Here is a 49,808-nt window from a genome sequence, read left to right on the forward strand (position 1 = left end):
TCCTAGATGCAGGTCAAGGCAACGTTTTAGCATTTTTTGAATTGCCAACCCAACCAGAAATGGGCCGTGATGAAAATACGCCTCAATGGGTGCAACATATTGCCTTTGAAGTTGAAGATTTAAATGCCCTTTTAGCTGCCAAAAAACATTTGGAAGACAACGGTGTTAAAGTATTAGGTATTACTAACCATGGTATCTTCCACTCAATTTATTTCTTTGATCCAAATGGACATCGTTTAGAACTGACTTATAACGATGCACATGCTGAAGAAAAAATTGCAAAAATTACTGAAGAAATGAAAACTGAAATGTTAGAGGAATGGAGCAAAACCAAACGCGCTCCACACCATACTCATTTCTTGCATGAAGAAGAATTAGGCGCGTAATTCTTTCAAAGCAATCGTTTTAAAAGTCGGCATTGATGGGAATAGTTTAAATGAACTGTTCTATATCAATGCCGATTTATATTGTTTAAATCTACTAAACCTCTATCAATTTACGCTATAAATGTAAGATGAAGGTATTTGTAAAAATTGTGGATTATTAAACATGTGAATTTCGCTAATAGAAAAAGGTGATTTCTATTTTTCTATAGGCTCAGGCATGATGTAAAACGCATCAATGCCAATTTATGTTCTGAACAAAACTGTTTAACTGCTGAAGTAAATCGATTAAGGGTATTTAAATGATTGAAGAAAAAATATCTGGGGGGGTTCAATCACTTGAAGTTGGCTTATCCGTACTAAATGCCCTTTTAGAGCACAATCAACCCATTATTCTCAAAGACTTATCTAGTAAGCTTGAGATGCATCCTGCCAAAGTACACCGCTACTTGGTGAGCTTAATTCGCATGGATTACGCCAAACAACTTGAGGATGGCCAATATGCCTTAGGTGATCAAGCATGGCGTTTAGGCTTAAACTGCATTCAGCACAGCGATACTTTACAGTTAGTACAACATTTAATTTACGACTTACAAAGCAAAATTGGCTGTGGTATTCAAATTAGTAAGTGGTCACCCAAAGGCCCTGTCGTGGTTCAATCGATTGAATCTAACCACCCAATTTCGATTGTGACCAAAGTTGGCTCAATTATGCCTTTAGTCAATTCTGCTGCTGGGCGTTTATTTGCTTCTTACCTTCCTGAGCATTTTGTTCGTCCTTTATTAGAAACTGAGTGGCAAAAACATCAGGAACTTGGGCTAAACATTGCGCCACATAACTGGGAAGAATTTTTAGAACTTAAAGAGACGATCCGCCAACAACAAATGTCTGCGGCGAAAGGTGATTTACTTACCGGTATTAACGCAGTAGGCCTGCCAGTATTTAACTCAAACCAAGGGATTGAGTTTTGTATTGTGGCGCTTGATAGCGAGATGTTTTTACCCGTCGATCCACAAAGTAAAATTATTGAAACACTTAAAAATGAGATTAATTCAATTAATCAATATATTAAAAGCCGCTAATCAATAGCCATAAAAAACCAAGAGCATTGCTCTTGGTTTTTTTAGATTAGAGACAAAGCAAAACTTATTTTGCTTCGAGCACACCACGGCGAATCTGGTCACGTTCAATCGATTCAAACAATGCCTTGAAGTTACCTTCACCGAAACCGTCGTCATCTTTACGTTGAATAAATTCAAAGAAGACTGGCCCAATCATATTTTCAGAGAAGATTTGTAATAAAAGCTTCTTCTGGCCATCTTTAGTACTGCCGTCTAATAAAATACCGCGTTGTTTTAACTCTTCAGTTGGTTCACCATGTTCAGGTAAACGCTCTTCAAGCATTTCATAATACGTATTTGGCGGTGGTGTCATAAACTTAAGACCAAGGCCTTTCAATTTATCCCAAGTCGAAATTAAGTCATCACAAATAAACGCGATATGCTGAATACCTTCGCCATTAAAATCAGCTAAGAATTCTGCAATTTGGCCGTTACCCTTGTCTGAGTCTTCATTTAAAGGAATACGAATCATGCCATCTGGTGCAGTTAATGCTTTAGAGGTTAAACCTGTATATTCACCTTTAATGTCGAAATAACGAATTTCCTGGAAGTTAAAAATCTTCTCGTAGAAGTTTGCCCAATACTCCATACGTCCTTTGTAGACGTTATGAGTTAAGTGATCGATTTCTTTTAAGCCTGCACCTTCAGGGTTACGCTGCGCATCATCAAAGAAAACAAAGTCATTTTCATAAATATCGCGGTCAACCAAGAAGATTGGCATACCACCAATACCTTTAATTGCCGGAATGTTAAGCTCCATTGGCCCAACTTTTGAGTACATTGGTTCTGCACCAAGTTCAACCGCCTTTTTAAAAGCTTTTGCTGCATCACGAGTTTTGAATCCCATCGCACAAGCAGATGGACCATGCTCATTAAAAAAGAATGAAGCATAAGATTCTGGCTGATAATTTAGGATAATATTGATATTTCCTTGACGCCATAAGTACGCTTTTTTCGATTTATGCTTGGCTACTTTTGAAAAGCCGATTGTTTCAAAAATTGGATCTAATTCATTTTCTTTTGAAACAAACTCAATAAATGCAAAACCGCATAATTCTAATGGGTTCTCTAAAATATCCATCTAGTTTCCCTCTGGTAATTACCTGATCCGTTTACTTCTCATGCTGATCTGGTCAGCTCCTTTCTCTATAGAATACGCATTTGCTGGGAGTATGTTTGAACCGTCAAAATGCCTTAGCCCAACGCATCCTATGAGAAAAAAACCAATAACTAAAACGAAGATTGAGTGAGCGCAAAGCCGATGATTAATTTCCTTTCTATATGGTGTTTGTTTTCCATACACACTGTCCTTTCTTATCTAAAAGTACGATTGAGATTTTTCAATAAACCTTTAAAAATCGTCTTTTCCTAAAGTTATTCCTAGATTTATGGAGGCCAACATCCTTGTTGGACCTCCAATGGCCATTTACCTTAAAACAGATGCTACTAAAAACAATTAAATTATGCAATACATAATTTAATTATGAATTGTGTAATTTATTAATCAAATTACTCTGTTTGCTTGTGCTTGTTTTAGATTTCATATTTTTAAATCATTGGGTACACTCACATGGCTTTTAAAGTTCTAAGGGCGGAAAAATCATGCTTTTAATCAGTGCCTGTTTAATTGGGGAGCCTGTACGCTACGATGGACGCTCTTGCTTACACACTACACTTAAGCATTTATTTTTAAATAAAAAAGCGCATGCACTTTGTCCGGAGTTATTAGGTGGTTTTACTACTCCAAGGTTACCTGCAGAAATTGTTGGGGGTACGGGGCAAGATGTGCTTGATGGTAAGGCAAAAATCCTAGATTCATCTGGTTTAGATGTGACTGAGCTATATTTAAAAGGCGCCTACCGTACTTTAGACATTGCACGGCAAATACAAGCAACTTGTGTGGTTTTAAAAGAAAACAGTCCGTCTTGTGGTAGTCAAAAAATTTATAACGGTACTTTTCAAGGCGAGAAGATCACGGGTGTTGGGATTACCACAGCACTGTTACAACGCCATGGTTTTGAAGTGATTTCTGAAAATGAGATTGAAGAATGGTTAACAGCACACCCTCTTTAAGGTTGTGTTGATCTACCTAATCAAAAACCTCTTAATTGCTTTCTAAAACGAAAACAGAAGGCACTCAATACACAAGCTACTAAATAGCTTATGGCTGCCATACTCCAGAAACCATAAATTCCCATTGCAGATATAGAGTGACTCCCCCAGTGCAGCCCTTTATAAGCCATCCACCAACCACCGCCCAATCCGAAACATAGCACCACGACTAAAAAAATCAGCATGGGTAAAATCGACACATCCCAACAACGCAGCAAAGAGGTTAGTAACGTCATTAAGCCATCAAGAAAATGAGACATGCAGACAATCAAGAGCAGTGATGCAGCCAAAATCTGTACAGCCAAATCATCTGAATAGAACGTGACAATTAAGCCCCTCTCCACCCATAAACACAAGGATAAACTGCCACTCACTGCCATAATGACCCATATACTTTGTCTGGCAATTTTGTCTGCTTCTTTCATGTTGCCGCTGCCCATAGTTCTTGACACCAAAATGCTATAAGCCGAGGCAATTGATGAAGGAAAAATAAACATGAAACCGCCAGTGCTCGCGACAATTTGATGGGCTGCAGATACCACACTCCCGAAAGGCAAAATCAGAATAGCAACTGAACAAAATGTAACAACGTCCATCAACGCCATGATCGCAGTAGGTATCCCTATTTTTAAAATCATACGCAGACTTTGCCGGCTATCTTCAACTGACTGTTCTGGATGTTCAATAAAGATGTACCTTTTCTCTAGAAAAAACAGGTAATAAACGGTCAACATAAACCACCGTACAATGATAGTGGCTAACAACGCCCCTATCGCCCCGAGTGGCGGAATTGAAAATAAAGCGACACCATAAATCAGAAGATAAGACAAAATAATTTTAAGAATGAAGAAAAGACTATCTGATAATAAAACCTTATACGCATTTTCAGTGACCTGAGACAAAGCTGTAAATAAGCGCATCAATAAATGGGCAGGCAAAATAAATACCAAAGCCCAAATACAGTTTTTAGTAATTGAAACGACATATTCAGATGCACCAAATAATTTTGGTAAATCACGGAACAAGTAAAGCAAGGCAATACTCACCAATGCCGAACCTAACATCAGCCAAACGCCTTGAATAAAAATTTGACGGATACGTGGTATGTCATGGCAACCATAAGCTTCCGAGAGCTTAAGCATCACACCTTGCAGTATCCCCATTCCAATGACATAAACCACTGTATATAAAGATAAGGTCACCGATAAGGCGGCAACATGATCATTGCTAAAATGCCCTACATAAGCAATATCAATCAATCCACTTAAAATTAGAATCAAATTGCTAGAGAGCATGGGAATAAATAATTTAAAAATCTGGTTCATCAAAAAAATGCCTTATTTTTTTCTTTGCAATTTATGTTGATATTTACGTTATTTTTAGTGCATCAATTCGAAGCAAAAGACATACCAGTTTTAAATTCAGCTCAAATAAAAAGTGCTTTAAATAAAAAGACCAAACTATCCGTTTGGCCTTCTTTTCTAATGTATATCGTTTATATAGTTATTCTTGTTTGTGTTTACTTGCCCAATAAGTCGCAAGTGCAGGACCAGAAATATTATGCCAAAGGCTGAAAATAGCACTTGGTACGGCAGTAATCGGGGAAGCCGCAAAATGCACCGCTGCAAGCGCCACGCCCAAGCCTGAGTTTTGCATTCCTACTTCTACCGCAATTGCTTTACTGTCCGCATAAGGCAATTTAAAGAAACGCGCTGCGGCAAAACCTAATAAATATCCAAACCCATTATGCAATATCACTACCGCCAAAATGAGCAAACCCGACTGTAAAATAGCTGCTTTACTGCCACCAATAATGGCTGCCACAATCGCGACAATTGCAATCACTGAAACTAATGGCATGACTTGAATATAGGATTCAACCTGACGTTTAAGCCAAGTTCGCAAAATCAGCCCAATCACAATCGGAAGTAGTACGACTTGCAAAATCGAAATAAACATCGAAGCCGCGTCAATCTTTAGCCATTGGCTGGCGAGTAGATAGAAAATTGCAGGTGTTAACACAGGAGCCAAGAGTGTTGATACCGAGGTACAGGCGACCGATAAAGCCACATTGCCTTTGGCCATATAGGTAATGACATTTGAAGCTGTTCCTCCTGGGCAACAACCTACCAAAATAACGCCGACCGCAATTTCAGGAGGTAAATTAAATAATTTACATAAAATAAATGCCAAGCCCGGCATCACCACAAACTGCGCGACAACCCCAATTAACACGGCTTTAGGGCTTTGTAGTACCCCTTTAAAATCATCAACGGTCATGGTCATTCCCATGCCAAGCATAATAATGCCCAAAATCCATGGAATATAAGCTTTCAGCCAAACAAAAAATTCAGGCTGCCATAGCGCCAGAGCTGCAAAAATAATTACCCATAGGGCAAACGTCTTTTGAACAAACTGAGTAAAACGGAGTAATGCAGACATACTGTTCATCCATACCAAATCGCAATTAAAGTCCAAGCATCAAAAACCAGTATCTCTAGCATTCATTCAACAGATCAGTCGATTGAATACGAACAACACCTTGTTGCTGCATAGTTTGCCACGCTTGTTCTAATGAACCATTAAGATCAATACCTTTGCACGCATCTTCAATTACTAAAGTTTTAAAGCCTTGCTTAACCGCATCTAAAGCAGTCCATGCGACACAAAAGTCTGTGGCAATTCCAACCACATAGACCGTATCAATACCACGTTCTTTTAAATATCCCGTTAAACCTGTCATTGTTGAGTGGTCAGCTTCCATAAAAGCCGAGTAACTATCAATATGAGCATGAAAACCTTTTCGGATAATCAGTTGAGCTGTCGGGATATTTAAATCCGGATGAAATTCGGCATCATAAGTGCCTTGTATACAATGCTTAGGCCAAAGCACCTGTGATCCATAATCCAGTTCAATCGTTTCAAATGGCTGCTTGCCCGGATGGTTGGCTGCAAAAGAAATGTGATTATCCGGATGCCAGTCTTGAGTGAGGACTACATTTTCAAAACAACCTGCCAATTGGTTAATGGTTGGAATAATCGTATCGGCGTCGGCAACTGCTAGGTTTCCACCAGGGGTAAAACCATTTTGCACGTCAACTACGACTAAAGCCGAATTTTGTGGTTGTTTATTCATTTTCATGCCATCTTAAGTCCCATTCGGGAGAAATATGCATTTTATCTTGCCATAAAAAAGACCGTGTTAAGTAGAGGTTGGAAGAATTGCACCATATTCTCATTTTTACTGTCTTTTACTTGAAATGATCAAATTGGCATTCTATGTTTTGCTCAAGTTTACATAGGGTTTATCAGTCAAGCATATTGTTCTTATGCGTCTGATCAGTCATAATTTGCATAATTGTCATTCAACAATCTGTTATTGTTAGAACTGGACAATCAAAATACTGCAACCATCCCACATTTTGTTTTTCTTACCTCAGATTCGGATGGATAAATAGGATATTTTTTAAAATGACTCAGCAAGCACAGACCATTCAAGGCTCAATCGTCGCAATCGTCACTCCCATGTTGAAAGATGGCGGTGTAGATTGGAAGAGTCTTGAGAAGCTGGTTGAGTGGCACATAGAACAAGGTACAAACAGTATTGTAGCCGTCGGTACAACCGGCGAAGCCTCAACATTGAGCATGGAAGAGCACACACAGGTTATTAAAGAAATTATTCGTGTAGCCAACAAACGTATTCCAATTATTGCCGGTACTGGTGCAAACTCAACCCGTGAAGCAATCGAATTAACTAAAGCTGCCAAAGACCTTGGCGCAGATGCAGCTTTACTTGTAACCCCATACTATAACAAGCCGACTCAAGAAGGCCTTTACCAACACTATAAAGCGATTGCTGAAGCTGTTGAATTACCGCTTATTCTTTACAACGTGCCTGGTCGTACAGGTGTAGATTTGTCAAACGATACAGCTGTTCGTTTAGCGGAAATTCCAAATATTGTCGGCATTAAAGATGCAACAGGTGACGTACCGCGCGGTAAAGCTTTAATCGATGCTTTAAACGGCAAGATGGCTGTGTACTCAGGTGATGATGAAACTGCATGGGAACTTATGCTTCTTGGCGCAGACGGTAATATCTCGGTTACTGCAAACATTGCACCTAAAGCAATGAGCGAAGTATGTGCGGTTGCAATTGCAAAAGATGAGCTACAAGCAAAGACGCTTAACAATAAGATTGCAAATTTACACAATATTCTATTTTGCGAATCAAACCCAATTCCTGTGAAATGGGCACTACATGAGATGGGACTGATTGATACTGGTATTCGTTTACCACTCACTCCTCTCGCTGAGCAATATCGCGAACCTCTCCGCAATGCCCTAAAAGATGCGGGAATTATTTAATAAGAGCAATTTATGATGCAATTACGTCTTGGTTTAGTCCTTGCAGTTTCAGCCTTAAGTTTAGCTGGCTGTGGTCGCTTCGCACTCAATAATCACTCTTTAGATTATAAAAATGCAAAGCAACTCGCCCCACTTGAGTACCCTGCCGATGCAACTGTACGACCAGCGACACCTTTGTATCCTGCACCAACAGTAGACCAGCTTGCTATCGATCACGCACCGAAGTTTGAAAACAAGCGTGGCAATCGTTTTGCATTGCCACGTCCTGAACCACTTCAAACTGATACGACAGCAGATGCATCTGCTCAAACAGGTAGTGCGCTTGGTCGCCCTCAACTTGTGACAGATGGTAATAAAAACCCACTGTTAAAAATTGATGGAAGTACTGCCGAGATTTGGCAATACACCAAAGCTACGTTAAGCACGTTAAATTACAACGTCATCGCGCAAGGTAACAATCAAGCGACGATTAAAGTAAATGACAATACATATGTGCTTAAGCTCACTGGTGTTGGCTCTAGTCATAGCCTTGCTCTATTTAATCCAGATAACACTTTTGCCAGCCCTGATGTTGCCGCAGAAGTGTTAAACCAGATTTACCAAAATTGGCCAGCCTAGTCGTTTACTAGGCATTTTTTTTAAAAAGGTTCCCTCATGTTAAAACAAACCTTGCTCTATACTGGTAAAGCAAAATCTGTATATGAAACAGACAATGCCGACCATCTGATTTTAGTCTTTCGTGATGATGCCTCTGCGTTCAATGGCGAAAAAATCGAACAACTAGATCGTAAAGGCAAGGTGAACAACCGTTTTAACGCCTTCATCATGGAAAAACTTGCTGAAGCGGGTATCGAAACGCATTTTGAAAAATTGCTTTCTCCAACTGAAGTTCTTGTTAAAAAACTTCAAATGATTCCTGTTGAATGTGTAATCCGTAACTATGCAGCAGGTTCTCTATGCCGTCGTTTAGGTGTAGAAGAAGGTAAAGAGTTAACTCCTCCTACATTTGAATTGTTCTACAAAGATGATGGCCTAGGCGATCCAATGGTTAACGAATCTCAAGCGATTGCTTTAGGTTGGGCAACTGCTGAACAGTTAGAACAAATGAAAGTGTTAACTTATAAAGTAAATGATGTATTAAAAGCATTATTTGCTGAAGGCAACATGATTTTAGTGGACTTCAAACTTGAATTTGGTGTTTTCCATGATCGTATCGTACTTGGTGACGAATTCTCTCCAGACGGTTGCCGTTTATGGGACAAAGATACTAAGAAAAAACTCGACAAAGACCGTTTCCGTCAAGGCTTAGGCGGTGTTGTTGAAGCTTATGAAGAAGTTGCTGCTCGTTTAGGCGTAGATTTATCTGACATCTAATCAGCTCAACTTTATAAAAAACCGAGCATTTCAGCTCGGTTTTTTTATTTTCAGCACCCAAGAATTTAGGAAAAGTAGACAGATTTGTATATTTAATTAAATTATGACTTGCACAATCTCAAAACAAGGCACTAAAATCAAAAAAAATATAAATTGCATCACAATAATTAAATTTTTAAATAGGATGAGTCTATGGAACTATTTAAGCCTGAAAAGAGATTAATGAATCATCCAATCCATTTTGGTGAAAATCCATTAGTAATTTTATCTAATTTTAGCCACTCTGCCTTAAAGCAAGGATGGAGCCAAGCTGAAGTCGAAACTGTCATTTCTGAAGCTTCCCAAGGCGACTATATGAAACTCATACGTACCTTGAGAGCATATACCTTGTTTTAATTATTGTTGCCATTTTCATGACTACAAGCGCTTAGCTTCAACGTTACACTTTTTATAGCAGGCTGATTGAGTTTGCTATCTTTTCTTATACTTAACTTTTCTATCAGGTCTGGTCGATTCTTTTCTTCACGCATTATTGTTCTAGTTCGCTTACCCCCCCGAGTGTTCAATTTATAAAAAAACACATAAAGCTGGTAGGAATCTTCTAGATTTATCCTGAACACTGCCTTAACAATAAATAAAAAACGATAAATATAAATATTCAGTGAGGAGTAAACCTGATGGACCATGAACTAGAAGAAGAGAAAGTCGATCAAACCCTAAGCTGGCGTGAAAAAATGGCAGTTGAAGAACACGAGAAACTGTCGCCCCGTTTAGTATATGAAATTATTCGCCGTGATGGTGCCGAAGAGTTAGATCGCCCAACAGCCGCACTCATCTTTTCAGGCATTGCAGCAGGTCTAGTCATCAGTTTTTCATTTGTATTTAAAGCGATTATTGCTTCTTATATCCCAACTGATGCCATCTGGACCGATTTAATTACCAATTTCGGTTATACCATTGGATTCCTGATCGCTATTTTAGGACACATGCAACTCTTTACCGAAAATACCATTACTACAGTTGTGCCCCTATTTAAGCCCTTTACCTTAGACAAATTACGAGCTGTAGGCCGTCTATGGGGAATCGTGTTTCTATGCAATATCATTGGAACAGCTTTGGCGAGTTTATTCTTCCTGACCACCGACCTGTTTACTCCAAACATTGACAAAGCCCTAGATGAGCTCGCACATCATGTTGCGTCTTTTTCCGCCACCCAAAATCTGCTTAAAGGGGTTATGTCTGGGCTTTTAATTGCTGCATTGGTCTGGATGCTACCTTCCGTCAGCAATAAATTCCTAGTCATCTTTTTCATGACTTATCTAATAGGACTAGGCGACTTTACCCATGTGGTCGTTGGCTCTACCGAAATGTCCTATCTGGTCTGGCAAGGAGAAGCTTCTCTTGGTGAATATATGTTTAATTTTCTAATCCCAACCACCATTGGCAATATTATTGGTGGTACAGGCGTGTTTACCCTGCTGATTTATGGTCAAGTGACTGAAGAATTGGAACAATAGCAGGAAACAATAAAACTATTGTTCCTGCTGCCATCTGCGTTGTTGTAGGCGTTCACCTTCAACTTCACGCTTGTTTCTTGCCGACTCATAGAGTTTGGTTCCCTTTAACTCAGGTGGCAAGTAGTCTTGCAATACAAAGTGCTCAGGGTAGTCATGAGGATAAAGATAATTAACTCCATAACCTTGCTGTTTCATCAGTTTGGTTGGCGCATTTCTCAAGTGTAAAGGTACTGGTAAATTTGCCGTTTTCTCAGCAAGTTCCAAGGCCTTATTAATTGCGAGGTAAGTACTATTACTTTTTGCACTGGTCGCCAAATAAACTGCTGTTTGACCCAAAATAATTCGAGCCTCAGGCATTCCCACCGCCTGTACAGAACGGAAACATTCACCTGCAAGCAATAGTGCATTTGGATTCGAGTTTCCAATATCTTCTGAAGCGGCAATCAACATACGTCTTGCAATAAAAACCGGATCTTCCCCGCCTTTAAGCATCCGCGCCATCCAGTACAAAGCCGCATCTGGATCACTACCACGAATCGATTTGATAAAGGCAGAAACGAGGTCGTAATGCTGTTCACCCGATTTGTCATAACGCGCAATATTTTGCTGAGCGACTTTTACTACAACTGCATTGGTAATCGTATTTTCAACTTCGGGCTCAAAAGTACTTGCAATTAAGTCTAGTAAATTTAGTGCTTTACGGGCATCACCTGCTGCAAACTGTAAAAGAGCATCATACTCTTCAATATGAATATAGCGTTCTTTTAAAAATTTATCGTTTTGGAGTGCATTGTTAAGTAGCGTCTGAATTGCCTCACTGTCTAAACTGTTTAAGGTATAGACCTGACAGCGTGATAAAAGTGCACTATTGACTTCAAAAGACGGGTTTTCAGTGGTGGCGCCAATTAAGGTAATTTTACCTTTTTCTACGGCACCTAATAATGCATCTTGCTGTGATTTATTAAAGCGATGGATTTCGTCAATAAAAACTACAGGGGTCAGTAAGTCACCACTTTCTGCAATCACTTCACGTAATTCTTTTACACCCGTATTCAGCGCAGATAAGCTCACAAATGGACGATCTATTGCCTGAGCTAAAAGCAAAGCAATTGTCGTTTTACCGACGCCTGGCGGCCCCCAAAAAATAATAGAAGGCAAATGCCCCTGATCAATCATTTGACGTAAGGGCGCATGTTCACCTAACAAATGATCTTGCCCAATAATTTCAGACAAGTCTCTCGGGCGCAGGCGTTCAGGAAGTGGAATATGGGAGTCTGACATCTCAAATAGCTTTATCGTCTTTTCACTATAGTCTATTGTGTCTCACAGAAATCTACAATTTGAATCTATGAGACACATCCTTTATTTACAGAGTAGTTCCTAGCATTAAGAGGGTTTCTTACTCAGCTTGAGTAAACGAGCATTGGGGCCATCTTCAATTACCCAAATTGAACCGTCTTGTGCTTCATGTAACCCACGAATACGTTGCTTCATCTCTAATCTTTGTACTTCTTTTACGGGCTTATGCTCTAAATCTACAACTACAATTGCTTCTGAAGATAACCCGCCAATTAAAGCTCTATTTTGCCATGCGGGAAATTGTTGTCCGCGATAAATAATTAAGCTCGACGGTGAGATTACAGGGGTCCAGTCAATTTCTGGCGCTTTAAACTCTGGGCGCGTGTGATGATCTGGGATAGGCTGACCTGAATAATGATCTCCATTTGAAACAATCGGATAACCATAGTTTTCGCCTTTGGTAATAATATTAAGCTCATCACCACCTTTTGGCCCCATCTCAACCACCCATAGTTGTCCTTTACGATCAAAGGCCATTCCTAATGGGTTACGATGTCCAAGTGACCATATTTCAGCAGTGACACCGCCTTTCTGATAAAAAGGATTACCTACGGCTGCCGAACCATCGTCATTTAAACGCAAGATTTTGCCCAAGTTACTTTTCATATTTTGGGCAGGTTCAAACTTTTGGCGCTCGCCTGAACTGACCCAAAGCTTACCATCTGCACCAAAAAGCATGCGATACCCATAATGGCCTTGTCCTGAGACTTTAGGTACTTGCTGCCAAATCTGCTTTATATCGGTGAGTTTTGGCTGATTAGGATTAGATAAATCTAGTTTCGCACGTGAAATCACTGCACCAGACCCACCTTGTCCTTTGGCTGCATAACTGAGATATATCCAGTGATTTTTGGCAAAGTCTGGATGTAGAGCAACATCCCCTAAACCACCCTGTCCGCCATAGTTCACCGCTGGAACACCCTGAACATCTAGCACTTGTTTATTTTGGGGATTAAAAATTTTTAATTTGCCTTGTCGTTCAGTGACGAGTAAACGTTGGTCTGGCAAGCTGGTAATCGCCCAAGGTTCATTAAAATGTGCAACTGCCTCTATCTGATAAGTTTGTTTTGCAGCATTGGTTTGCTCTGTTTTTGCAGTTGTATTTTGTTCAGGATTTTTTGAATTAGTATTATTGGAGCCACAGGCCATTAATAATAAGAAGCTACTGCATAACAAGGGGGCTGCTAGTCGTCTCATCATTTTTATCTCCTTTTGCTTTTATTTTTATATAACGGAGATCATTAAAAAATTTACGATAAAAATGTTACTTTATTATACGCTGTAATTAAAAATGCTCATCGGGAGCGTATTAACGCACCCAACGCACCACATAATCTTCGATATCATCTTCATGTACATCAGTTTCAGGAATACAACGCCCTGCTACCGACTTTTTCGCTTTCACTACGCTTTGTCTGGAACCCGTATTTAAATAGTGCCAAGAAGGTAATTTTTTGCCTTCATTCAAACGTTTATAGGCACAGCTCGATGGCAACCAGTGTATGGTTTTTAAAGTTTCCGGTGTTAGTTGTAAACAGTCGGGTACTTGCTGCTGACGGTTTGGGTAGTCAGAACAACGTCCAGTATTGCAATCAAGTAACTTGCACGCCACTTTGGTGTACGCAACTTCATGTGTATCTTCATCTTCTAGCTTGACCAAACAGCACAATCCGCATCCATCACACAGTGCCTCCCACTCAGCCTGAGTCAGTTGCTCTAGCGTATAATTTTTCCAAAACAATGGACGAAGTGAGGTCTCGGTAGACATAAGATTTTAACGGCTATATAGATCAAGCAAAATCAGATTATAGCATTGAAGTACGCTGGTCTTAAGAAAAGAAGCCGTATTTTTGGCATCACAAAATGATTGTTTAATATACATTTCAACCACATAAACGACACATTTCGTTCAAAAAACACGCTATATAGTAAAAAGACAATGAAAAATAAGGAGGACAGCATATGTTCCGTTGGGCAATAATTTTTGCAGTGATTGCACTCATTGCCAGTCTATTAGGGTTTGGTGGTGTTGCAGGGTTATCTAAAGACTTTGCCGTGATTTTATTAGTGATAGCTGTAATTCTCGCTGTTATTGGTTTTATTTCGCGAGGCCGAACTTAATTTAATCATGACCATATCAAAAAGAAGGAACTCGTTCCTTCTTTTTTTATTGCATAAATATTTCTATGCTTTTCTTTTGATGTAGTTTTTTACATAGTTATTTATATGGCTTTTATTTTTTATGCTTTAATCAAGCGTATTTAAATCGAATTTAATTTCAGGATTAATGTCATGAGTACAGCAATTAAAACCCGTGAAATTCAATATACTGCACCAGATGGTAGCCATTTAATTGGTTACTTTGCGGCTCCAGAAAGTGAAACACCTGTACCAGGTGTCATTATTGGTCCTGAGTGGTGGGGTCGTAACGAATACACTGAACAACGTGCGCGTGAACTTGCTGAACACGGTTATGCTGCACTTGCAATTGACATGTATGGCGATAAAAAAGTAACAACGACTGCAGCTCAAGCTTATGAATGGATGATGCAGACATTTGAAGATTTAGACACGGTGACTGATCGTGCCAACGCAGGTCTTCAGACTTTGGCTGCTCAACCGGAAGTAAATAGTGAAAAACTTGCAGCGGTAGGTTTTTGCTATGGTGGCAAAGTGGTACTCGATCTAACTCGCTCAGGTGCTCCCCTCAAAGCAACTGCGACATTCCATGGTACATTAGCTCCTAAGGCTCCTGCTCAAAAAGGCAACATTCAAGGTGAGGTATTGGTTCTACATGGTGAACTAGACAGCATGGTCACCTTAGAAGATGTTGCTAATTTTGAAAAAGAGATGCAAGCTGCTGAGGTTAAACATGAGGTAGTGGTTTTAAAAGATGCTAAACATGGCTTTAGTAACCCGCTTGCAGATGAAAGAGCTAAAGCGAATGGTGTAGACCTTGGCTACAACAGCGAAGCGGAGAAACAAGGCCTTGCTAAAATGTACGCTTTATTAGAACGTACTTTAAAATAAAAGAAGCAAATTTGGAGCAAATGGCATTTTTCGCATTTGCTCCCTTAAATGTTTATGACTTTGCAATATTTTTACTGTATTTTTTAAACCATACTTCAATAAATATACTCCCGTTGAGCTAGAGCAAAGCCTAGTCTTATTTCCCGCACTCGGGGTTTAATGGAATAACATGAGAGGATACAACAATGACTGACAAGAAATGTCCGTATTGCGATTTTGATGAATATGACATCATTGATAAGAATGAATTTGCTGTAATTTTACCAGACCCAAATCCGTTGTCTAAAGGTCACTGTGTAGTGACTCCACTACGCCATGTCAGCTCGTTTTTTGATATTACGTCTAAAGAGCACCAAGGCTTACTGACACTTCTTGAAATTGCCCGTCATGAAACCCAGCTTCGCCATCAGCCAGACGGTTTCCATATTGGCTTTAATGATGGTGAAGTGTTTGGACAGACTTCTGACCATTTTCACATTCATGTCATTCCATACTACAAAAATCAACCGTTGAAACTTGATCAACGTTGGGGTGTACAAAAGGATTAATTCTTTTTACCCATAGAACAGGGACTACATTTTTGATGTAGTCCCTGTTTTCATATGTCCATTTTCTTCGGTTGCTTTAAACAAAATTTCACCCAAATTTCAGCTATAATTTAGCCCTTATTTTTCTTCTATAGCTGTTCATGCCTGAATTTTCTTTTTCTGATGCCCTCTTAAACTGGTTCGATCAACATGGTCGGCATGATTTGCCTTGGCAAGTCGCAGATGATCCATACAAAGTCTGGGTTTCTGAAATTATGTTACAGCAAACTCAGGTGAAAACAGTTCTGCAATATTTTGACCGCTTTATGGAGCGCTTCCCAACTGTAGAAGCTTTAGGTCATGCAACTTGGGATGAAGTAGCCCCTTATTGGGCAGGTCTTGGCTATTACGCTCGTGCCCGTAATTTGCATAAAGCTGCCAGCCTTGTAGCACAGCAAGGCAAATTTCCTGAAACTCTAGAAGAATGGATTGCACTACCCGGCATTGGTCGCTCGACCGCAGGTGCACTCATGTCTTTAGGTTTACGTCAGTATGGCGTGATTATGGATGGCAACGTGAAACGCGTTTTAGCTCGCTTCTTTGCCATTGAAGATGACTTAAGCAAACCACAGCACGAACGTGAAATGTGGAAACTCGCTGAAGAACTTTGTCCCACCCAACGCAATCAGGACTACACTCAAGCAATTATGGACTTGGGTGCGACCATCTGTACGCCTAAAAAGCCTCTTTGTTTATATTGTCCAATGCAAGCTCACTGTCAGGCTTATCAGCAAGGTTTAGAACAAGAATTACCTTTTAAAAAACCGAAAAAAACACCACCTGTTAAAACGGCAGATGTTCTTATTATTCAGTGCGAAGATGAATGGTTCTGGCAGCAACGCCAAGCTCATGGTCTATGGGGCGGTTTATTTTGTTTACCTATTTTAGAAAATGAACATGAACGCTTGAAATTAAGTCAGCAATTTAAGCTACAACCTCAACCACAAACTTTTCAGATCAGTCATAGCTTTACTCACTTCACATGGTTACTTAATGCTCATGTGTTCCACGTGGAACCTGATCAAAAAGAACATCTGGCGATTGAACTTGAAGGCCAATGGTTAAGCCCAGAACAAGCTATTGCTAAAGGTGTTCCAACTGCTATGAAAAAATTGATCTCGACAAGCCGTTCATGACATAGTGAGCAAAATAATTTTGATATGGCTGTGACAGGGAGTATTTTGTGCGACGTTTAGTTTCCCATCTCTCACTTGGTTTTCTCATTATTCTATTAGCAGCCTGTGCCAGTGCGCCTAAAAAACCTGCCCCGCTTTCACCAGCCCAAGTTAGCAAACTCAAGAGTATGCAGCTTCCAAGTCGGCTTCCTGTTCCGGTAAAAGGTGTCGATCGAGATGAGCTAAAAGACACATGGGGAGCTGCTCGGAGTCAGGGCCGTAGCCACGAAGGAATTGATATTTTGGCTCCACGTGGAACCAAAGTGTACAGTGCAACTGAAGGTCTCATTGCCGATCTTCGTAATAACAACTTGGGTGGCAAAGTCATCTGGATTTTAGGCCCAGCAGGAACATGGCATTATTATGCTCATCTTGATGGACATAAACGTGGCTTAAACGTAGGTGACTATGTCAAAAAGGGCGACCTCATTGGCTATGTCGGCAACACGGGCAATGCACGTTATACTTCACCTCATCTTCATTATGGTCTTTACTTAGATGGTAAAGGTCGTGGTGCTGTTAATCCTTATTCATATTTACGCTAGGAACATTTTATGTCGGAAGCGCTGATCAATCGCTTAGTAGAGTTTGCCGAGTCTGGCAACCAGCAAAAGATCATTTTAAATGGCAATAGCTATCAAGGCTGGATCATGGAAATCAGTGATGATGCCCTACTGATCAGTACCGGTTTTTCAGATAAAGTTGGCAAAGACTTTTGGCTAAAGTTTGAAGACTTAACTCAAGCTGAACTGTATTATTGGGATACTCGCCCAAATGAATGGGTACCATTCAAACTCTAAAATACCAAGACAAATATAAGGAGCATCATCATGAAAACTCAACGCTGCAGATGGTGTTCCGATGATCCACTCTATATTGCTTACCATGATGAAGAATGGGGTAAACCAGAACACGACGAAGCCCGATTATTTGAAATGCTCTGTCTTGAAGGACAACAAGCAGGTCTATCTTGGATTACCGTGCTAAAAAAAAGAGAAAGCTACCGCCAGCACTTTTTTAATCATCCTATTGCTGACATTGCCGCATTTACGGATGACTTTTTAGAAACAAAACTATCCGATGCAGGCTTAATTCGTCACTTAGGCAAACTCAAAGCCATTCGCGATAATGCGATTGCTTGGCAAGCCCTTAAAGCCCAAGTTGGTGATGTTTCTAAATGGCTTTGGCAGTTTGTAGATGCAGCGCCACAAAACAATAATGTTGTAGATTATCGTAAGGCCCCTGCTCAAACCGAACTGAGCGTAAAACTTTCCAAAACTCTTAAAAAGAATGGTTTCAAATTTGTTGGCCCAACTACCTGCTATGCTTTTATGCAGGCAGTAGGCATGGTCGATGATCATGAAAACGATTGCCAATTTAAAGCTTCATAACCCACCAGAACGGTTCAAATCCGCTTAAGGAGTTTCCGATGAGCAATAATACGATTCAGGCTTATGCTGCAATGCAAGCAGGTGAAAAACTGGTCCCATACCAATTTGATGCAGGTGAATTACAACCGCATCAGGTTGAGGTAAAAGTTGAATACTGTGGTTTGTGTCATTCTGATATTTCTGTTTTAAATAATGAATGGCGCTCAACCGTGTACCCTGTAGTTGCAGGCCATGAAATTATTGGACGAATTGTTGCTTTAGGTTCAGAAGCCAAAGGACTACAAATTGGGCAACGCGTTGGTATTGGCTGGACCGCTGAAAGTTGCCAAGCCTGTGATGAGTGTATTGGCGGTCAGCAAGTACTTTGTACGGGCGAAAATGTCGCAACAATCGTGGGTCATGCTGGGGGCTTTGCCGATAAGGTTCGTGCAGGCTGGCAATGGGCCATTCCCCTTCCCGAAGATTTAGACCCCGAAAGTGCAGGCCCTTTACTTTGCGGCGGAATTACCGTTTTTGACCCATTACTCAAACACAAAATTCAGGCAACACATCACGTGGGTGTGATTGGTATTGGTGGTTTGGGCCATATTGCCATTAAGCTCCTTAAAGCGTGGGGGTGTGAAATTACTGCTTTTAGTTCTAACCCAGATAAAACCGAAGAACTCAAAGCAATGGGAGCCGACCATGTGGTGAATAGCCGCGATACAGAAGCGGTAAAAGCTCAAAAGGGTAAATTTGATTTATTGCTGAGTACCGTAAATGTGACTTTAAATTGGCGTGCTTTCATTTCAACGCTAGCACCAAACGGTTCTTTGCACTTTTTAGGACTAACCCTAGAACCTGTTCCTGTTTCTGTAGGTTCTCTCATTGATGGTGCCAAATCAGTAACTGGTTCACCTACAGGTTCACCTGCCGCTCTACGCCAACTTTTAAAGTTTGCCGCACGCAAAAAAATTGCGCCTCAAATTGAGCTATTTCCAATGTCACAGCTCAATGAAGCAATTGAACATCTACACTCAGGTCAAGCACGCTACCGCATTGTGCTTAAAGCAGACTTTGTAGAATAAAACTAACTCACTGTTTGCATCTGTTGTCGCGACCAGTCTGCCAAGCTCATAATTGCTTGGCGGACATCGGCAGTTAACTCATGGCCTGCGTTTAAACGAATGAAATGTCGATAGCGTTCATCCTCACCAAAAACATGGCCCGGTACTACTGTAATTCCTTGAGCTTGGGCAGTGTAATAGAGCGCTAAACTATCTACACTCTTAGGTAACTGTATCCATAATGCATATCCACCTTCGGGCTGGCTCAATGCAATTGGTATACCTTCAAAGGCTCTTAAAATACAGCTACGGTATTCTTCAACTTGCCGCATCAAGTTGGGTCTTAACTGCTCTAAATGTTCTCGATAAGCACGACTATAAATAAAATCAGCTAGACCTAACTGTAAGGGCGTATTCACCCCGATATTACTTACCAGCAGTTCAAGTTTTAAATGCTCTAACTTTGTCGTTAAACAAAACCATCCTACTCGATACGCACTCGACAAAGACTTAGAAACCGAACCACACCAAATGACATAACCTTCGCGATCCCAATATCGAATGGGTAATGGTCGCTCACTACTGTAGCCACATTCACCAAAAATATCGTCTTCAATAATAAAACACTGATATTTTGCAGCTAATTCAGCAATCTTCTGTTTCTCTGCATTGCTAAAACAATATCCCAATGGATTTTGATAATTGGCTGTCATTAAGCAAACCTTCGCCAAACCTTGCTGCATTAAAGATTCTAAGCGCTCAAGATCAATGCCACGATGATCTGCCGGAATCTCAACAATCTGTCGTTTTAAACTTGCTAATAACTGTAAATGACCATTATAGGTGGGTGTAGGAATAAGAATACTATCGCCCACTTCAGTGAGCTTCTGAATCACCAAAGACAAAGCCGGCATACAGCCATTGGTAATAAAAATATCTTCTGGAGCGATATAAATGCCATCTTCACGCCAATGATCGGATAGTGCTTTTCTTAATTGCTCATGCCCTTGTTTATTACAATAAAGAAAATCTTGTGGCTGACAATTTTTTAAAGCACGTTGAATAGAACGACGTAAACCCTCTACCGGAATAAAGTGCGGCGTTAACTGAATCGATCCCAAAGGTACAAGATGACTTTGTAAGGCAGCTTCCTGAATTTGGTTATGCAACTCCAGATTTGAGACATGTCGAGGCAAAGATAAGAAATCCGGACTATCCGGAATAGGGCTGGATGGGGTACGAGCAACTACAAAATAACCTGACTTCGGCTTTACATAAATGAGTCCCCTCGCCTCAAGTAATTCATAGCAACTTTTTGCTGTACTTAAACTAATACCATGTTGTCGGGCAAAATCTCGTAAGGAAATGAGCTTTTGATGAGGTTTAAGTTCATCTTGATAAATACGATGTGCTAATTGATTGGCAAGAACCTGATATTGAAAAGTCATTCTGTGCTGCTTTTTTAAAAATTTCTGTATCTGTACTGGTTTATAGAACACCTTTAGGCTATGGAAATCAACTCAGAGAGTAGCAAACCAATGAAATTAAAAGTTATATTGTTATTTACTATTGTTTTAGCAGGTTGCCAACCACAACCAAAAAATGAACAGCATAGACACACGGTTTGCCAAAGTTTGATTGAAGGTTATTTAAAAATGACCAACCAGCAAGACTACAAAATGGAGCAACGCACTGATGACGAGACCAGTGCGATTTCTCATTATGAATATAAACGTAATAGCTCAAATGAAGTTGTTATGATGAATTCAGTCTATTCCAAACTATATTTTAGCTGCCAAGAACAGCAAAAAAGCTATTTTCTGTCTCAACATTCGGCACAAGGACAAACAACACCTATTTTAGAAATTCATATTCCAACTGATAGTTATACGACCTTTAGAGAGCGTTTTTAAAACCATCTTTTAATTGTTCTGCCAAAAATTCAATGAATAAACGGATTCGTTTTGGTAGATGCTCTTGTTGATAATATACAGCATGGATGCTTTGATATTGATGTTCAATTTTGTCTTCAAATAATGCAATCAATCGCCCTTCTTCCATATCTTTCCAAATTTCAAATTCAGATAGTCGCGCAATGCCGTGTCCTCTAATCGTCAGTTGGCGTACGGTCTCTCCACTCGATGCTTTAATTTTTGATTGGGCAAAAAAATATTCATCGCCAACTTTAATTGGCCAGCTATTGATATAAGTAGGTCTAGTAAAGCCAATCAAATCATGGTGTTCAAGTTCTTCAGGTTGTGTTGGCGTTCCCTTAAGAGCTAGATAGTCAGGACTTGCCACAATATATAAACGGCTCTTACATACCAATTTGGCGTGCAGACTAGAGTCATTAAGTTCCCCAAATCGAAATGCGACATCGGTTTTATGCTGAAGTAAGTCAATCACCTGATCATTGCTATTTAATTCGATTTCAATATCGGGGTAACACTCACGGAATTTATGCATTAATGGTGCAATCACGTGCAAAACAAACGGTGTGGCAGAATCAACCCGAATAAGACCGGCAGTACCTTGATCAGACTTTTGAAGTTCTTCTTCGGCCGCATTCAGCTCATTCAAAATTTTACGGGCCTTTATAAGAAATTGTTGCCCTTCTTGAGTCAGTTTCAATTTACGCGTTGTTCGCTCTAGCAAAGTCACATCTAACTTTGCTTCCAAACGGGTTAAAGATCGGCTCACCCCCGAAGGTGTTTGCTTTAAATGTTCTGCTGCTGCCACAAATGAACCTGTATCAACAATTGTGATAAAGGCAATAAGTTCTTCAATTGTTGATTTCATGGTTTATTCTATTATTGACTAAACATCAAAGATATTTTGCTTATTCATCTATTTTTTCGCAACAATAAAAAAAGCAAAATGCACCTCAAGTTAAACAATTATTTAATTTCAGGTGAATACATGAATATCCCACGTTTTGGTCTAGGAACTTTCCGTCTTAAAGAACAAGCAGTGATTGATTCTGTTAAAAATGCGCTAGATGTCGGTTATCGTGCAATTGATACTGCTCAAATCTATGAAAATGAAGCAGCAATTGGTCAAGCGATTGCTGAAAGTGGTGTATCACGTCAGGACTTATTTTTAACTACAAAAATCTGGGTAGATAATTTTGCTCAAGAGAAGTTTATTCCAAGCTTAAAAGAGAGCTTACAAAAGCTTCGTACTGACCATGTCGATTTAACTTTGATTCACTGGCCAGCACCAGATTTAGGCGTTTCAATTCCTGAAATCATGCAGCTTTTACTTGAAGCAAAACAACAAGGCTTAACCAAACAAATTGGTATTTCAAACTTCAATATTACACTTACCCAACAAGCAATTGACACAATTGGTGTAGAGCATATTGCAACGAACCAGATTGAACTGAGTCCTTATCTTCAAAACCATAAACTTGTGAATTTCTTACAAGAGAAGAATATTGATGTCACTTCATACATGACGCTTGCATACGGCAAAGTGCTTCAAGACCCTGTTTTAGCGGAGATTGCAGCAGCCCATAAAGCAACGACAGCGCAAATTGCATTGGCATGGGCATTGCAGCGTGGTTTTGCAGTCATTCCATCTTCGACTAAACGTGAAAACCTGATTAGCAATTTAAAAGCACAGGATATCGAGTTAACTGCGGCTGAAATGCAAATGATTGCCGAACTCGACCGTAACAGTCGTGAAGTTAGCCCAGAGCCATGGGCACCAGTTTGGGACTAAACTCATGAACACTCAATCAAATACGGCGTTCTCGTTATTGGCATTGGCAATAGGTGCCTTTGCCATTGGCACCACGGAATTTTCTCCAATGGGGTTACTTCCGAACATCGCTAATGATTTAGGGATTTCAATTCCAACAGCCGGTATGTTAATTACAGGCTATGCACTTGGCGTAATGCTAGGTGCACCGTTTATGACCCTGTGGTTTGGTGGTTTTGCACGACGTAATGCGCTTATTTTTTTGATGGCGATCTTTACGGTCGGTAACCTGATTGCAGCGTTTTCACCAAATTATATGAGCTTATTAGGTGCACGTCTCATTACAAGCCTGAACCACGGTGCCTTTTTCGGAATTGGTTCTGTTGTGGCAGCGAGTATTGTACCAGCGCATAAACAGGCTAGTGCAGTGGCAACCATGTTTATGGGCTTAACCATTGCCAATATTGGTGGTGTGCCTTTAGCAACATGGGTTGGGCAAAACATTGGCTGGCGTATGTCTTTCCTTGCGATTTCCGTGCTCGGCATCATTACTATGCTCGCTTTGTGGAAAGCATTACCGCAAGGTATGGTTGCCCAAAAACCAAACGTGAAGGCCGAGTTAAAAGTATTAACGCGTACCCCTGTGGTTCTTGCATTACTCACTACCGTACTCGGTGCAGGTGCAATGTTTACGCTCTACACCTATATTGCGCCAAGTTTGACTGAGTTTACGCATGCTTCACCGACCTTCATTACGTTCATGTTGGTGTTGATTGGTGTCGGTTTCTCGATTGGTAACCATTTAGGCGGCCGTTTTGCAGACTTGTCCATCAACAAAACTCTGATTGGTTTCTTGGTACTGTTGATTGTGATGATGGCGACTTTCCCAATTCTTGCTCAAAGCCAGATTGGAGCAGCCATTGCGTTGGTGATCTGGGGTGCAGCAACCTTTGCTTTAGTACCGCCATTACAAATGCGTGTCATGTCAGTCGCTCATGAAGCTCCAGGGCTTGCCTCTTCAGTAAATATCGGTGCGTTTAACCTAGGTAATGCAGTAGGTGCCGCTGCAGGCGCGTTAGTACTCGATTTAGGTTGGGGTTATAGTGCAGTATCTTTTGCGGGTGCCTTACTGGCGGGATTAGGTTTGTTATTGGTTTTATTCCAAATCAAACGAGAAAGCAGCCCCGCTCAAACCTTACAACAGTGTTCAGACTAATAAAAAAAGCGCCTGAGATCAGGCGCTTTTTTTAGCTTATTTATTTTAAAATTTCCGGCAACTTAGGTTGCTCATAAATCGGGTTCATTACTTCCCGTTTCATTTTAAGCAGCATCTGATAAGGCTGCTGTTGAACAAACATATTGACGAAGCTTAAAGGAATTGCACCCGCTGGATCAGCATAGCCACTAGTGGTGACTTTAACTTTATTATTGGCAAGTTTCTGGAATGTCCAATCCCCTTCATAGCGTGTTAGGCGCACGACATCGGGTTGTATCGGATAGTTACTATTAACTGCCGTATTTTTAATAGTAATTAGGCCATTGGCCGCTTTACTCATTTTTCCTTTAACCACTACATCGCGATCTTTTAGCGGAAAAGGAAAATCTAACACCATATATAAAGTAAATTCGCCTTTCTTTTCATCCTGAGAAAGCATTTGGACCTTGCCCATATAAGGTACCCATTGAGCCGCACGATCTACATCTAAAATCACCGCCACAGCGCGTTCAAGGGGTACATCAAAGGTTGTTTCCGCTTTATATTGAAAGACTGGGTTATCTGCTTTTTGATAGGTCCACACTTTAATATGATTACGGTCTAGGCTGAGTTTAGCCTTGTCTGTAGAGGCAGCCCCTGTATAGAGGCTGCTTAAGCAAAGAAGAGTGGTCAAAGCAATTTGTTTTTTATTCATGTTCTGCTCTATCTTGTTTTTCTCGCCACATATGGGAAGTGTACAGATGGTTTACACCTGTACGTCGTTCAACCCTAAAACATCTTTCATGTCATATTTACGCGCTTCACGGCCCACAACCCATGCAGCAGCTCGTACTGCACCGGCAGCAAAGTTCATACGGTTAGTGGCTTTGTGGGTCACTTCAACACGCTCACCCTCACCAATAAACATGACCGTATGTTCCCCTACAATATCGCCACCACGGATGGTTTCAAAACCAATAGTTTGACGATCACGTGGACCGGTATGCCCTTCACGACCATAAACAGCAACTTCTTTTAAGTTACGGCCTAACGTATCCGCAATTGCTTCACCCATCATTAATGCAGTACCAGATGGTGCATCTACTTTATGACGGTGGTGAGCCTCAATCACTTCAATATCTACTGTATCGCCAAATACTTTTGCTGCAAGCTCAAGTAACTTGATTGATACATTTACGCCAACAGAGTAGTTCGCAGCATATACAACAGGTGTATGCGTTGCTGCTTCATCCAATTCAGCCTTTTGCTCATCAGACATCCCTGTGGTGCCAATCACCATAGCCACCCCAGCTTCACGACATAGCTTTAAATGCTGGGCGGTTGCAGCTGGTGCAGTAAAATCAATGATTACATCGCAATCTTTAAGTACATCAGCCAAGTTTCCTGAAACCTTCACACCCACTGAACCAATTCCTGCAAGTTCACCAGCATCTGTGCCGACCAAACTACTTTCTGGACGCTCTACTGCCGCAGCCAATTGATAGCCTGCTTGTTGAACTGCCTGAATAAGTGTACGACCCATACGGCCGCCTGCACCCAAAATACCAATGCGTGGAGCTGCTGACATAATCCTTCCCAATCTTCTGTTTTACATAATTGGCTTACTATATCAAAACTCTTTGCCCACAATAAAAGGTAAAAAATATTTTTTAAAGGGAACCGGAATTTAATCTGTTTTCACAAAAGTTAAAGAATTGATCTGCACACTACTGAGCCACGAATGAAAAAAAGATGACTATAAGGAGTTCAGCATGCATTCGAAAATTATTGGCCTAATCGCCATTATGGGGATAATAAGTTCAGTGGCATTTGCAGAGCCTGCAATCCAGCCCGGAGAAACATTAGAGAGCTTATCTAAAGCACGTATTACAACAAACGTAAATACTGCAGCAACGCCTACAGCTCAAACAAGCGATGCTACTGCTGAGGTTAAAGTTGAAGATATTGATCCAATCATTGAAGAAAAAACTGAAGAAACAGTAAAAGCAGCTATACAACCAGCTCCTCAAGCTACTGTCGAAGCTGTAGTGGCTCCAGTTGCATCAAGTGAACTCAACGTAAGTGTTGATGATATTGATGTCGCTCATCCTACAGAATAATTACGAGTCATTTTCTTTTAAGCAGAATAAAAATAATAAGATGAATCAGCGCAATAAAAAGGCGGATATTTTATCAATATCCGCCTTCTTTTTAATTTCTGATCTAATCAATCATTAATCGAATAAGCGATCAAAGAAAGATTTTTTCTTTGGTGAAGAAGCACTGTCTTCACCATCGAAAGATGCTTGTAATTCTTTAAGTAATTCACGTTGACGAGAGGTTAGGTTAACTGGTGTTTCTACCACGATACGGCAAAGTAAATCACCCACCATACTGCTACGTACAGGGCGCACACCTTTACCACGTAAACGGAATAATTTACCTGTTTGAGTTCCCTCAGGAATCTTCAAGCTAACTCGGCCTTCCAAAGTCGGGATTTCAATTTCTTTACCAAGTGCAGCATCAGCAATGCTTACTGGTACGTCCATATATAAATCGGCACCATCACGTTGGAAAATTTCGTGTTCACGAACAACCACTTCAACGTATAAGTCACCAGCTTGACCATCACGAATAGCCTCGCCTTTACCACTTAAACGAACGCGGTCACCATTATCCACACCCGCTGGAATCGTCACTTCTAATGTTTGCTGACGATCTGCTACACCTGAACCATGACATGCATGGCATGGGTTTTTAATAATTTTGCCTTGGCCACGACATGTGCCACAAGTTTGTTGTACAGAGAAGAAACCTTGCTGCATACGCACTTGTCCTGAACCGTGACAAGTTTTACAAGTTTCCACATCTTTTGGATTTTTAGAGCCTTTACCATCACACACATCACATGGTGCTGGAGCAGTAAAGGTAATTGTTTTTTTAACCCCTTTTACAGCTTCCTCAAGGGTAAGTTCCATTACATAGCGTAAATCTGAACCGCGACGTTGGCGTTGCTGACGTCCGCCGCCACCAAACGCTCCACCAAAGATATCACCGAACTGGCTAAAAATATCTTCTGCACTGAAACCGCCAAAGCCACCACCAGCGCCACCAAAGCCGCCTTCAAACGCATTATGCCCCATACGGTCATACATGCTGCGTTTTTCGCTGTCCGATAAAATCTCATAAGCTTCAGAAGCTTCTTTAAATTTTTCTTCAGCCTCGGCATTGTCAGGGTTTCTGTCAGGATGATATTTCATCGCCAATTTACGATAGGCTTTTTTGATCTCATCATCACTTGCGGTTTTTGAAACGCCTAAAACCTCATAATAATCACGTTTAGCCATGTTTGGCGGTGCTCCTCACGGAAATTTTATCAATACTCTATTGCCGACTAAATGGGGGGCTTTAGCCGAATTTACAAGGGGAAAACTTTCAAAAAACAGATATATTAAAAAACTGCCTTATTTTTTAAATATTTAGACAAGCCTTTTAACCATGCATTTAATAAAAATAACCAAGCAATAGCACTAAAAACTACACCAGCAACTGTTGAAGCCGTTACCCAAAGGTTGCTATCCCATGCAAAAAAGAAGAGAGGAATAAACCAGACCACAGCAAAAACTGACATGAGGAGGAATAGAATACCATTGCGCATAATCCATAGCGCATGAGCATGAATCCAAACTTCCGCATCATCCACAACAGCTACTTTACGAGCGACCAGATAAGCAAAGGCCGCAAAAATAACCGTAAACAATGCAAGAAACATGAACGCATAAGAAATTACAATATAACGGCGATGCTGTTCGATATGGTCTTGCCCCATCTGTATTTCACCTCAATTCACTGCATTATGCCTATTTTTTATGCAGCGAAATAATCCTGTATTTTTTGTGTAAAGACAGGTGCTACTATATTGGACTTTTCAATATTTCGCACCTTTATTCACAAAAAATTTATGTATTTTATGCTGTTTTTTTCACCTTAAACCACGCTGCATACAATGCAGGTAAGAAAAATAATGTCAGCAAGGTAGCAACAATGAGTCCGCCCATAATCGCAACAGCCATTGGACCGAAGAAAATACTCCGCGAAAGAGGGATCATGGCGAGTACTGCTGCCAATGCAGTGAGAATAATCGGACGGAAACGGCGTACTGTTGCATCAATAATTGCTTCCCACGTTGGATGCCCTGCCTGTCTGTCTTGTTCAATCTGATCAATCAGAATGAGTGAGTTACGCATAATCATGCCGGATAAGGCGATGGTTCCTAGCATGGCAACAAAACCAAATGGTTTATTAAACAAAAGTAAGAATAAAACAACGCCAATTAAGCCTAATGGTGCAGTCAAAAATACAATTGTTGCCCGAGACAAACTCTTCAGCTGAATCATAAGTAATGTCATGACCACTGCCAAAAAGAGTGGCATACCGGCATTGACCGAACTTTGTCCGCGTGCCGACTCTTCTACTGTTCCCCCCACTTCAATGAGGTAGCCACTTGGCAGCTCAGCGCGTAACTTGTCCATTGATTCAGCTAACTCTCCAACAACGGTAGCTGGCTGTAAATTGGTACGAATATCTGCACGAACAGTAATTGTCGGTAACCGATTACGGTGCCAAATCAGACCATCTTCAAATTTGTATTCAATTTTCGCAATCTGGGCTAAAGGTACAGTTGTTCCATTCGCTGTTGGTACTGCAAGGCTTGCCAGTGAAGCTACTTCAACGCGCTCAGCTTTATCACCACGTAATCGGATTTCGATCAGCTCACGCTTTTCACGATACTGTTCAATCGCACTACCTGTAATTGAGGCGTTCAAGAAGTTGGCTAAATCGAGGCTGGACACACCCATTTGTCGAGCACGGTCTTGATCAATTTGAATGGAAATAATCTTGCTTGGCTCGCCCCAATCCAAATGCACATTGGTGGTATTCGGGTTTTCACTAATTACCCTAGCAACCTGCTGTGCTTCTTTACGTACCAGATTTAAATCTTCACCTGACACGCGATATTGCAATGGATAACCAACAGGTGGGCCATTTTCGAGTAATGACACACGAGTACGGACTTGTGGGAGTAACTGCTTAATTTGGGTTTCTAAAGAACGGCGAATTTCATCACGATCATCAAGCGATGATGCCAAAACAACAAACTGCGCAAAGCTGGCTTGCGGTAATTGCTGATCTAAAGGTAAATAAAAACGTGGTGAACCTGTACCGACATAGGCTACATAATTATCAATGCCTTTTTGTTTAGACAGGAATTGTTCAACTTTTTTCACCGCTTGCTCTGTAGCGGTTAACGATGCGCCTTCTTCGATTTTTAAATCGACTAAAATTTCAGCGCGGTTTGAAGGCGGGAAAAACTGCTGTGGCACCATCTTAAACATGAGTACAGACAGCACAAAAATCCCCACCGTTGTTGCAATCACGGTTTTACGGTAGGTCACACAAAACTCGACCATTTTCCGAAAACGTAAATAGAAACTCGATTGATAAGGATCGTAATGGTGGTCCTGTGAAATGGCCACAGTTTGCGGTTGCGGTTTTTTAGTTATTCTTGCCCATAAACGGACATACCAAGGTGCTTGATGACCTGTCTTGGTAAAATCAGGTAGTAGTTTTTCACCCAAATAAGGTACAAATAAAACTGCGGCAACCCAAGACACCAATAAAGCAATCGTCACGACCTGAAAGATAGAGCGTGTGTATTCACCTGTACTGGACTGAGCCGTAGCAATAGGTAAAAAGCCTGCGGCGGTAATTAATGTCCCCGTCAACATCGGAAATGCTGTTGTTTTCCATGCAAATCCGGCGGCCTTAATTCGGCTATACCCTTGCTCCATCTTAATGGCCATCATCTCGACCGCAATAATGGCATCGTCTACAAGCAGGCCCAAAGCTAGAATTAGGGCACCAAGCGAAATCTTGTGCAGCCCGACATCAAATAAATTCATGCCAGCAAAAGTCATTGCTAAAACCAAAGGAATGGAAAAAGCGACAACTAAACCCGTCCGGAAACCTAATGAGAAAAAGCTCACTAACAAGACAATAATGACTGCTTCAGCAAGTACTTTGACAAACTCATGGATACTGCGTTGTACCGCTACAGGTTGGTCAGAAACTTTCTGCAATTTCATGCCTAGAGGTAATGTTTTTTGCAGTTGGGCAAATTCAGTTTCCAGATTTTTACCTAAGGCAATAATATCGCCGCCTTTACGCATAGATACGGCAATACCAATACCATTGTCACCCATAAAACGCATACGCGGCTGAGCAGGTTGGCTAAAACCACGGTAGACATCAGCAACGTCACCAAGCTGAATAGTTTTATCGCCTACCAGTAAAGGCATTTTTTTAATGTCCTCTACGCTTTGTAATTGGCCACTTACTCGAATTTGAATACGATCCGTTCCAGTTTCAAAAAAGCCTGCACTTGCCATGCTATTTTGCTTTTGTAGGGCTTCTTGTATGGCAGAAACAGGAATCCCGAGCTGAACGGCTTTAGTGTTTGAAATTTCAATCCAGATTTTCTGATCTTGCAGCCCAATTAGCTCAACTTTGCCTACATCTTTGACTCTCTGTAGCTGTAATTGCAAACGATCGGCATATTCTTTCAAAAGCGCATAGTCAAAGTCTTTGCCTGTCAGTACATAAATATTACCGAAAGTATCGCCAAATTCATCATTAAAAAATGGACCTTGCACACCACTTGGGAGTTCATGGCGAATGTCATTGACCTTCTTCCGAACGTTGTACCAAACATCAGGAATTTGCGCAGAAGTGAGAGAATCTTTAGCAACAAAAGTTACCATCGACTCGCCTGGACGGGAATACGCCATAATCTTGTCATACTGACCTGTGGTCATCAGTTCCTTTTCGATACGGTCCGTAACTAAAGTAGAAACTTCTTTGGCTGTCGCGCCTGGCCAGTAGGTTTGTACGACCATGACTTTAAAGGTAAATGGCGGATCTTCACTTTGTGAGAGTTTTGAATAAGAAATTGCACCAATAATGCCGAGCAAGAGCATGAAATAAAGGACAATACCTTTATTGTTCAGTGCCCATTCAGAGAGATTAAATTTCATGGTTATTTGGCTCCCTGAATTTTCACTGCACGATTTTCACGATCAATCGGGTGAATCTTCTGTTTATCGCGCAGCAAGTGCACACCACCAATCACAACCCAATCATTTGGTGTTAAACCCGATAATACCGGCACGCTATCTCTGCCATAAGCACCAATCGTTACAGGCACTTTACGTAAGGTCTGATTCGCATTCACCACCCATACATAAGGTTGGTTATCTGTTGCAGATACACTCGAAAGTGGCACACTCATGACATTAGTTTGAGTCGAACTAAAAAATACACGTGCACTTTGCCCAAGCTGAATAGCAGACTGACCTTCTTTGAGTGCCACCTTAACTGTGAATGTACGGGACTGGTCAGCAGCTGGAGAAACTTCGCGTACATATCCAGCAAATCGTTCGTTCGGTTTAGACCACAAAGTTATCCATGCCGCTTGGCCAACTTTAATCTCGCTAACTGCTTGTTCCGGTACGCCGATGACCACTTCACGTTCACCATCTATTGCCAGTTGATAAGCCGCTTGCCCTGCTGCAACCACCTGTCCAATTTCAATATTACGCGCTGTAATCACCCCGTTTTTATTAGAAACAAGTTGGTTATAACCAGTCTGGTTGGCAGAAACTTCATAATTAGAACGAGCTTGTTGTAATGCTGCCTGAGCCGCATCATATTGATTTTTTACCGTATCGTATTGCGAACGGCTTACGGCATTTATGGGTAATAATTGTTGAAACCGCTTAAGCTCATCTGAGGCTGTTTTTGCTGCTGCCTGTGCGTTTTCTAATTGAGCTTTGGCAGCATTTAATTGTAGCTGTGCATCCGCCACATCGAGTTTTGCTAATACTTGCCCAACTCTAACCCGGTCGCCTACATCCACATAGCGAGCCGTAACTTGTCCACCCACCCGAAATGCCAAGGCAGTTTGTTGTCGAGCCTGTACATCTCCAGCATAGCTTTTTTGTTCGTGAAGTGTGGTTGAAGGCTGGGTCACCATCACATAGGGTATTTCTTCTGTTTTAGGAGCCTCTTTACTACACCCCGTTAATGTGACCATGCAAACAATCATCATACTCATGATGAGAGGTTTTAACAGATTCATATCTTATCGCTCTTATTCAAACTGGTTTTTTAAGGCACAATATATTTGCATCATAGTTTGTTTGTTTTTTAATTAATATACCCGACGGTACATTAATTAAAGAAAAACTTATAAGTATTTATTTTTATGTAGTTTTATTAGAGGGTTTCGTGCAAACAGTTAATCAAAGTGGTCGCCCCAAAGATCTGGAAAAGCGTGCTCGTATCTTACAGGCCGCTAAAGCTATTTTTTTAAAGTCCGGTTATCACGGTACCAGCATGAACCTGATTGCACAGGAAGCAGGCGTTACTAAACTCACGGTTTATAATCACTTTCAAGATAAAGCAAACCTGTTTATCTGTGCCATTACAGAAACTTGTGAAGAGACTCTAGGCACTAAACCATTTGAATTAGATGCATCGGCAGACTTTTATCAAACACTTTATATGGTGTGTTCACGTGCCTTGCAGATTATTTATTCCCCCGAAGCACTTAAACTCGAGCATGTATTATTTGAACTTGCAGCAGAGCAAAGTCCACTCGCCCTACAGTTTTTTAATGCCTCCCATACTCGTCTGCAAAATCAGTTAGTTGAGTTTTTTCAAAAAGCTGCTCAATTAGGTTTTATTCAAGCCGATGATCCGCTATATCAAACAGAGCTGCTTTTGACCTTATTGCTTGGTGTACGCCATCACAAGGTTCTACTTAGAATTATTCCTGTACCGAATGCTCAAGAGGTAGATCGGTTTATTCGGGATGCTATTGATTTATTTCTACTCAGATATCGGCATTAAACCAAAGTCCGATTGCCAAAATTTGCAACGGGTGCATGTCGACTTTTAAAGCGTTATAAGCGATTTAAATGTTATTTTTTAAGCAAAAATTCACATTTTCTTACGCTCAAAGCTTGGAATGTTCGTTAATCGCGCTATATTCGAAAAGAATAAGAACAGGAGAAAATAGCATGGTTCAGCAAATCGATGCGCCACTGCGTGAGGATGTCCGCTTACTTGGCAATTTATTAGGTGAAACCCTAAAACAGCATGCAGGACAAGAACTGTTTAATCAGATCGAGCAAATCCGTGCTCTTGCCAAAGGTGCACGTGATGGTCAAGCTGAAGCCGAAAAGCAATTAGAACAATTATTTTTAGAATTGCCCGATGAAGAGCTATTGCCTCTTACCCGCGCTTTTTCTCACTTCCTCAATTTTGCCAATATTGCTGAGCAATATCATGTGGTACGTAGCCGCAGACAGGCAGAGTTTGATCCGGATGCAAACTCCCCGAATCCCCTTGTTCACTTATTTAAAAAGTTTAAAGATAAAAATATTTCGACAGAAAAACTGTTCCAGCAAATTTGTGATCTTAAGATTGAATTGGTACTTACGGCGCATCCAACAGAAGTGAGTCGTCGTACCCTGATTCAAAAATATGACGATATCAATGCTTGTCTATCACAACTTGATCAGCAAAAACTTACTCCGCGTGAACGACAAAATGCTCTTGCCAATTTAAAACAACAAATTAGTTCGGCTTGGCAAACAGATGAAATCAGGCAGCACCGCCCGACCCCGGTAGATGAAGCAAAATGGGGCTTTGCCACAATTGAGCAAACGCTTTGGAATGCTGTTCCTAAATTTATCCGTGAGCTAAATGAACTGGTTCAAGACAATTGCCAACAAAACTTACCACTTCATATTGCTCCGGTACGTTTTGCATCTTGGATGGGGGGAGACCGTGATGGTAACCCGAACGTTACTCATCAAATTACCCAAGAAGTATTGTGGTTATCACGCTGGCAAGCTGCCGACCTCTATCTAAGAGATATCGAAAACTTACGTTGGGAACTATCAATTCAGTCTTGTTCCGAAGAAATGGTTCAAGCCATTGGTAGCCCTCATCCAGAGCCTTATCGTGAGTATTTACGTGCAACACGAGAGCGTTTAAAAGCAACTCGTCATTGGTTAGCTCAGCGCCTACAAGGCTTAGAAGCTGATGACAGCAATGTCATTAAAAGCAAAGATGAACTGTTACAACCATTATTGCTGTGCTATCGCTCTCTAATTGACAGTAATCTACCTGAAATCGCGAATGGTCAACTACTCGACTTTATCTACCGTGTGAACTGTTTTGGTATTGAACTACTTAAGCTCGATATTCGCCAAGAGTCAGGTCGTCATCGCCAAGCCATTTCAGCCATTACTGAGTATTTAGGTTTAGGTAATTTTGAGTCATGGACTGAGCAAGCGCGCCAAAACTTTCTCATTCAAGAATTACAAAGTAAACGCCCACTTTTACCGAAATATATTAATGAACCTGAAGGTAGTTTGATTGGTCACCCAGATGTACAAGAAGTATTTGCAACCATGCGTACTTTGGCAGACCAACCACCTGAGTCTTTAGGGGCTTATATTATTTCTATGGCTGAATATCCAAGTGATGTTTTAGCTGTATTGTTATTGCAAAAAGAAGCCGGTATTCAGCATCCTTTACGTGTAGTGCCTTTATTTGAGACTTTAAAAGACTTAGATGGCGCAGCAACTACCATGAATACGTTGTTTAATATGCATTGGTATAAGCAGCATATTCAGGGTAAACACGAAGTGATGATCGGCTACTCAGATTCAGCAAAAGATGCCGGTTTCATGTCTGCCAACTGGGCTCAATACCGTGCTCAAGAAGAGCTGACTGCAATTGCTCGTAAACACGGCGTACAGTTGACTCTGTTCCACGGTCGTGGCGGCTCAATTAGCCGTGGTGGTGCTCCAACGCAACAGGCTCTCTTTTCGCAACCGCCGGGCTCAATCTCTGGTGCAATTCGTGTGACAGAACAAGGTGAAATGATCCGCTTCAAATTCGGGCTAGAAGGTATTGCCATGCAAAACCTTGAAATCTATACCGCAGCAACGCTTGAAGCGACATTATTACCACCACCAGAGCCTAAGGCTGAGTGGCGTGAACTTATGAACCGTATGACAGATCATTCTGTGAAGGTTTATCGTCAAACAGTGCGTGAAAACCCGCATTTTGTGAAATATTTACGGACTGTCACTCCTGAGCTTGAATTACAAATGTTGCCGCTAGGCTCACGTCCGGCAAAACGTAAAGTAAGTGGCGGTATCGAGTCTTTACGTGCCATTCCATGGGTGTTTGCTTGGACACAAATCCGTTTGATGTTACCTGCATGGTTAGGTACAGGTGCGGCGATTAATGAAGTGATTGCTGATCAGCAAAAAGCAACGCTTGATGAAATGCTTCAGCAATGGCCTTATTTCCAGACACTCATTGATATGCTGGAAATGGTATTGTCTAAAGCCGATGCCAATATTGCACTCTACTACGAGTCTCATTTGACTGAAGATGAAGACTTAAAAGTGCTGGGCAATCAGTTACGCCAACGTCTAAAAGATGCTGTGGAAACCTTGCTTGCGTTAAAAGATGAATCAAAACTATTAAGCGACAATGAAGTTTTGGATCAGTCTATGCAAGTTCGTAAACCGTATTTACTGCCTTTGCATCTTTTACAAGCTGAACTCATGAAACGCCGCCGTGATTATCTTGCTGAACGTCAGGCAGAGCATACCCCTGTTGACCATGCACTTATGGTAAGTATTGCCGGAATTGCTGCTGGTTTACGTAATACAGGCTAAGCTCATTTTACTAACTACTTTCTTAAAGCAGTGCATCTCGGATGTGCTGCTTTTTACTTGCAAAATTCCTTGTTTTTCTCAAATTTTCCTCGATTTTTCATTTTTTAGAATATTTTTTAAAAATCATAAAATTAATTTTTATCAGAAAAAAACACCTAATTCCTTATATTTAGAATTTATAAAATTATACCGATCGTTAAAAAATAATTACTTTTCACTTTCATATTCAATACAAGAGATTAAATGCTTTTACAAGAAAGAGTATCATTGCACCAATTAAAGAATAATGAGCTTATTTTATGTCCAACTGGTTTCCCAAATGGCAGCCTTACCAAGGTGATGTTGACCATCGACCGGTCTCTACCAATGAATATCTCCCTCCAGTTCAAAGTGCTATTTTAGGTATCCAACATGCATTTGCCATGTTTGGAGCAACTGTTTTAGCACCTTTACTCATGGGCTTTAACCCTAACCTTGCTATTTTAATGTCAGGTATCTGTACCATCCTGTTCTTCTTAATTACAGGTGGTCGTGTTCCTAGTTATTTAGGATCGAGTTTTGCCTTTATTGGGGTTGTTGCAGCAGCCACGGGGCATATCACAGGTTCAGGGGCCAATCCAAATCTTTCTATTGCGTTGGGCGGGATCGTAGCGTGCGGTATCTTTTATGCACTCATCGGTTTTATTGTGATGCTCACGGGTACACGCTGGATTGAAAAACTTATGCCGCCTGTGGTGACTGGTGCAATTGTGATGATTATTGGTCTCAACCTTGCCCCTGTTACCATTAAAGGCGTTGCAGGCCAACCATTTGAAATGTGGATGGCCTTAATTACTGTACTTTGTATGGGCAGTATTGCGGTTTTTACACGAGGCTTATTGCAGCGTCTACTTCTATTGGTAGGTTTGATCTTGGCTTATGTAATCTATGCGATTGCGACAAACGGTCTAGGTTTAGGTAAACCGATCGATTTTAGCCAGATCTCACAAGCTTCGTGGTTCGGTATTCCAAGCTTTTCACATCCTACTTTTGATACCAAGGCTATTTTAATTATTGCACCAGTTGCACTGATTTTAGTAGCAGAAAACTTAGGCCATATCAAAGCAGTAGGTGCAATGACTGGAGAAAACCTAACTCCACAATTAGGCAAAGCCTTTGTCGCTGATGGTTTAGCTACGACACTTTCTGGTAGTGTTGGCGCGCCAGGGATGACAACTTATGGTGAAAACATTGGTGTGATGGCAGTCACTCGTGTGTACTCAACCATTGTATTTGTGATTGCAGGCATCTTTGCTATTTTCTTAGGTCTATCACCAAAATTTGGCGCTGTCATTAGTACCATTCCAAGTGCAGTCCTTACAGGTGCATCTATTGTGGTATTTGGCTTAATTACCATTGCTGGTGCAAAAATCTGGATTGAAAACAAAGTCGATTTTTCTAACAATAAAAATCTGATTGTGGCTTCAGTAACCATTATTTTGGGTGCTGGAAACTTTGAATTATTGTTCGGTAATTTCAATTTAGGTGGTATTGGTACAGCAACGTTTGCAGCCATTATTTTAAACTGGCTGTTTAGTTTAAAAGATAAAACCTAAATTCTAAAAGGCAGCGCAAGCTGCCTTTTTTCATTCCGATTTAGTATGATGAATTTTTGCATTTCAATACGTTCCTATCATGCGTTTTGATTTTTTTGATTTACAGCTGGTTCTTCATATTGTCTCGACTGGTAGCCTCACCAAAGGCGCTGACCGCTCTGCGATTTCACTTCAGGCGGCGAGTGAACGTATAAAAAAACTTGAACAGTATTTTGAGACCCCCTTATTTATTCGACAAACCACAGGCGTAGAACTCACTACTGCTGGACATGCATTTGTAGAACATGCTCGTCAGCTTTTAGCTCAAAAAGATCAACTCGAACAAGAAATGCAGCGGTTCAGACAGCCGACAACAGAAGCATTAACACTTTGGTGTAACTCATCCGCTCAAAGTGAATATCTACCTACGTTATTACCGCAATATCTAGTGCTTCATCCCGAAATGAATATCGATTTGCATGAAGCAGAGAGTTCAGAAATTGTAGATGCATTAACCCAAGGGATTGCAAGTCTTGGCCTAGTCTCGAGTTTTTTCAATACCCGACATTTACAAACTAAAGAGTTTGCAAGCGACCCATTAGTTCTTATTTGCCCTGTGACACATGAGCTAGCCCGCTGCAAAGAGCTAAATTTAGTAGATGCTTTAAGCTATGGTTTTATTGGACTCAAATCGCATCACTCTTTACAACAGTCCATTGAAACCCAAGCCAAATTATTAGGTTTTAACATCCAGTATCGGTTGCGCTTACCTAACTTTGGCGCAATTGCCGAGGTAGTCGCCAAAGGTGTGGGAATTGCGATTATGCCTGCCCGTGCCGCACAGCGCCTACAATCGGACTATGATTTTCATTCAATTCAACTGCTAGGCGCATGGGCAAACCGTAAACTACTTTTGGCCACACAAAGTTTCAATCAGTTGCCTAGTAGTTACCAACAGTTTGCAGACTTTTTATTGCAGCATCGTCCTTAAAAATTAACTTAATGTAAAATCATATAAATTCCTAATGACATCAAGCCTATAAAAAAGATACGGCGAAATATCTGCTCATTCAGTCGATAGCGGATTTTTTTACCGATCCACATTCCAATGAGCGCAGCTAACAACGCAGCGAAAGATAAACGATAGTCCAGTGTTATCCCTGACATCGGGTTATGGTGTAAAAACACAGCAAGGCAAATGGTAGAGACCGTAAAGGTTAATCCTAAAGCCTGTACCAACTCATCACGTTTTAAATGCAAAGACTGTAAATACGGCACAATAGGAATAATAATGACGCCTGTTGCTACAGTCACTGCCCCGCCGATATATCCAATAATGGGTGATAACCAACGCTCATGCTTTCCTAAATGCGGAAGTTTCTTTACGCATAGACCATAAAGCCCATATAAGGCCAACATGCAGCCTAATAAAATTTCACTACTTTGACCATGACTTTGACTTAAGGTAGGTAGAAAACTCCATATTGAGCCCACCACAATACCTGCGAGCAACGTCCAGAAACGGCGAATAAAAGCCCAGACATGTCCTTCAGCAAAAAGCTGCCAGACGTTGGTGACCATTGAAGGAACAATTAAAAGAGATGCAGCCTGAAAAGGGCTCATTGCGATGGTGAGTAAGCCCATTGATACCGCAGGCAAGCCTAAGCCGATCATGCCTTTAATCATGCCCGCAAAGGCAAACACCATCATAATAATTGCTAGAAATGTCACTGTTTATCTCCGATTCCCTACAAGGTTATGCTACGGAAAAAACAGGCTTTGCCCTATTCTTGTTTTTAGGAGTAGGCCTCAATTAGAAGTTGAGGCCGTTTTGTATTTTTCTTCTAAAACATTGCTAAAAATACTTTCAATCATCCAAACCCGATACAGGCTATTAAATACATAGCTTTGCCCATCGATACGTAACTCTAAAACCGGCAAATCAGGTTGATGCTTGTCTTGGCAAAGTGCATCATTTTGCGCTAAAACCGACTGTATATCCTGTTCAGTTAACTGCTCAATACCCAGTTGCTGCTGTAACTGTTGGAAATGCTTCTGGAAAGATAGATCTTTTCCTTTCGTCCAAACAGCCTGCAAAATAGTGAAAATTGTATCAAGTTGCTGATTTTCCGGCACACTATAGAAAAGCTTTGCCATCCCAAGCGTACTTTCTTCTGTAGGTCGGCAAAAAGGTGTAAAAGCAACCTCGGTACGTTTAGACACACGTGTTGCCAAGCTCCAGTCAAACCAGTCTCGGCCCCGATAACTCAAAGGATAAACTTTTAGCTGAATATCATAATAGTCTGCGAGCTCTTCTTTAATATAGGCAAGCAACAACCAGCTCATCGGGTCTTCTAAAGCGATAAATACATCAAGTTCAGGATGCAAAGCCTGAATTTCATTTAACGCCTCAGCATCATTAATCAAATGTTCACGCCATTCGATATGATTAATTAAAAATATCGGATTACCTGTCAGTAACTTTTGTTGTTTTAAACGACGGGTTAAACGTAATAAATCATCTACTGCATGATATTTACGCCCACCAAACTCAAAGTATGCCGCTCGAACAGGTTCATCGGTAAAAATACGTTCTGGAAAATGCTGAGGAACCTGATGCTTGACTGCCATGGCATGTAGAGTACGCAATTTTCCATATTGCTGTTGCCAAAGCATGTGAAAGATATCTTCAAGTAAATGTAAGAAGTTCTGACCTTGTAGGGGGGTTCTTTTTAATATGACAGCGGCTTGTTTTAAAGATTCTGGACTTGGGATTTCTGGAAACTCATCAAAAGCAAACCGGTGCTGATTTGCTAAAATTTTGGCATCATTTAAACAATAATGCTGCCACTCCTCATGCGTCATGCTATTTGGAGGTTCAGAAGCCGTATGGGAAATAATAATTTTTAAAGGTTTAAGTTCATCACTTAAAATTTCATCTAGCTGAGACAATTGCTGAACAGCCAGATAGCTATACACATCATCAAGTCGTAAATAAATACTTAAACCATTTTCCGTGGGTAACACCGCTTGACGAGAAGGCTTTTGGTAAAACCAGCTCGATCGGATAGGGTCAAACCAACGGCGTAGCAGTGACATGAGTAGTGCCTCTAAAAATAAATCCTAAGCGAGATCAAAAGTTATTTTGATCATAGTGCAAGGTGAAACAGTAGTCGAGATGGAAAAATGACTACCTGAGTTCGCGCAGAAAATATGTCATGTTATTTCGCGAGTTTCTGCGTAGGTGAAGATTTTATCACCATTTTATGGCAAACCCATAGAATGATCTGAAACCACCTTTTTCTACAAGCGGATTTTTTTTACCAGACATAAAAAATGCACCCTTAACATGATAACAATTCATCGTGTTAATGGGTGCATGTTTCCTACTCAATTATTAAAATTGAATATTTTATAGAACGCGTACAGCTCCTTTTGCTGCACTTGTGGTATGCATTGCATAAACTTTTAACGCTTTTGATACCTTACGTTTACGTTCTTCTTTCGGATGCCAGCCTTTCGCTTCTTGAACTGTACGACGGTGCGCCATAGTCGCATCATCAATATTCAAGTGAATGGTACGATTTGGAATATCAATTTCGATGGTATCGCCATCTTCAACCAAACCAATCGCACCACCTTCAGCGGCTTCTGGCGAAACGTGACCAATTGAAAGACCTGATGAACCACCAGAGAAACGACCATCTGTAACCAACGCACAGTCTTTTCCTAAACCTTTAGATTTAAGATAGCTGGTTGGGTAAAGCATTTCTTGCATGCCCGGACCACCACGTGGACCTTCGTAGCGAATAACAACAACATCGCCAGCTTTAATCTCATTGCCTAAAATTGCTTCTACAGCTGCATCTTGGCTCTCAAAAACGCGTGCTGTACCAGTGAATTTTAAAATAGATTCATCTACACCCGCAGTTTTTACGATACAACCATCAAGTGCGATGTTGCCGTATAAAACAGCTAAACCACCATCTTTAGAGAATGCATGTTCTGCATTACGAATTACGCCCTTTTCACGGTCGCCATCTAAAGTTGAGTAGTAACGGTTTTGTGAGAATGCAACTTGAGTTGGAACACCACCCGGAGATGAGCGATAGAACTCATATACATCTGGATCTTCAGTACGGATAATATCCCACTTATCTAACGCATCTTTTAATGTTTTCTCATGTACTGTCGGTACAGATACATCAAGTAGATTCGCACGATCAAGCTCGCCTAAAATGGCCATGATACCGCCTGCACGATGTACATCTTCCATATGTACATCTTGTTTTGCTGGTGCTACTTTTGAAAGCACTGGTACTCGACGTGACAATTCATCAATATCGTCCATCGTAAAATCAACTTCAGCTTCATTTGCCGCAGCTAACAAGTGGAGAACTGTATTGGTTGAACCACCCATTGCAATATCAAGTGTCATCGCATTTTTAAAAGCAGCTTTAGTGGCAATTGAACGAGGCAAAATACTTGCATCATTTTGCTCATAGTAGCGTTTGGCCAATTCAACAATAAGCTGACCTGCTTTTAAGAATAATTTTTTACGGTTTGCATGCGTTGCAACGATAGAACCATTGCCCGGTAACGATAAACCTAGCGCTTCTGTTAAACAGTTCATTGAGTTCGCAGTAAACATACCTGAACACGAACCACAAGTTGGGCATGCTGAACGTTCAAATTCTGCAACTTCTTCGTCTGTGTAGCTGTCATCAGCTGCAACAACCATAGCATCTACAAGGTCAATTGCTTTTTCATCACCACGGAATTTAACCTTACCTGCTTCCATTGGTCCGCCAGACACAAACACCACAGGAATATTTAGACGCATCGCAGCCATCAACATTCCCGGAGTAATTTTGTCACAGTTCGAAATACACACCATCGCATCGGCGCAATGTGCATTCACCATATATTCAACTGAGTCCGCAATTAAATCACGTGATGGCAATGAATAAAGCATGCCATCATGCCCCATTGCGATACCGTCATCCACCGCGATTGTATTGAACTCTTTAGCAACACCACCTGCTGCCTGAATTTCTGCCGCGACAAGCTGTCCTAAATCTTTCAGATGGACGTGGCCCGGAACAAATTGGGTAAATGAATTGACCACTGCAATAATCGGTTTGCCGAAATCTTCATCTTTCATTCCTGTTGCACGCCATAAGCCACGTGCGCCAGCCATATTTCTTCCGTGTGTCGATGTTTTTGAACGATAGTCAGGCATTTGTGTTTCCAACAAGTTGTGCTTGAGTGAAATGACTTCCACTCTGGCTGAATGATACTGATATAGCGTTAGATCAGTCGGAATATTGACTCATCATCATAATTTGATCATTCTCCATTCTATAGAAGCAAATAATATTGGGAAAGCCAAGAACGATAATACTCAGTCAATATTTAGCAAAACTTACATGAATAATTTTTTATTTTTTTATAACCTTTTTTTATCAATAAAAGTTTTTGAATAATTTTTTGTTCACTATTTATGGCTTTAGCTCTCCTTTGTACCTCGATTTAGGGCTTCAATCGTTTTTCACGTATACTAGCGTTAAACTTTTTTTGGATTGCATTTGTGAAAATTATTTTTGCTGGCACCCCCGAATTTGCTGCAACAGCATTGGCGGCTCTACTAAAAACTTCCCATGAAATTATCGCGGTTTATACTCAACCAGACCGTAAAGCAGGTCGTGGACAAAAACTAACACCGTCTCCTGTAAAACAGCTTGCGCTGGAACATAATATTCCTGTTTATCAACCGCTTCACTTCAAAGCTTCAACTGAAGAAGGCTTGGCAGCTCAACAAGAACTTGCTGCTTTAGGCGCTGATGTCATGGTAGTTGCAGCATATGGCTTAATTCTTCCACAAGCTGTGCTCGATACACCTAAATATGGCTGTTTAAATATTCACGGCTCATTATTACCACGCTGGCGCGGTGCAGCACCGATTCAGCGTGCAATTGCAACAGGTGACGATGAAACTGGTATCACCATCATGCAAATGGCGGCGGGTTTAGATACAGGCGATATGATGTATAAAACCTATTGCCCAATCACTTCCGAAGATACATCAGCGACGTTGCATGACAAACTTGCAGCTCAAGGTGCAACAGCAATTTGTGCGGTACTTGAGTCAGAAGAAACTCTGCAAAAATATTTAGCAGAACGCGAAGTTCAAGACGAAAGCTTAACAGTCTATGCGCATAAACTCGTGAAATCAGAAGCTCGTATTGATTGGTCTATGAATGCAGTTCAAGTTGACCGCAATATCCGGGCATTCAACCCATGGCCTGTTGCCTTTATTCAACTTGATGAAAATAATGCGCTGCGTGTTTGGAATTCAACAATTTCTAATCAAAACAAAGCAGATGCTCAAGCTGGTGAAATTATTGCAATCGATAAACAGGGTGTACATGTCGCTTGCGGTGAAAATACATTTATTTGTTTAACGAGTGTGCAGTGGCCGGGTGGTAAAGCATTAAATGCTCAACAAATTGCACAAACTCAAAAACTTCACGTAGGACAGATTCTGCCATGAGTCAGGTTACTTCAAATTCATCACGTTTTAACCTGCGCGCTCAAGTCGTCCAGACCTTGCTAAAAGTTCAGCAAGGTCAATCGCTCGCTAGTATTTTAAATACACAGCTGAATCAAGTAGCAGAGCGTAATCGTGCATTATTTCATGAACTTGTTTTAGGTACATTGCGCCAATGGTTCGCACTTAAGTCAATTAGCCTGCCTTTACTCAGCAAACCTTTAAACAATGAGACAGTAGAAACCTGCCTATACGTTGGCCTTTACCAAGTTTTATGCACGCGTATTGCAGCGCACGCTGCCATCTCGGAAACAGTCGATGCGACTAAACAACTTGGTTTCCCTGCACTCAGTGGTATTGTTAATGCAATTTTGCGTCGAGCAACTCGTGAAACTGATGACTTTCAGCAAGGTTTACAGCAAGCACATGGCTTACCAAGTTGGCTTTTTAAACGGTTAAAAAAGGATTGGGAAGAACAAACAGAAGCTCTCTGCCAATCGTTAAAGCAAGCCGCACCTTTAACTTTACGGGTGAACCAGCGTCATATTGGTCGAGATGCTTATTTAGCAAAACTACAAAGTTTAGACATTCAGGCACGTGCGTGTTTGTTTTCCGAAGCTGGTATTGTCCTTGAGCAATCTGTACAAATCACTCAGTTACCGGGTTTTGAACAAGGCTGGTTCTCTGTACAAGATGAACATGCACAGCTATGTGCCACCTTGTTGCCTGATTTAAACAATAAAACGGTTATTGATGCTTGTGCTGCCCCAGGGGGTAAAACGGCTCATTTGCTTGAAAAGTTTAAACCAGCACAGCTCATCGCCATTGATCAGGACCCAAGCCGTTTAGTCCGCGTGACTGAAAACTTAAATCGCTTAGCACTCGATCAAAGCCACACGGAAATTTTGGCAGCCGATGCAACCAAGTGGAATCCTGTTCAACCTGTAGATTGTATCGTACTTGATGCTCCTTGTTCTGCGACAGGTGTGATTCGACGTCATCCTGACATACGCCTATTGCGCCAATCTAGTGACATAGCCCAAACCATTGAGCTACAAAAGCAGATCTTAGAGCACATGTGGCAGCAACTCAAAGTTGGCGGTACATTGCTTTATATCACCTGCTCAATTTTAAAATCTGAAAACGAACAGCAGATGATTAACTTCTTCACAGAACATCCTGATGCAAAAGAAGTGAAAATCGAGGCAGATTGGGGAATTGAACAAGTTCATGGCAGACAACTGTTGCCAGAAGCACAATCTGGTGATGGATTTTATTATTGTAAAATTCAAAAGATTACATAAAAAAAGCAGGCGTTATGCCTGCTTTTTTACTAGATCAGAATATCAAAGCGTATGCTGATCTTTTACTTCTTCTAAAACTTCATCTAACTCTTCAGGATGCTTTGTTAAATGTAAGATGGATAGTGCTAATCCACCCCATACAAATACCATCGAAATTATTAACATCACGATTGCCGAAGTATTCATTATTTTATCCTCCTAGCGATCTTTCATTTTACTTAACACGATAGCAACGACTGCACAGAAAATCACACTGCCCCAGCCAAAGACACCTTGTAAGCTCATACTATAAGTATCATAGCCATTTTTGATCAAATTAAAAACAGTCATACAGAGTGTTGTTAATAAGATTAAAGAGGTAATGACTGTTAAAGTGAAGTCCCAGCCTTTACCCAATTGAATGGTTGAGATACGGTTTACATGGTCGCGAAGCTCTTTAAGTGCTGAACGTTTAAACCAAGCTACGCTAATAATTGATAATAAAGCCCCACCAATAATCCCAATGTTATTAATAAAGTGATCAACAATATCAACGAGCTTAATTGCGTTTACACTTGAGAATAAAATAATTGAAACCAGTGCACTACCACCACCAATAATCGTTACCGCTTTCTTACGTCCCCACTTTAACTTATCTTGCATTGCTGCAATAGGCACTTCCAAAATACTGACCATTGAAGAAATACCAGCAACAAATAATGAAGAGAAGAACAAAAGACCGAATAGATCAGCACCAGAACCTAAACTTGAAATAATTTTAGGGAAAGCAATAAATGCGAGTCCGATACCGCCACTCACAACATCCTTAACTTCAGTACCTGCGGCATGTGCCATAAAGCCAAGCGCTGCGAAGATACCAATACCCGCTAAAATCTCTGTTGATGCATTTGCAAAACCAACGATTAAACCAGAACCAGTTAAATTCGTTTTTGGTTTTAAATAGGATGCATAGGTGACCATGATCCCGAAACCAACTGAGAGTGAAAAGAAAGTATGGCCATAGGCAGCTAACCAAACTTTATAATCCATCATTGCAGACCAGTTCGGTGTAAAGAATGCATTTAAACCTTGTACCGCACCTGGTAAACGTAATGATTGAATAACTAAAATAGTGAAGAGAATGAATAATAAAGGCATGAAAATCTTATTTGATAATTCCACACCTTTTTTCACACCACCATAAAGAATGATGAGAGTAAGTGCCCAAATCCCAACAATCGGCCAGAATAAATGACCTACAAACTGTAGATCAAAGCCGGTTGCTTTTGTGGTCTGCAAATAGGTATTAAAGAAAAAACCTTCCGGATCACTTCCCCACATTTGGCCAATAGAGAAGTAAACATAGCTACCAGCCCATGTAAGTACACTTGCATAGTACAAACCAATGATGATACAGACACAAACCTGCCACCACCCTAATGTTTCACCACCTTTAAATAAGGCACGATATGCCTTAGGAGGTGAACCAGTACTACGATGGCCTACCGCATAATCTAAAAATAATAACGGTAAACCAGCAGTAATGAGTGCTAATAGATAGGGAATAAGAAACGCACCACCGCCATTTTCATACGCAACGTATGGAAAGCGCCAAATATTACCTAAGCCTACAGCCGAACCAACGGCTGCAATAATAAAACCAGATCGTGACGTCCAGTTTTCACGAGTATCTGTCATAGAACACCTAATGTTAAAAGATTACTTATTTTTACTGCTATTGTTGATTGTTATTCCGCATGCAAAAAAAGAACCAAAAAATACTTTTGTGTTTGTAGAAAATAAAATGCACCTTTTGAGTATTTTTATTCCCTTAACAAACAAGCAAAAATAGAAAATTCTTCCTTAAAGATTTTTGTCCATTTTTTGCCCCTATATAGCTGAACAATACCTGTTTTTATTTCTTTTTACTGTAATTTCCGTCTGAAAATTTACGTTTTTTTAGAGATTCTTATCTAGATTGGTTATTTTTTAGCTAATATTCCTGTTTTAAAGCATATTATTACCTTCTTACATTCAATGATATTTTCTACCATTAAAATTTCATTCCCATCCATAAAGTAGATATATCAACTAATTTATAGATGAGTAAAATATCAAAGTATTATCGATCCCTTACACAAAATTTATACTAAAACCTCCAAAACTCAACTCACTATAAGTTATTAATTTTTATATTAAAATTAATTAAATAAAAGAATATTAAAAATTGAAGATATAGAAGCTTTATATTCACCATTTTTCATCAATGCATAACTGCAAAGATATCTATATCATGCGTTCAAAGATTTTCTTTTTTAGGATTGATGATGAAAATATTAAAACTGTCTTTTTTAGCACTCGGGATGGGTCTTAGCGGATTCGCACAAGCAGATTTTATAGGCGTAAAAGGAGACGTTGGCTACTGGTTTTATGACGGCAAAGCTAATATGTCTTCACAATCTCCTGAAGATCAAGATCTAGACCGAAAAGGTAGTGCTCAACTTTCATTAGCTTTTGAGCACCCAATCCCATTTATTCCAAATGCAAAAATTCGTTATGTTAATTTAGATACTCAAACTAAATCAGAAACTTTGGGTCAAGCTAACTATAACGTTGATTTAGATCATAGTGATTTTATTCTCTACTATGAGTTACTAGATAATATTGTCAGTGTAGATGCAGGTCTTGGTGCAACTGTACTAAATGGAGATATTACTGCCTATACCGGTAAACGTGTAGATATTGATAAGACATATCCGATTGCTTATTTATCAGGTGAAGTAAAACTTCCATTTACAGGGTTAAGCGCTAAAGGTGAAGCAACATATACAAACTTTGATGATGCAAAAATTACAGATGCGTTAGTAGAAGCAAAGTATAAGTTTGCCGATAATTTATTAATCGATTTAGGCTTAACAGCTGGTTATCGTATCCTCAATATCGATTTAGATGATTACGATAACAATGACCTTAAATTTGAATTTAAAGGGCCTTATGTGGGCTTAGAAGCACATTTCTAAATTAAAATAGAATTTTGATCTTCCCCATATAAAAAAGAACTCTATAAGAGTTCTTTTTTATTCAACCATACTCACATATTTTGGACATTTTTGAATTCGTTGACACCATTCTTGAATATTTGGGTATAACTTTAAATCGAAGCCGCCTTCCTCAGCTACATGCGTGTATGCATATAAAGCAATATCAGCAATTGTAAATTTATTTCCAACAAGATAGTCGTGCTCTACTAAAGCTTTATTCATAATAGATAACGCTTTATGGCCTTTTGGTTGTAATTTATGATATTCCTCTATTCTTTCTAGCGGTAAACCTAGATATTTATTAATAAAACGAGCAACTGCAATAAATGGTTCATGGCTATATTGTTCAAAGAACATCCATTGGTACATTTTTGCCTTCATATAAGGATCTGCAGGAATCAATTCCGTTCCCTCAGCCAAGTAGCCTAGAATAGCGTTAGACTCACTTAGAACCCGTCCATCATCTAAAACTAAGACAGGTATTTTCCCATTAGGATTTAAAGATAGAAACTCTGCTGTTTGAGTATCTTTATTTAAAATATCAACATGAATCCATCTATGATTTATATTTAATAGGGATAATAACAGTTTGATTTTATAACAATTACCTGAATCTACATCACCATAGATTATCATAGGTACTTACCCCGTTATTCTGCATATTTAAATATGTAATTTTCTTATTGTTTATAACACAACACTTCCATAATATTTTGATTTCCCATATAAAAAAACACCCCAACCTCTTTTGAGATTGGGGTGTTTAGAATAATGAGCTGGCGATGACTTACTCTCACATGGGTAATCCCACACTACCATCAGCGCTAAGAGGTTTCACTTCTGAGTTCGGGAAGGGATCAGGTGGTTCACTCTTGCTATGGTCGCCAGCACAACTGTTTATGGATACTTGCTTAGGTCTTATTTGATGCCGAAGCGTTTTCCAAATCTGTAACAGACTGGGCTGAATTGAATCTTACTTTATCTGTTCATTTTAGCTAGAGGTATAACTAAATCAAGTTGTCTTGCATATTTAAGAATCGATTGATGCTTCATATACAACTGCTTGGGTGTTGTATAGTCAAGCCTCACGAGCAATTAGTATTGGTCAGCTTCACATATCACTATGCTTCCACATCCAACCTATCAACGTCCTAGTCTCGAACGGCTCTTTAGAGGAC

48 protein-coding genes and 2 rRNA genes (1 of these 50 only partly in view) are annotated in these 49,808 nt (G+C 40.4%); 27 read left to right on the forward strand and 23 right to left on the reverse strand.

What is annotated here, in order from left to right; genetic code table 11:
* Both NQ782_RS07120 and NQ782_RS07125 read left to right on the forward strand, forming a co-directional pair.
* A protein-coding gene (locus NQ782_RS07120; RefSeq protein ID WP_000141645.1) for a VOC family protein crosses the window boundary here: on the forward strand, positions 1–386 show its 3' portion. It extends 163 nt beyond the left edge of the window; the window shows 386 of its 549 coding nt (coding positions 164–549); the start codon falls outside the window, past its left edge; its stop codon occupies positions 384–386.
* Between the two features lie 299 nt (positions 387–685).
* Positions 686–1,465 (forward strand): IclR family transcriptional regulator, encoded by a 780-nt coding sequence (locus NQ782_RS07125; RefSeq protein WP_000568800.1) that lies wholly within the window; start codon positions 686–688, stop codon positions 1,463–1,465.
* A 64-nt stretch (positions 1,466–1,529) separates the two neighbouring features.
* Here NQ782_RS07125 and hppD read toward each other — a convergent pair whose 3' ends face one another.
* Positions 1,530–2,585 carry a 4-hydroxyphenylpyruvate dioxygenase gene (gene hppD / locus NQ782_RS07130; protein WP_000353163.1) on the reverse strand — a complete coding sequence of 352 codons (1,056 nt, stop codon included), beginning with the start codon at positions 2,583–2,585 and terminating at the stop codon, positions 1,530–1,532.
* Between the two features lie 521 nt (positions 2,586–3,106).
* On the opposite strand from hppD, the gene NQ782_RS07135 reads away from it, so the two are divergent.
* Entirely contained in the window at positions 3,107–3,577 is a 471-nt protein-coding gene (locus tag NQ782_RS07135; protein WP_057093117.1) for a DUF523 domain-containing protein, read from the forward strand.
* 20 nt (positions 3,578–3,597) lie between these two features.
* Here NQ782_RS07135 and NQ782_RS07140 read toward each other — a convergent pair whose 3' ends face one another.
* From NQ782_RS07140 to pncA, 3 genes are all read right to left on the reverse strand, one after another.
* Positions 3,598–4,941, reverse strand: coding sequence for an MATE family efflux transporter (locus tag NQ782_RS07140; RefSeq protein ID WP_057093115.1), 1,344 nt, complete (start codon positions 4,939–4,941; stop codon positions 3,598–3,600).
* Between the two features lie 178 nt (positions 4,942–5,119).
* Positions 5,120–6,058, reverse strand: a complete 939-nt coding sequence (locus tag NQ782_RS07145) for a bile acid:sodium symporter family protein (protein ID WP_001275070.1) — start codon at positions 6,056–6,058, stop codon at positions 5,120–5,122.
* Between the two features lie 55 nt (positions 6,059–6,113).
* Positions 6,114–6,758, reverse strand: a complete 645-nt coding sequence (gene pncA / locus NQ782_RS07150; protein ID WP_057093114.1) for a bifunctional nicotinamidase/pyrazinamidase — start codon at positions 6,756–6,758, stop codon at positions 6,114–6,116.
* 329 nt (positions 6,759–7,087) lie between these two features.
* Between pncA and dapA the strand changes: the two genes are divergently transcribed.
* The 5 genes from dapA to NQ782_RS07175 all read left to right on the forward strand — a co-directional run bounded on the left by dapA (position 7,088) and on the right by NQ782_RS07175 (position 10,872).
* A complete protein-coding gene (gene dapA, locus NQ782_RS07155; protein ID WP_057093111.1) occupies positions 7,088–7,981 on the forward strand; it encodes a 4-hydroxy-tetrahydrodipicolinate synthase in 894 nt (297 codons plus the stop codon).
* Positions 7,982–7,996: 15 nt separating this feature from the next.
* Positions 7,997–8,599 (forward strand): hypothetical protein, encoded by a 603-nt coding sequence (locus NQ782_RS07160; RefSeq protein ID WP_001177091.1) that lies wholly within the window; start codon positions 7,997–7,999, stop codon positions 8,597–8,599.
* A 36-nt stretch (positions 8,600–8,635) separates the two neighbouring features.
* On the forward strand, positions 8,636–9,355 hold the full coding sequence (gene purC, locus NQ782_RS07165) for a phosphoribosylaminoimidazolesuccinocarboxamide synthase (RefSeq protein ID WP_000917863.1): 720 nt from the start codon (positions 8,636–8,638) through the stop codon (positions 9,353–9,355).
* Positions 9,356–9,547: 192 nt separating this feature from the next.
* Positions 9,548–9,751, forward strand: a complete 204-nt coding sequence (locus NQ782_RS07170) for a hypothetical protein (RefSeq protein WP_000418560.1) — start codon at positions 9,548–9,550, stop codon at positions 9,749–9,751.
* A 281-nt stretch (positions 9,752–10,032) separates the two neighbouring features.
* Complete coding sequence (locus NQ782_RS07175) at positions 10,033–10,872, forward strand: formate/nitrite transporter family protein (protein ID WP_002046338.1); 840 nt, start codon at positions 10,033–10,035, stop codon at positions 10,870–10,872.
* Between the two features lie 15 nt (positions 10,873–10,887).
* Here NQ782_RS07175 and NQ782_RS07180 read toward each other — a convergent pair whose 3' ends face one another.
* The 3 genes from NQ782_RS07180 to NQ782_RS07190 form a co-directional block, all read right to left on the reverse strand.
* Positions 10,888–12,153 (reverse strand): replication-associated recombination protein A, encoded by a 1,266-nt coding sequence (locus NQ782_RS07180; RefSeq protein WP_057093109.1) that lies wholly within the window; start codon positions 12,151–12,153, stop codon positions 10,888–10,890.
* Between the two features lie 105 nt (positions 12,154–12,258).
* Positions 12,259–13,431: a PQQ-dependent sugar dehydrogenase gene (locus NQ782_RS07185; protein ID WP_057093107.1), complete on the reverse strand. Its 1,173-nt coding sequence runs from the start codon at positions 13,429–13,431 to the stop codon at positions 12,259–12,261.
* Positions 13,432–13,540: 109 nt separating this feature from the next.
* On the reverse strand, positions 13,541–13,999 hold the full coding sequence (locus NQ782_RS07190) for a YcgN family cysteine cluster protein (protein ID WP_057093105.1): 459 nt from the start codon (positions 13,997–13,999) through the stop codon (positions 13,541–13,543).
* 194 nt (positions 14,000–14,193) lie between these two features.
* Between NQ782_RS07190 and NQ782_RS07195 the strand changes: the two genes are divergently transcribed.
* From NQ782_RS07195 to NQ782_RS07230, 8 genes are all read left to right on the forward strand, one after another.
* Positions 14,194–14,352: a DUF1328 domain-containing protein gene (locus tag NQ782_RS07195; RefSeq protein ID WP_000490267.1), complete on the forward strand. Its 159-nt coding sequence runs from the start codon at positions 14,194–14,196 to the stop codon at positions 14,350–14,352.
* A 171-nt stretch (positions 14,353–14,523) separates the two neighbouring features.
* On the forward strand, positions 14,524–15,261 hold the full coding sequence (locus NQ782_RS07200) for a dienelactone hydrolase family protein (RefSeq protein WP_057093103.1): 738 nt from the start codon (positions 14,524–14,526) through the stop codon (positions 15,259–15,261).
* Positions 15,262–15,446: 185 nt separating this feature from the next.
* Entirely contained in the window at positions 15,447–15,809 is a 363-nt protein-coding gene (locus tag NQ782_RS07205; protein ID WP_000130110.1) for an HIT family protein, read from the forward strand.
* A gap of 140 nt (positions 15,810–15,949) precedes the next feature.
* Positions 15,950–16,984 carry an A/G-specific adenine glycosylase gene (mutY, locus tag NQ782_RS07210; RefSeq protein ID WP_057093101.1) on the forward strand — a complete coding sequence of 345 codons (1,035 nt, stop codon included), beginning with the start codon at positions 15,950–15,952 and terminating at the stop codon, positions 16,982–16,984.
* Between the two features lie 47 nt (positions 16,985–17,031).
* Complete coding sequence (locus NQ782_RS07215; RefSeq protein WP_001253744.1) at positions 17,032–17,568, forward strand: M23 family metallopeptidase; 537 nt, start codon at positions 17,032–17,034, stop codon at positions 17,566–17,568.
* A 9-nt stretch (positions 17,569–17,577) separates the two neighbouring features.
* Positions 17,578–17,823: a hypothetical protein gene (locus tag NQ782_RS07220; protein WP_001287365.1), complete on the forward strand. Its 246-nt coding sequence runs from the start codon at positions 17,578–17,580 to the stop codon at positions 17,821–17,823.
* A 30-nt stretch (positions 17,824–17,853) separates the two neighbouring features.
* Positions 17,854–18,414, forward strand: a complete 561-nt coding sequence (locus tag NQ782_RS07225) for a DNA-3-methyladenine glycosylase I (protein WP_057093099.1) — start codon at positions 17,854–17,856, stop codon at positions 18,412–18,414.
* Positions 18,415–18,452: 38 nt separating this feature from the next.
* Positions 18,453–19,481, forward strand: coding sequence for an NAD(P)-dependent alcohol dehydrogenase (locus NQ782_RS07230; protein WP_000069844.1), 1,029 nt, complete (start codon positions 18,453–18,455; stop codon positions 19,479–19,481).
* 2 nt (positions 19,482–19,483) lie between these two features.
* Here the strand turns inward: NQ782_RS07230 and NQ782_RS07235 are convergent, their stop codons facing one another.
* Entirely contained in the window at positions 19,484–20,908 is a 1,425-nt protein-coding gene (locus tag NQ782_RS07235) for a PLP-dependent aminotransferase family protein (protein WP_032059671.1), read from the reverse strand.
* A 90-nt stretch (positions 20,909–20,998) separates the two neighbouring features.
* Here NQ782_RS07235 and NQ782_RS07240 point away from each other — a divergent pair, with 90 nt between their 5' ends.
* On the forward strand, positions 20,999–21,373 hold the full coding sequence (locus NQ782_RS07240; protein ID WP_057093097.1) for a hypothetical protein: 375 nt from the start codon (positions 20,999–21,001) through the stop codon (positions 21,371–21,373).
* Here the strand turns inward: NQ782_RS07240 and NQ782_RS07245 are convergent.
* A complete protein-coding gene (locus NQ782_RS07245) occupies positions 21,357–22,259 on the reverse strand; it encodes a LysR family transcriptional regulator (RefSeq protein WP_057093094.1) in 903 nt (300 codons plus the stop codon). The genes NQ782_RS07240 and NQ782_RS07245 overlap by 17 nt on opposite strands.
* 120 nt (positions 22,260–22,379) lie before the next feature.
* Between NQ782_RS07245 and dkgB the strand changes: the two genes are divergently transcribed.
* Together dkgB and NQ782_RS07255 are read left to right on the forward strand one after the other, a co-directional pair.
* Positions 22,380–23,183: a 2,5-didehydrogluconate reductase DkgB gene (gene dkgB / locus NQ782_RS07250; protein WP_039106147.1), complete on the forward strand. Its 804-nt coding sequence runs from the start codon at positions 22,380–22,382 to the stop codon at positions 23,181–23,183.
* A 4-nt stretch (positions 23,184–23,187) separates the two neighbouring features.
* Entirely contained in the window at positions 23,188–24,378 is a 1,191-nt protein-coding gene (locus NQ782_RS07255) for an MFS transporter (RefSeq protein WP_032059662.1), read from the forward strand.
* Positions 24,379–24,418: 40 nt separating this feature from the next.
* On the opposite strand, the gene NQ782_RS07260 is transcribed toward NQ782_RS07255, so the two are convergent.
* Both NQ782_RS07260 and dapB read right to left on the reverse strand, forming a co-directional pair.
* Entirely contained in the window at positions 24,419–25,072 is a 654-nt protein-coding gene (locus NQ782_RS07260; RefSeq protein WP_001036017.1) for an START domain-containing protein, read from the reverse strand.
* Positions 25,073–25,123: 51 nt separating this feature from the next.
* The gene (gene dapB, locus NQ782_RS07265) at positions 25,124–25,945 is read right to left on the reverse strand and encodes a 4-hydroxy-tetrahydrodipicolinate reductase (RefSeq protein ID WP_001271385.1); all 822 of its coding nucleotides are present in this window, start codon (positions 25,943–25,945) and stop codon (positions 25,124–25,126) included.
* Between the two features lie 184 nt (positions 25,946–26,129).
* Between dapB and NQ782_RS07270 the strand changes: the two genes are divergently transcribed.
* Positions 26,130–26,477, forward strand: a complete 348-nt coding sequence (locus NQ782_RS07270; protein ID WP_057093092.1) for a hypothetical protein — start codon at positions 26,130–26,132, stop codon at positions 26,475–26,477.
* A 114-nt stretch (positions 26,478–26,591) separates the two neighbouring features.
* Here NQ782_RS07270 and dnaJ read toward each other — a convergent pair whose 3' ends face one another.
* The 4 genes from dnaJ to NQ782_RS07290 form a co-directional block, all read right to left on the reverse strand.
* Positions 26,592–27,704, reverse strand: a complete 1,113-nt coding sequence (gene dnaJ, locus NQ782_RS07275) for a molecular chaperone DnaJ (RefSeq protein WP_001119029.1) — start codon at positions 27,702–27,704, stop codon at positions 26,592–26,594.
* A 104-nt stretch (positions 27,705–27,808) separates the two neighbouring features.
* Positions 27,809–28,186 (reverse strand): hypothetical protein, encoded by a 378-nt coding sequence (locus NQ782_RS07280; RefSeq protein WP_000529425.1) that lies wholly within the window; start codon positions 28,184–28,186, stop codon positions 27,809–27,811.
* Positions 28,187–28,325: 139 nt separating this feature from the next.
* Positions 28,326–31,451, reverse strand: a complete 3,126-nt coding sequence (locus tag NQ782_RS07285; protein WP_057093090.1) for an efflux RND transporter permease subunit — start codon at positions 31,449–31,451, stop codon at positions 28,326–28,328.
* Between the two features lie 2 nt (positions 31,452–31,453).
* Positions 31,454–32,554: an efflux RND transporter periplasmic adaptor subunit gene (locus NQ782_RS07290; RefSeq protein WP_001050652.1), complete on the reverse strand. Its 1,101-nt coding sequence runs from the start codon at positions 32,552–32,554 to the stop codon at positions 31,454–31,456.
* A gap of 149 nt (positions 32,555–32,703) precedes the next feature.
* Here NQ782_RS07290 and NQ782_RS07295 point away from each other — a divergent pair, with 149 nt between their 5' ends.
* The 4 genes from NQ782_RS07295 to NQ782_RS07310 all read left to right on the forward strand — a co-directional run bounded on the left by NQ782_RS07295 (position 32,704) and on the right by NQ782_RS07310 (position 38,747).
* On the forward strand, positions 32,704–33,327 hold the full coding sequence (locus tag NQ782_RS07295) for a TetR/AcrR family transcriptional regulator (protein WP_001195325.1): 624 nt from the start codon (positions 32,704–32,706) through the stop codon (positions 33,325–33,327).
* A gap of 170 nt (positions 33,328–33,497) precedes the next feature.
* Positions 33,498–36,182, forward strand: a complete 2,685-nt coding sequence (gene ppc, locus NQ782_RS07300; protein WP_000250584.1) for a phosphoenolpyruvate carboxylase — start codon at positions 33,498–33,500, stop codon at positions 36,180–36,182.
* A 299-nt stretch (positions 36,183–36,481) separates the two neighbouring features.
* Positions 36,482–37,777: a solute carrier family 23 protein gene (locus tag NQ782_RS07305; protein ID WP_000073454.1), complete on the forward strand. Its 1,296-nt coding sequence runs from the start codon at positions 36,482–36,484 to the stop codon at positions 37,775–37,777.
* A 79-nt stretch (positions 37,778–37,856) separates the two neighbouring features.
* A complete protein-coding gene (locus NQ782_RS07310) occupies positions 37,857–38,747 on the forward strand; it encodes a LysR family transcriptional regulator (protein ID WP_031961563.1) in 891 nt (296 codons plus the stop codon).
* Between the two features lie 8 nt (positions 38,748–38,755).
* Here the strand turns inward: NQ782_RS07310 and NQ782_RS07315 are convergent, their stop codons facing one another.
* The 3 genes from NQ782_RS07315 to ilvD form a co-directional block, all read right to left on the reverse strand.
* The gene (locus tag NQ782_RS07315) at positions 38,756–39,487 is read right to left on the reverse strand and encodes a sulfite exporter TauE/SafE family protein (RefSeq protein ID WP_057093838.1); all 732 of its coding nucleotides are present in this window, start codon (positions 39,485–39,487) and stop codon (positions 38,756–38,758) included.
* Between the two features lie 78 nt (positions 39,488–39,565).
* Positions 39,566–40,855, reverse strand: a complete 1,290-nt coding sequence (locus NQ782_RS07320; protein ID WP_000055250.1) for a hypothetical protein — start codon at positions 40,853–40,855, stop codon at positions 39,566–39,568.
* Between the two features lie 313 nt (positions 40,856–41,168).
* Complete coding sequence (gene ilvD, locus NQ782_RS07325) at positions 41,169–42,998, reverse strand: dihydroxy-acid dehydratase (RefSeq protein WP_057093837.1); 1,830 nt, start codon at positions 42,996–42,998, stop codon at positions 41,169–41,171.
* Positions 42,999–43,346: 348 nt separating this feature from the next.
* On the opposite strand from ilvD, the gene fmt reads away from it, so the two are divergent.
* Positions 43,347–44,309, forward strand: coding sequence for a methionyl-tRNA formyltransferase (gene fmt, locus NQ782_RS07330; RefSeq protein WP_000691198.1), 963 nt, complete (start codon positions 43,347–43,349; stop codon positions 44,307–44,309).
* Positions 44,306–45,610, forward strand: coding sequence for a 16S rRNA (cytosine(967)-C(5))-methyltransferase RsmB (gene rsmB, locus NQ782_RS07335; RefSeq protein ID WP_057093434.1), 1,305 nt, complete (start codon positions 44,306–44,308; stop codon positions 45,608–45,610). The genes fmt and rsmB overlap by 4 nt, the downstream gene beginning before the upstream one ends.
* Positions 45,611–45,652: 42 nt before the next feature.
* On the opposite strand, the gene NQ782_RS07340 is transcribed toward rsmB, so the two are convergent.
* Together NQ782_RS07340 and NQ782_RS07345 are read right to left on the reverse strand one after the other, a co-directional pair.
* A complete protein-coding gene (locus tag NQ782_RS07340; protein ID WP_001097630.1) occupies positions 45,653–45,796 on the reverse strand; it encodes a methionine/alanine import family NSS transporter small subunit in 144 nt (47 codons plus the stop codon).
* 12 nt (positions 45,797–45,808) lie between these two features.
* Positions 45,809–47,287: a sodium-dependent transporter gene (locus NQ782_RS07345; RefSeq protein WP_000132725.1), complete on the reverse strand. Its 1,479-nt coding sequence runs from the start codon at positions 47,285–47,287 to the stop codon at positions 45,809–45,811.
* Positions 47,288–47,916: 629 nt separating this feature from the next.
* On the opposite strand from NQ782_RS07345, the gene NQ782_RS07350 reads away from it, so the two are divergent.
* A complete protein-coding gene (locus NQ782_RS07350) occupies positions 47,917–48,609 on the forward strand; it encodes a TIGR04219 family outer membrane beta-barrel protein (RefSeq protein WP_000698062.1) in 693 nt (230 codons plus the stop codon).
* Positions 48,610–48,666: 57 nt separating this feature from the next.
* Here NQ782_RS07350 and NQ782_RS07355 read toward each other — a convergent pair whose 3' ends face one another.
* From NQ782_RS07355 to NQ782_RS07365, 3 genes are all read right to left on the reverse strand, one after another.
* Positions 48,667–49,266: a glutathione S-transferase family protein gene (locus NQ782_RS07355; RefSeq protein ID WP_000587886.1), complete on the reverse strand. Its 600-nt coding sequence runs from the start codon at positions 49,264–49,266 to the stop codon at positions 48,667–48,669.
* A gap of 138 nt (positions 49,267–49,404) precedes the next feature.
* A 5S ribosomal RNA gene (gene rrf / locus NQ782_RS07360) occupies positions 49,405–49,519 on the reverse strand.
* A 185-nt stretch (positions 49,520–49,704) separates the two neighbouring features.
* Positions 49,705–49,808, reverse strand: a 23S ribosomal RNA gene (locus NQ782_RS07365); the annotation flags it as partial.

Source organism: Acinetobacter sp. BD54 (genome assembly GCF_044778325.1).
Lineage (GTDB): Bacteria > Pseudomonadota > Gammaproteobacteria > Pseudomonadales > Moraxellaceae > Acinetobacter > Acinetobacter baumannii.

Excerpts from the sequence above, each read along its gene's own strand:
- NQ782_RS07195 (WP_000490267.1), top strand. The coding sequence starts at position 14,194 with ATGTTCCGTTGGGCAATAATTTTTGCAGTGATTGCACTCATTGCCAGT.
- NQ782_RS07230 (WP_000069844.1), top strand. The coding sequence starts at position 18,453 with ATGAGCAATAATACGATTCAGGCTTATGCTGCAATGCAAGCAGGTGAA.
- NQ782_RS07200 (WP_057093103.1), top strand. The coding sequence starts at position 14,524 with ATGAGTACAGCAATTAAAACCCGTGAAATTCAATATACTGCACCAGAT.
- NQ782_RS07180 (WP_057093109.1), bottom strand. The coding sequence starts at position 12,153 with ATGTCAGACTCCCATATTCCACTTCCTGAACGCCTGCGCCCGAGAGAC.
- NQ782_RS07245 (WP_057093094.1), bottom strand. The coding sequence starts at position 22,259 with ATGAAATCAACAATTGAAGAACTTATTGCCTTTATCACAATTGTTGAT.
- hppD (WP_000353163.1), bottom strand. The coding sequence starts at position 2,585 with ATGGATATTTTAGAGAACCCATTAGAATTATGCGGTTTTGCATTTATT.
- NQ782_RS07205 (WP_000130110.1), top strand. The coding sequence starts at position 15,447 with ATGACTGACAAGAAATGTCCGTATTGCGATTTTGATGAATATGACATC.
- NQ782_RS07135 (WP_057093117.1), top strand. The coding sequence starts at position 3,107 with ATGCTTTTAATCAGTGCCTGTTTAATTGGGGAGCCTGTACGCTACGAT.
- NQ782_RS07270 (WP_057093092.1), top strand. The coding sequence starts at position 26,130 with ATGCATTCGAAAATTATTGGCCTAATCGCCATTATGGGGATAATAAGT.
- NQ782_RS07355 (WP_000587886.1), bottom strand. The coding sequence starts at position 49,266 with ATGATAATCTATGGTGATGTAGATTCAGGTAATTGTTATAAAATCAAA.
- ilvD (WP_057093837.1), bottom strand. The coding sequence starts at position 42,998 with ATGCCTGACTATCGTTCAAAAACATCGACACACGGAAGAAATATGGCT.
- mutY (WP_057093101.1), top strand. The coding sequence starts at position 15,950 with ATGCCTGAATTTTCTTTTTCTGATGCCCTCTTAAACTGGTTCGATCAA.
- NQ782_RS07185 (WP_057093107.1), bottom strand. The coding sequence starts at position 13,431 with ATGATGAGACGACTAGCAGCCCCCTTGTTATGCAGTAGCTTCTTATTA.
- NQ782_RS07225 (WP_057093099.1), top strand. The coding sequence starts at position 17,854 with ATGAAAACTCAACGCTGCAGATGGTGTTCCGATGATCCACTCTATATT.
- NQ782_RS07170 (WP_000418560.1), top strand. The coding sequence starts at position 9,548 with ATGGAACTATTTAAGCCTGAAAAGAGATTAATGAATCATCCAATCCAT.
- NQ782_RS07260 (WP_001036017.1), bottom strand. The coding sequence starts at position 25,072 with ATGAATAAAAAACAAATTGCTTTGACCACTCTTCTTTGCTTAAGCAGC.
- NQ782_RS07220 (WP_001287365.1), top strand. The coding sequence starts at position 17,578 with ATGTCGGAAGCGCTGATCAATCGCTTAGTAGAGTTTGCCGAGTCTGGC.
- NQ782_RS07160 (WP_001177091.1), top strand. The coding sequence starts at position 7,997 with ATGCAATTACGTCTTGGTTTAGTCCTTGCAGTTTCAGCCTTAAGTTTA.
- NQ782_RS07145 (WP_001275070.1), bottom strand. The coding sequence starts at position 6,058 with ATGTCTGCATTACTCCGTTTTACTCAGTTTGTTCAAAAGACGTTTGCC.
- NQ782_RS07280 (WP_000529425.1), bottom strand. The coding sequence starts at position 28,186 with ATGGGGCAAGACCATATCGAACAGCATCGCCGTTATATTGTAATTTCT.
- purC (WP_000917863.1), top strand. The coding sequence starts at position 8,636 with ATGTTAAAACAAACCTTGCTCTATACTGGTAAAGCAAAATCTGTATAT.
- dapB (WP_001271385.1), bottom strand. The coding sequence starts at position 25,945 with ATGTCAGCAGCTCCACGCATTGGTATTTTGGGTGCAGGCGGCCGTATG.
- dnaJ (WP_001119029.1), bottom strand. The coding sequence starts at position 27,704 with ATGGCTAAACGTGATTATTATGAGGTTTTAGGCGTTTCAAAAACCGCA.
- dapA (WP_057093111.1), top strand. The coding sequence starts at position 7,088 with ATGACTCAGCAAGCACAGACCATTCAAGGCTCAATCGTCGCAATCGTC.
- NQ782_RS07190 (WP_057093105.1), bottom strand. The coding sequence starts at position 13,999 with ATGTCTACCGAGACCTCACTTCGTCCATTGTTTTGGAAAAATTATACG.
- NQ782_RS07350 (WP_000698062.1), top strand. The coding sequence starts at position 47,917 with ATGAAAATATTAAAACTGTCTTTTTTAGCACTCGGGATGGGTCTTAGC.
- NQ782_RS07320 (WP_000055250.1), bottom strand. The coding sequence starts at position 40,855 with ATGTCACTGCTACGCCGTTGGTTTGACCCTATCCGATCGAGCTGGTTT.
- dkgB (WP_039106147.1), top strand. The coding sequence starts at position 22,380 with ATGAATATCCCACGTTTTGGTCTAGGAACTTTCCGTCTTAAAGAACAA.
- NQ782_RS07310 (WP_031961563.1), top strand. The coding sequence starts at position 37,857 with ATGCGTTTTGATTTTTTTGATTTACAGCTGGTTCTTCATATTGTCTCG.
- rsmB (WP_057093434.1), top strand. The coding sequence starts at position 44,306 with ATGAGTCAGGTTACTTCAAATTCATCACGTTTTAACCTGCGCGCTCAA.
- NQ782_RS07255 (WP_032059662.1), top strand. The coding sequence starts at position 23,188 with ATGAACACTCAATCAAATACGGCGTTCTCGTTATTGGCATTGGCAATA.
- NQ782_RS07340 (WP_001097630.1), bottom strand. The coding sequence starts at position 45,796 with ATGAATACTTCGGCAATCGTGATGTTAATAATTTCGATGGTATTTGTA.
- NQ782_RS07175 (WP_002046338.1), top strand. The coding sequence starts at position 10,033 with ATGGACCATGAACTAGAAGAAGAGAAAGTCGATCAAACCCTAAGCTGG.
- NQ782_RS07140 (WP_057093115.1), bottom strand. The coding sequence starts at position 4,941 with ATGAACCAGATTTTTAAATTATTTATTCCCATGCTCTCTAGCAATTTG.
- NQ782_RS07240 (WP_057093097.1), top strand. The coding sequence starts at position 20,999 with ATGAAATTAAAAGTTATATTGTTATTTACTATTGTTTTAGCAGGTTGC.
- pncA (WP_057093114.1), bottom strand. The coding sequence starts at position 6,758 with ATGAAAATGAATAAACAACCACAAAATTCGGCTTTAGTCGTAGTTGAC.
- NQ782_RS07290 (WP_001050652.1), bottom strand. The coding sequence starts at position 32,554 with ATGAATCTGTTAAAACCTCTCATCATGAGTATGATGATTGTTTGCATG.
- ppc (WP_000250584.1), top strand. The coding sequence starts at position 33,498 with ATGGTTCAGCAAATCGATGCGCCACTGCGTGAGGATGTCCGCTTACTT.
- NQ782_RS07345 (WP_000132725.1), bottom strand. The coding sequence starts at position 47,287 with ATGACAGATACTCGTGAAAACTGGACGTCACGATCTGGTTTTATTATT.
- NQ782_RS07125 (WP_000568800.1), top strand. The coding sequence starts at position 686 with ATGATTGAAGAAAAAATATCTGGGGGGGTTCAATCACTTGAAGTTGGC.
- NQ782_RS07285 (WP_057093090.1), bottom strand. The coding sequence starts at position 31,451 with ATGAAATTTAATCTCTCTGAATGGGCACTGAACAATAAAGGTATTGTC.
- NQ782_RS07305 (WP_000073454.1), top strand. The coding sequence starts at position 36,482 with ATGTCCAACTGGTTTCCCAAATGGCAGCCTTACCAAGGTGATGTTGAC.
- NQ782_RS07235 (WP_032059671.1), bottom strand. The coding sequence starts at position 20,908 with ATGACTTTTCAATATCAGGTTCTTGCCAATCAATTAGCACATCGTATT.